This window comes from Haematospirillum sp. 15-248 (genome assembly GCF_012102665.1).
In the GTDB taxonomy this organism is placed as follows: domain Bacteria; phylum Pseudomonadota; class Alphaproteobacteria; order Rhodospirillales; family Rhodospirillaceae; genus Haematospirillum.
Window position 1 is genome coordinate 575711 of sequence record NZ_JAAVTF010000001.1, and the last position, 57671, is coordinate 633381.

47 protein-coding genes, 1 tRNA gene and 1 pseudogene (2 of these 49 running past the window's edge) are annotated in these 57671 nt (G+C 55.7%); 26 read left to right on the top strand and 23 right to left on the bottom strand.

Annotated features, from left to right (window positions below):
* A protein-coding gene (locus tag HEQ72_RS02685) for a TIGR03862 family flavoprotein (protein ID WP_168022457.1) crosses the window boundary here: on the bottom strand, nt 1–390 show its 5' end (the start). Its footprint begins 852 nt before the window's first position; the window shows 390 of its 1242 coding nt (coding positions 1–390); the start codon lies at nt 388–390; the stop codon falls past the left edge of the window.
* Between the two features lie 168 nt (nt 391–558).
* Between HEQ72_RS02685 and HEQ72_RS02690 the strand changes: the two genes are divergently transcribed.
* The 3 genes from HEQ72_RS02690 to HEQ72_RS02700 all read left to right on the top strand — a co-directional run bounded on the left by HEQ72_RS02690 (nt 559) and on the right by HEQ72_RS02700 (nt 2312).
* A complete protein-coding gene (locus HEQ72_RS02690) occupies nt 559–993 on the top strand; it encodes an Lrp/AsnC family transcriptional regulator (protein ID WP_066135189.1) in 435 nt (144 codons plus the stop codon).
* Between the two features lie 152 nt (nt 994–1145).
* On the top strand, nt 1146–1373 hold the full coding sequence (locus HEQ72_RS02695; protein ID WP_168018609.1) for a hypothetical protein: 228 nt from the start codon (nt 1146–1148) through the stop codon (nt 1371–1373).
* Between the two features lie 411 nt (nt 1374–1784).
* Nucleotides 1785–2312 carry a chemotaxis protein CheW gene (locus HEQ72_RS02700; protein WP_066136762.1) on the top strand — a complete coding sequence of 176 codons (528 nt, stop codon included), beginning with the start codon at nt 1785–1787 and terminating at the stop codon, nt 2310–2312.
* A 35-nt stretch (nt 2313–2347) separates the two neighbouring features.
* Here the strand turns inward: HEQ72_RS02700 and HEQ72_RS02705 are convergent, their stop codons facing one another.
* The 7 genes from HEQ72_RS02705 to HEQ72_RS02735 all read right to left on the bottom strand — a co-directional run bounded on the left by HEQ72_RS02705 (nt 2348) and on the right by HEQ72_RS02735 (nt 13934).
* On the bottom strand, nt 2348–4885 hold the full coding sequence (locus tag HEQ72_RS02705; RefSeq protein WP_168022458.1) for a PAS domain-containing hybrid sensor histidine kinase/response regulator: 2538 nt from the start codon (nt 4883–4885) through the stop codon (nt 2348–2350).
* A gap of 159 nt (nt 4886–5044) precedes the next feature.
* Entirely contained in the window at nt 5045–6700 is a 1656-nt protein-coding gene (locus tag HEQ72_RS02710) for a diguanylate cyclase domain-containing protein (RefSeq protein ID WP_168018605.1), read from the bottom strand.
* Nucleotides 6697–7086 carry a response regulator gene (locus HEQ72_RS02715; RefSeq protein WP_168022459.1) on the bottom strand — a complete coding sequence of 130 codons (390 nt, stop codon included), beginning with the start codon at nt 7084–7086 and terminating at the stop codon, nt 6697–6699. Before HEQ72_RS02715 ends, HEQ72_RS02710 begins: the two co-directional genes overlap by 4 nt.
* Nucleotides 7080–9863, bottom strand: a complete 2784-nt coding sequence (locus HEQ72_RS02720; RefSeq protein WP_168022460.1) for a PAS domain S-box protein — start codon at nt 9861–9863, stop codon at nt 7080–7082. The genes HEQ72_RS02715 and HEQ72_RS02720 overlap by 7 nt, the downstream gene beginning before the upstream one ends.
* A 151-nt stretch (nt 9864–10014) precedes the next feature.
* Nucleotides 10015–10791 (bottom strand): putative DNA-binding domain-containing protein, encoded by a 777-nt coding sequence (locus HEQ72_RS02725; RefSeq protein WP_168018597.1) that lies wholly within the window; start codon nt 10789–10791, stop codon nt 10015–10017.
* A complete protein-coding gene (locus HEQ72_RS02730; protein ID WP_168022461.1) occupies nt 10775–11623 on the bottom strand; it encodes a DUF692 domain-containing protein in 849 nt (282 codons plus the stop codon). The genes HEQ72_RS02725 and HEQ72_RS02730 overlap by 17 nt, the downstream gene beginning before the upstream one ends.
* 211 nt (nt 11624–11834) lie before the next feature.
* Nucleotides 11835–13934, bottom strand: a complete 2100-nt coding sequence (locus HEQ72_RS02735) for an ATP-binding protein (protein WP_168018595.1) — start codon at nt 13932–13934, stop codon at nt 11835–11837.
* 176 nt (nt 13935–14110) lie between these two features.
* On the opposite strand from HEQ72_RS02735, the gene HEQ72_RS02740 reads away from it, so the two are divergent.
* The 4 genes from HEQ72_RS02740 to HEQ72_RS02755 all read left to right on the top strand — a co-directional run bounded on the left by HEQ72_RS02740 (nt 14111) and on the right by HEQ72_RS02755 (nt 18388).
* Nucleotides 14111–15532 carry a bifunctional enoyl-CoA hydratase/phosphate acetyltransferase gene (locus HEQ72_RS02740; RefSeq protein ID WP_168018594.1) on the top strand — a complete coding sequence of 474 codons (1422 nt, stop codon included), beginning with the start codon at nt 14111–14113 and terminating at the stop codon, nt 15530–15532.
* 3 nt (nt 15533–15535) lie between these two features.
* Complete coding sequence (locus tag HEQ72_RS02745; RefSeq protein WP_168022462.1) at nt 15536–16729, top strand: acetate/propionate family kinase; 1194 nt, start codon at nt 15536–15538, stop codon at nt 16727–16729.
* 79 nt (nt 16730–16808) lie between these two features.
* Nucleotides 16809–17579 carry a peroxide stress protein YaaA gene (gene yaaA / locus HEQ72_RS02750; protein WP_168022463.1) on the top strand — a complete coding sequence of 257 codons (771 nt, stop codon included), beginning with the start codon at nt 16809–16811 and terminating at the stop codon, nt 17577–17579.
* Nucleotides 17580–17599: 20 nt separating this feature from the next.
* Nucleotides 17600–18388 carry an alpha/beta fold hydrolase gene (locus HEQ72_RS02755; protein ID WP_168022464.1) on the top strand — a complete coding sequence of 263 codons (789 nt, stop codon included), beginning with the start codon at nt 17600–17602 and terminating at the stop codon, nt 18386–18388.
* 16 nt (nt 18389–18404) lie between these two features.
* On the opposite strand, the gene HEQ72_RS02760 is transcribed toward HEQ72_RS02755, so the two are convergent.
* The 3 genes from HEQ72_RS02760 to HEQ72_RS02770 form a co-directional block, all read right to left on the bottom strand.
* A complete protein-coding gene (locus tag HEQ72_RS02760; RefSeq protein WP_415877244.1) occupies nt 18405–20393 on the bottom strand; it encodes a DNA translocase FtsK in 1989 nt (662 codons plus the stop codon).
* A 107-nt stretch (nt 20394–20500) separates the two neighbouring features.
* Nucleotides 20501–20974, bottom strand: coding sequence for a PAS domain-containing protein (locus tag HEQ72_RS02765; protein WP_168018584.1), 474 nt, complete (start codon nt 20972–20974; stop codon nt 20501–20503).
* Nucleotides 20975–21060: 86 nt separating this feature from the next.
* On the bottom strand, nt 21061–21525 hold the full coding sequence (locus tag HEQ72_RS02770) for an iron-sulfur cluster assembly scaffold protein (protein ID WP_168018582.1): 465 nt from the start codon (nt 21523–21525) through the stop codon (nt 21061–21063).
* Between the two features lie 209 nt (nt 21526–21734).
* On the opposite strand from HEQ72_RS02770, the gene HEQ72_RS02775 reads away from it, so the two are divergent.
* The 6 genes from HEQ72_RS02775 (at nt 21735) to HEQ72_RS02800 (ending at nt 30985) form a co-directional block, all read left to right on the top strand.
* A complete protein-coding gene (locus HEQ72_RS02775) occupies nt 21735–23033 on the top strand; it encodes an OmpP1/FadL family transporter (RefSeq protein WP_168022465.1) in 1299 nt (432 codons plus the stop codon).
* 133 nt (nt 23034–23166) lie between these two features.
* On the top strand, nt 23167–24903 hold the full coding sequence (locus tag HEQ72_RS02780; protein WP_245184053.1) for a long-chain-fatty-acid--CoA ligase: 1737 nt from the start codon (nt 23167–23169) through the stop codon (nt 24901–24903).
* Nucleotides 24904–25049: 146 nt separating this feature from the next.
* Nucleotides 25050–26192: a thiolase family protein gene (locus HEQ72_RS02785; protein ID WP_168022515.1), complete on the top strand. Its 1143-nt coding sequence runs from the start codon at nt 25050–25052 to the stop codon at nt 26190–26192.
* A 21-nt stretch (nt 26193–26213) separates the two neighbouring features.
* The gene (locus tag HEQ72_RS02790; protein WP_168022466.1) at nt 26214–28556 is read left to right on the top strand and encodes a 3-hydroxyacyl-CoA dehydrogenase/enoyl-CoA hydratase family protein; all 2343 of its coding nucleotides are present in this window, start codon (nt 26214–26216) and stop codon (nt 28554–28556) included.
* 20 nt (nt 28557–28576) lie between these two features.
* Entirely contained in the window at nt 28577–30373 is a 1797-nt protein-coding gene (locus HEQ72_RS02795) for an acyl-CoA dehydrogenase C-terminal domain-containing protein (protein WP_168022467.1), read from the top strand.
* A 78-nt stretch (nt 30374–30451) separates the two neighbouring features.
* A complete protein-coding gene (locus HEQ72_RS02800) occupies nt 30452–30985 on the top strand; it encodes a thioesterase family protein (RefSeq protein WP_168022468.1) in 534 nt (177 codons plus the stop codon).
* Here HEQ72_RS02800 and HEQ72_RS02805 read toward each other — a convergent pair whose 3' ends face one another.
* Nucleotides 30986–31882 (bottom strand): hypothetical protein, encoded by an 897-nt coding sequence (locus tag HEQ72_RS02805; protein WP_168022469.1) that lies wholly within the window; start codon nt 31880–31882, stop codon nt 30986–30988.
* A 148-nt stretch (nt 31883–32030) separates the two neighbouring features.
* Between HEQ72_RS02805 and HEQ72_RS02810 the strand changes: the two genes are divergently transcribed.
* Nucleotides 32031–32978, top strand: a complete 948-nt coding sequence (locus tag HEQ72_RS02810) for a lysine-2,3-aminomutase-like protein (protein ID WP_245184055.1) — start codon at nt 32031–32033, stop codon at nt 32976–32978.
* Here HEQ72_RS02810 and HEQ72_RS02815 read toward each other — a convergent pair.
* Together HEQ72_RS02815 and HEQ72_RS02820 are read right to left on the bottom strand one after the other, a co-directional pair.
* Nucleotides 32975–33661 carry an RluA family pseudouridine synthase gene (locus HEQ72_RS02815; RefSeq protein ID WP_168022471.1) on the bottom strand — a complete coding sequence of 229 codons (687 nt, stop codon included), beginning with the start codon at nt 33659–33661 and terminating at the stop codon, nt 32975–32977. The two genes, HEQ72_RS02810 and HEQ72_RS02815, sit on opposite strands and share 4 nt — an antisense overlap.
* 140 nt (nt 33662–33801) lie before the next feature.
* Nucleotides 33802–33877, bottom strand: a tRNA-Glu gene (locus tag HEQ72_RS02820).
* Between the two features lie 453 nt (nt 33878–34330).
* Between HEQ72_RS02820 and HEQ72_RS02825 the strand changes: the two genes are divergently transcribed.
* The 6 genes and pseudogenes from HEQ72_RS02825 to HEQ72_RS02850 all read left to right on the top strand — a co-directional run bounded on the left by HEQ72_RS02825 (nt 34331) and on the right by HEQ72_RS02850 (nt 39881).
* Entirely contained in the window at nt 34331–35602 is a 1272-nt protein-coding gene (locus HEQ72_RS02825; protein ID WP_168018566.1) for a NupC/NupG family nucleoside CNT transporter, read from the top strand.
* Between the two features lie 81 nt (nt 35603–35683).
* Nucleotides 35684–36472: a deoxyribose-phosphate aldolase gene (gene deoC, locus HEQ72_RS02830; RefSeq protein WP_168022472.1), complete on the top strand. Its 789-nt coding sequence runs from the start codon at nt 35684–35686 to the stop codon at nt 36470–36472.
* A 25-nt stretch (nt 36473–36497) separates the two neighbouring features.
* A complete protein-coding gene (locus tag HEQ72_RS02835) occupies nt 36498–37733 on the top strand; it encodes a phosphopentomutase (protein WP_168022473.1) in 1236 nt (411 codons plus the stop codon).
* A gap of 36 nt (nt 37734–37769) precedes the next feature.
* A pseudogene (locus HEQ72_RS02840) lies at nt 37770–38189 on the top strand (cytidine deaminase); the annotation flags it as partial.
* 18 nt (nt 38190–38207) lie between these two features.
* Complete coding sequence (udp, locus tag HEQ72_RS02845) at nt 38208–38993, top strand: uridine phosphorylase (protein ID WP_168022475.1); 786 nt, start codon at nt 38208–38210, stop codon at nt 38991–38993.
* 321 nt (nt 38994–39314) lie between these two features.
* Complete coding sequence (locus tag HEQ72_RS02850; protein ID WP_322099462.1) at nt 39315–39881, top strand: winged helix DNA-binding protein; 567 nt, start codon at nt 39315–39317, stop codon at nt 39879–39881.
* A 65-nt stretch (nt 39882–39946) separates the two neighbouring features.
* Here the strand turns inward: HEQ72_RS02850 and HEQ72_RS02855 are convergent, their stop codons facing one another.
* Complete coding sequence (locus tag HEQ72_RS02855) at nt 39947–42232, bottom strand: hypothetical protein (RefSeq protein ID WP_168018556.1); 2286 nt, start codon at nt 42230–42232, stop codon at nt 39947–39949.
* A gap of 363 nt (nt 42233–42595) precedes the next feature.
* Between HEQ72_RS02855 and HEQ72_RS02860 the strand changes: the two genes are divergently transcribed.
* The 4 genes from HEQ72_RS02860 to HEQ72_RS02875 all read left to right on the top strand — a co-directional run bounded on the left by HEQ72_RS02860 (nt 42596) and on the right by HEQ72_RS02875 (nt 45811).
* The gene (locus HEQ72_RS02860) at nt 42596–43219 is read left to right on the top strand and encodes an exopolysaccharide biosynthesis protein (protein ID WP_168018554.1); all 624 of its coding nucleotides are present in this window, start codon (nt 42596–42598) and stop codon (nt 43217–43219) included.
* 164 nt (nt 43220–43383) lie between these two features.
* Nucleotides 43384–43716 (top strand): lipid asymmetry maintenance protein MlaB, encoded by a 333-nt coding sequence (locus HEQ72_RS02865; RefSeq protein ID WP_066135129.1) that lies wholly within the window; start codon nt 43384–43386, stop codon nt 43714–43716.
* A 209-nt stretch (nt 43717–43925) separates the two neighbouring features.
* Nucleotides 43926–44345: an HIT domain-containing protein gene (locus HEQ72_RS02870; protein ID WP_066135127.1), complete on the top strand. Its 420-nt coding sequence runs from the start codon at nt 43926–43928 to the stop codon at nt 44343–44345.
* Nucleotides 44346–44395: 50 nt separating this feature from the next.
* Complete coding sequence (locus HEQ72_RS02875; protein WP_209316158.1) at nt 44396–45811, top strand: cryptochrome/photolyase family protein; 1416 nt, start codon at nt 44396–44398, stop codon at nt 45809–45811.
* On the opposite strand, the gene HEQ72_RS02880 is transcribed toward HEQ72_RS02875, so the two are convergent.
* Nucleotides 45812–47083 carry a D-amino acid dehydrogenase gene (locus HEQ72_RS02880; RefSeq protein WP_168022477.1) on the bottom strand — a complete coding sequence of 424 codons (1272 nt, stop codon included), beginning with the start codon at nt 47081–47083 and terminating at the stop codon, nt 45812–45814.
* Nucleotides 47084–47315: 232 nt separating this feature from the next.
* Between HEQ72_RS02880 and HEQ72_RS02885 the strand changes: the two genes are divergently transcribed.
* Nucleotides 47316–48317: an AMP-binding protein gene (locus HEQ72_RS02885; RefSeq protein ID WP_168022478.1), complete on the top strand. Its 1002-nt coding sequence runs from the start codon at nt 47316–47318 to the stop codon at nt 48315–48317.
* Between the two features lie 121 nt (nt 48318–48438).
* A complete protein-coding gene (locus tag HEQ72_RS02890; RefSeq protein WP_322099463.1) occupies nt 48439–49266 on the top strand; it encodes a sulfite exporter TauE/SafE family protein in 828 nt (275 codons plus the stop codon).
* Here HEQ72_RS02890 and gltX read toward each other — a convergent pair.
* The 7 genes from gltX to HEQ72_RS02925 all read right to left on the bottom strand — a co-directional run.
* Nucleotides 49263–50600, bottom strand: a complete 1338-nt coding sequence (gltX, locus tag HEQ72_RS02895) for a glutamate--tRNA ligase (protein WP_168022480.1) — start codon at nt 50598–50600, stop codon at nt 49263–49265. The two genes, HEQ72_RS02890 and gltX, sit on opposite strands and share 4 nt — an antisense overlap.
* 31 nt (nt 50601–50631) lie before the next feature.
* Nucleotides 50632–52302: an NAD+ synthase gene (locus HEQ72_RS02900; protein WP_168022481.1), complete on the bottom strand. Its 1671-nt coding sequence runs from the start codon at nt 52300–52302 to the stop codon at nt 50632–50634.
* A gap of 144 nt (nt 52303–52446) precedes the next feature.
* Entirely contained in the window at nt 52447–53592 is a 1146-nt protein-coding gene (locus HEQ72_RS02905; protein ID WP_245184057.1) for a nicotinate phosphoribosyltransferase, read from the bottom strand.
* Between the two features lie 50 nt (nt 53593–53642).
* On the bottom strand, nt 53643–55061 hold the full coding sequence (locus HEQ72_RS02910; protein WP_168022482.1) for a class II 3-deoxy-7-phosphoheptulonate synthase: 1419 nt from the start codon (nt 55059–55061) through the stop codon (nt 53643–53645).
* A 249-nt stretch (nt 55062–55310) separates the two neighbouring features.
* Complete coding sequence (gene gor / locus HEQ72_RS02915; protein WP_168022483.1) at nt 55311–56681, bottom strand: glutathione-disulfide reductase; 1371 nt, start codon at nt 56679–56681, stop codon at nt 55311–55313.
* 93 nt (nt 56682–56774) lie between these two features.
* The gene (locus tag HEQ72_RS11355; RefSeq protein WP_168018539.1) at nt 56775–57308 is read right to left on the bottom strand and encodes a GNAT family N-acetyltransferase; all 534 of its coding nucleotides are present in this window, start codon (nt 57306–57308) and stop codon (nt 56775–56777) included.
* Nucleotides 57309–57452: 144 nt separating this feature from the next.
* Nucleotides 57453–57671 carry the end of a DUF4910 domain-containing protein gene (locus HEQ72_RS02925; protein WP_168018538.1) on the bottom strand. It continues 1083 nt past the right edge of the window, so only the last 219 of its 1302 coding nucleotides appear in the window; its start codon lies off the right edge, out of view; the stop codon is at nt 57453–57455.

Below are 57671 nucleotides of genomic sequence, written 5' to 3' on the forward strand. Positions count from 1 at the left end.
AACGCCTTGGCTGCGCAGCTGCCTGAGCCAGGAAAGCATTAAAGGAGCTGCCTTAAAGTCAACGGGAAAGACACGCCCCGATGTACCCACAAATGTCGCAATCCCGAGATCGGCAGCCCAACGCTGAACGTCTTCTGGACCAAAAGCCCTGATCATAGGTTCCAGCCAAGACCTTTGCTCACCATAACGACCCAGGAAAAGATCCTCAGGCTCGGAATGCGTCAGGTTAAGACCCCCTCGACCTGCCAACAAAAATTTGCGCCCGGGGGAAGGCATGGCATCAAAGACATGCACATCCGAAAAAACAGATGAAATCTTTTGTGCGGCAATCAAGCCAGCCGGCCCTGCCCCAATGATAGCCACATTCACGGCCTTTACAGATGTGCACATCTCTTCTTTCCAGCCTGATCCGGCGCGGACCATAGCAGTGTCAAAACCTGAAAGCCAAGGCCCATTCACGCGCCATGAACCCGGGCATGACCCAATCATGGCGCTTGCCCAAATGGGCCGAGCGTGCATCATGGGGACAAAACTGAACAATAGGTTTCTTGGTGGACTATGGCTCTTGATGATCTGGATCGACGCCTTCTGGCACTGCTGCGTGATAACGCGCGGCTACCAGTTGCCTCCTTGGCGGGCATTCTTGGCGTGTCACGCGGCACTGTCCAGAACCGCCTGGATCGCCTTCAAACAGACGGGGAAATTCTTGGTTTCACAGTACGAACCCGCTCTGAGGTAACTGGCCCCACAGAAGGGGTACGCGCCATTACGCTGATCCACGAACAAGCGCGCACCAGCGAAAACACCCTGCGGGCCCTGCGTGAAATCCCCGAAGCAAAAACCATCTACACGTCGAATGGACGTTGGGACATTGTTATGGAAATGCAGGCGCAATCCTTGTCAGAGCTGGACAATGCCCTGTCATACATCAGAAAGCTGAAAGGCGTGGAAATCACAGAGACCATAATACTTCTCACACCACACAAATTATAAGAACGAAAGAAAATGAACGGCAAAACACCGTCATAAAACCAGAATAAAGCCTGCATTGTATGCTATCATTTGCGCATATAAATAGAATTGAATACTGAGCAATAAAAGGTAAAATACGGGAACGGTAGTAACTGCTTCGGATAATCTTTGCCATGCCGTTTGATATTTATGGAACGTACCATGATACATGCACAGAAGGCTTGGATCCGGATTCCTGCTCCCCGGCGGGTCGCGTAGTTGCCATTCGCGGCATTCACGCCTGTTTGACATACTTGCTTCACGAGGCTGAAGCCCTGAGCCCGGAACTTGCCAGTTCTATCCATTCAGCTATCAGCGCAGCTGAAGATGTCATGCAACAACAGCCCGACATGCGCAACTGAGGTACCCACGACCACTTGCTTGATCTACACACCGAATCATCGCGGCGCCGTGGTTTTGCTTGTATGCGATTGCAGCTGATTCCCGGTATGCTGTGGCAGCATGAAGCGGAGGACGCGAAAAAAAACCTTGGATTGATAGACTGATATTATAAAAACCACGACAGGGCTATCCCCCTACCGAAACCAAGATGTACACTTGTCTGCACAGTCAAATGACGATACGGACAACAACTGCCGAAACAGCCAAATTCCACCTTGCATACCAAGGTTTTTTTGCCTGCTCGCTTTTGGTCCTTCCTGTTCGTGTCCATCCCGTCACAGGCCAACATCAGTCTGGCAAAAGATCTGGCACAGGCAGTTCATTGCGTTCATTATCGTGCACAACAGGGGATCACTGGAGAGTGTGAAAACATGGGTGACTTGACCCCCAGCCAAGGGCATATCGTACCTTCAACAGGAGGGCGTACCGCCGCTGGTCGCGACGAGCAGGTTTTTGTAACTGTCTACGTCGAACGCCAGCTGTTTGGGATCCCGGTAGAGCGCGTCCAGGACATTCTGGTCCCCGAAAAGATTGCCCGCATCCCGCTCGCACCCCCCGAAGTCGCGGGCTCCATCAACCTGCGTGGCCGCATTGTAACCGTTATAGACGTGCGCACCCGTCTGGGCCTGCCCAAACAAGCAGAATCCGAAACGCAGGGACACGTTATGTGCGTCACGGTGGAACTTGGTCAGGAACTATACAGCCTCAGGGTCGACAGCGTAGGGAATGTCCTGACACTGCCAACACGTGGTGTAGAACAGAATCCATCCACGCTGGATCCACGCTGGCGCGGCATATCGGCCGGCGTTGTACGGCTGGAGGGAGAATTGCTGATCGTCCTGGATGTCGACTCCTTCCTGGCCTTTGGAGAGGGCGGATTCACGTACGCCAGCCGGTAGGACAGCTTTATCCAGGAAGTCGCAGGAGTCCCCGTCTAGGCAATAGCCTCAGATAACTGGCCACCGGACTCGTGCTCCAGAGACAGCACTTCACGCTCGATAGCCTCAACAAGGGCCTGCATGAAGCTTTGCTCTAACTCGTCATAATCTTCTCCCGGCTTACTCGCCCAGACTCGTCCCTGATCCTCCAGACGTCTCAATGCCTCTACCAGGCGGGGGCAACCAAACAGCATTGCATTCCCTTTCGCGGCATGTGCAATACGCACAACATCCATACTTCTGCCCTGAACAACCATCTGACGTAACTCTGTAATATGGGCTTGCATCGCTTCAAGAAAACTGGGCAACAACGTCACAAGGGATGGGGAAACAGAAACCGACCTACTGGAAGGAAGGCGCGAGACAGCCCCACACATGGATGGATCAACACAGGCCACAATATTATTCCCCGAAAGGAAGCGATCAAGAAGCTCAAGTAACTGTTCGCGTCGCAGGGGTTTGATAACATAGGCGCAACAACCCGCCTCCAAAGCCGCTTCACGATCCTCATCCCGGGAACTGGCCGAAACAGCAACAACAGGAACAGGCTGACGGCCAGCGCATTGCTCTGCAAAACGAATACGCCGTACAGCTTCTATCCCGTTAACCTCGGGCATCTGGATATCCATGAAAACGAGATGATACCCCTCTGGCCCGGATTGAAGACAATTGATGGCTTCCGCACCATTCCGCGCCTCGACAACACAAAATCCAAGGCGACTCAACATTTCACAAATCACCAGTCGGTTAAGGTCCGAGTCATCAACCACCAGAACTTTTATGGCCTCAGGCGCCCTCTCCCAAACCCGCGGCATGCGGACTGGAAGAACATCTTTTACAAGATTGACACGTTCCGGCCCGACAGAAAGAGGGATTGTAAAACTAAAAACAGACCCCTGCCCAACAGCGCTGGATACAGAAATCTTACCGCCAAGCAAGGTGACCAGACGTCTGGAGATAGCCAAGCCAAGACCGGAACCAACAGACTTCCCGATCAACTCGCGATTGACCTGGACAAAGGGGTCAAAGACAGAATCACAAGCCCCTTGTGCAATACCTACACCAGTATCCTCAACATCAAAGCAAAGGACCCCCTGATCTCCGGATAATGAGCCCCGCACACGGACCTCGACATGACCAACCTGTGTAAATTTCACGGCATTGCCGACAAGATTGGCCAAAATCTGACGCAGACAACGGGAGTCTCCCACCCATGTTGCCGGCAATTCCGGGGCGACAACCGCACGCATTTGTATTCCCTTGGCTTTTGCCTCGCCGCGGAACATGTCCGTAACAGCCCCCACAACACGCCGCAGGTCAAATGGTTCAGCCTCAATCCGTATACCGCGGGCTTCGATACGCGAAAAATCAAGAACACTTGTCAAAAGATCCAACAGATGATCACAGGCGCGCTGCAAGACGCGCACGTGCTCTCTCTGTGCTTCCGTCAGGTCACTGACTGACAGAAGGTCAACCAAGCCGAGGATCCCACTCATCGGGGTACGAATTTCATGACTGATCATAGCCAGAAAGTCTGACCGGGCTTTTCCTGCCGCTTCGGCCTCATGTTTTGCCCGTCGCAACGTCTCCTCAACATGAAGGCGCCTGGTTGCATCACGAAGGGTAATCACCAGTTCCTGTGGCCGACGCTCCGGAGAAACGCCCGGTATAGCCCGCCCACGCAGCGACAAGGGGACAGAACGTCCGTCACGGGAAAGCCCGCCGATCAACTCTGCAAACGTCTGCTCCGGATCCAAGAAAAGACCATGCAGGGCACAGTGAAGGCGGCTCCGGTCTGCCGGAGCAATAACAGCGAGAAGATCCATCCCTTGCATGGTACCCGGAGGATAGCCGAAAAGATCCCCCGAAGCAGCGCTATGAAAGGTAATACGCAGATCCGCATCCAGAACTACCACCAATTCGGGCAGATACTCCAGAACCGAACGATGGCGAACCTCGTGCTCGGCAAGCCGCTCTGACACATCACGGTGGCTGGCATTGATACAGTACTGATGGACCAGTTCGCGATAACGTGCCCATCCACCGGCAAGGAGGAAAATACCGTAACCGATACCGGAAAGCCCAATCAGCGGTAAAATAGGTCCTTCATCGCCGGCAAGGACAGCCGCAGGAAAGAACAAGGCCCCACTTGCAAAACCAAACATACCCGCAGGCAAAGGAGCGTAGTTCAACACCGTAATCGCGGCAACAGCAACCAGAACCAGCAGATACAAAAAGGCTTCAGGTCCGGGCAAAACACCCCCGAATGTTACAATGCCGCTTCCCCAGGCCAAGCCTTGCAAGACAGCGAGAACACAAAGGCCGACTTCACAAGTCAAAAGTGCAGATGAGATACTGGCAAGGCGGGAACGCCAGTATATTCTCCAGACAACAGCAAGCAGCCCAGATACAAGAACACTACCCCCCCAGAGGATCCCGCCAACCATGTCAATCGGAACAGCGAACAATAGTGCAACAACAGCCAAGGAGGCGGCTATATTGGCCAGAACGCGTGCAGCTATGGAGCCAGACAAGTACCTCCTGAGCAAATGCTCACGCAATTGACAAGAAGTACCCGACGAAAATGCACCCTCACCTACATCAACGAACCAGAACACAGTGCCTCGCCCACCCATACATACCCCAAGGCGTAAAGGAAGCACAGATACCACCAGACAAGCAAGGACAGGATGTCAGTCAGGCGAGATATCGACGTCACGGTATACTTGCGCACGACCACCACGCTTGGCGGCATAAAGCGCACGATCTGCAGAAGCAAGAAGCTGATCCGCAGCAATACCTGCTGTCAGTTCCGCCACACCGGCACTGAATGTGAGGGTGAATGTTTCCGAACCACTGTGATGGGTAATGTCACGGAAGGCATCCAGAAGCTCCCCCCCCACCCGCAGGGCATCGGACCCCTTGGTACCAGTCAGTAGAATGGCAAACTCTTCTCCACCAAGACGACCACACAGGTCACCGGACCGTAACCGCTGGCGCAAAAGACGGGCCAAGGATTGCAATACGGCATCACCAGCCGGATGCCCCCACGTATCATTAACTTTCTTGAAATAATCAAGATCAAGAAGCATGACGGAAAGCGGATTACCGCTACGGTGGGCCTGTGCAATCTCCACCTCCAGGCGCTTGTAGAAAGCGGCGTGATTGAGCAGACCGGTCAAGCCATCACGACTGATCATACCCTGTAACTGCCGGGATCTCAAAATACGCTGCCGCACCAAGGCAATCAGATACTCCATGTCAACCGGCTTGGTGACATAGCCATCTCCACCAGCCCGAATGGCATCAATGCGTGATTCCAGATTGTCATCCCGCGTCAGGAAAATCAGCGGCAAGTTTGTATAAGCGGGTTGCTGGCGTATAGCGGCTGCAACCTCAAGACCACTAAAGTCAGGCATATGCCGGTCAATGACCAGCAAGTCTGGCCGGAACACACTGATCACATCCAGAATATTTTCGGCGTGCGGCAATGTTTCGCACGAAATACCAACCTCGGACAGCACGTGCTCGCAGACAGCCAAAATGGCTTCGTCATCATCAACAATAAGAACACGCGGTACGGCATAACCAATAGGACCGGCTGCATGCTCTATGGCATCAACAACCTCGGCACCACCACTGCTGATGTCGATGACAGAACCGGCACCGTTATGCCACGCATCAACACGGCACCGCAGATCTATCTTGTCCGATAAAATAACCAAGGACACAGAAGGTGGGCACAGGGCACGAACCTGATCAGCGGAAAGCCCGGATACTGTAGAATGCCTGTCAATCAACACAGCCCGCAATTGGTTGTCTTGTAGCAACATCATGAAACAATCACGGTTACTGCACAGGGACAGCTCCAGACCAAAGGGGTGGAGCTCCTGAGCTAACCGAGTGAACTCCCCAAGCGCAGAGGATACAAGCGCAATAATACGGGGCTGTCCTGATGGTGCATCCTCTGTCCCGTCATGAGACAGGGCAAAAAGGGTACTGTCTTCCGCATTGGTTGCTTCCATACGCAGAACAACGCGCTCGAACAAAGCGCGCATCTGCCGGATATCACGTACAGAAGGTGAAGACTGACGCTCGACCAATGCATTGATCATCACTTCCAGCGCCATGGCCGCACGCCCGAGCGCCGCAAACCCCATACTGCCGGCAGATCCGGCCAACTGATGAGAATCACGCCGGAAATCAGCAAAGTAACGATCACGACGGATATCCTTCCCCTTTTCGGCAAGCGACACAAAATGGTCAACGGCTTCCTGCATCGATACACGCCGTGCATCAAGGGAATGGACATAGCGTATGATCAAATCACGCAGCTTGCCTTCGGTCATATGCACTCCGCACGCTGCCAGATTGTCCGGACCTGTTCGGCCAATGTCATAGGATCAAACGGCTTGCTGATAACACCAGCCGCTCCCATATCAAGGTAACGGGCCACTTCGTGCGACTGAACCTTGGCTGTCATGAAAGCAACAGGAACACGATCACCGCCGGGAAGCTTCCGCAAGGCTTGCAGGGTACCCGGACCATCCATACCCGGCATCATGACGTCCAGAAGAACAATCTGAGGATCTGCCGAAGGAAAAGCAGACAGTGCCTCGTCTCCCGATGAACAGGCCGTTACCTTCAATCCTCCGACATCGACCAGGGCCAGAGTGGCAATGGCTTGAATATCAGGGTCATCTTCCACGTAAAGCACCCGCTGCAGGGTCACCATGAACCCTCCTTGCCATGTCCTGTCGGTTGCGCACGCCCGGAATCACCAACAGCCGGAATATCAACATAAAATGTTGTTCCCTGCCCTTCAACTGAATGAAATCCAATGTGTCCACCGTGATGCTCGACGATCGCCTTGGCAATGGACAAGCCAAGTCCGGTCCCTCCCTTGGCGCGGCGATCCGTGGAGTCGGCCTGTGAAAACTTCTGAAAAATATCATCACGAAAACTTTCAGGAATACCGGGGCCGAAATCCTCTACCGTCAGGTGCACCATTGGTCCTGACAACTGGACGCCAACGTTGACCGCACCGCCAGATGGAGAAAACTTGACTGCATTCGACAGAAGGTTTGTCACAACCTGGAAAAGCCGGTCCCTGTCCCCATGCACCATGACATGGTCTGGTAAGGCCGCAGCAATAACCTTGACCTTGTACTGGTTGGCAAAAGCCTCGTTATCCGTAATGGATCGCCTTATGACATCAGAGAAGTCAATAACCTGCATGTCAAAGACCATGCGCCCTGCTTCTATCTTCTGGATATCCAGAATGTCATTGACCAACCGGATAAGACGCTCACAGTTTGAATGGGCAATATGGATCAGCTCATTCGCCTTCTCGGGAAGAACACCGGCCGCACCAGCACCAACCAGCCCCAGTGATCCACGGATTGACGTCAAGGGCGTTCTTAGTTCGTGACTGACTGTAGATACGAACTCGCTTTTCATTCTCTCCACACGCTTGCGCTCGGAAATATCACGCACCACACCAATGAAGAGACGAACACCACCAATCCAGACTTCACTGACAGCCAGCTCAACCGGGAAAAGCTCCCCGTTCTTTCGTTTGGCCTCCAGCTCGCGAACCATCCCAATAGCCTTGGGAAGGCCGTGCTCCAGATAATCAGCAAGATAGGTCCCATGATGAGCGGCATAAGGCTCTGGCATCAACATGGAGACATCGTGGCCCATCATATCAGCCGCCGCATAACCAAACATTTTTTCCGCTGCAGGGTTGACAGACAGAACCTTGCCTTTCTCATTGATTGTTATAATCCCATCAACAACGGTGTTGACAATGGTACGGAACCGCTCCTCGCTGTCCTGCAGAGCCTGACGTGCCAGGTAACTTTCCGTAATGTCCAGGGCCGTTCCCCGAAATCCATTCAGATGGCCATCCTCTGTCAGAATAGGAAGCCCGGACAAACGCAAGCGAACAGATGTTCCATCGGCTCGTGAAGCATCGGCTTCCATCCGAAATCCTGTCAAGCGCCCCAGGGAGGACTCAAGAAACCTCCGGGTCTCTCCACGCATGAAAGAGACAAACAGGCAGCCCTTCATATCGGGCGGGCGATAACCAAGAACACCCTGCACGCGCTCCGTCACAAAGACGATGCAACCGGCCGCATCGACTTCCCAAACAAATTCCCCTGATGCTTCAGCAACATCCCGGAACCTTTGCTCGCTTTGCCGCAAGGCACTTTCAGCCGAAAGGCGGCGGCTGATATTACGGGCTATCGCGAAAATACCGGCACTGTCACTAACCGCCGTAAAGGACAGGGGCGTCTTGCTACCCCCTGCCCCCGTCACATGAACAACAAATTCCTCAACCCTTGCCCCCTCGATCAAACGGGCGACAACATCATGAAATGCCTTGCGGTCATCGGAAACAACAAAATCTGATAACAACTTGCGGAGCAGACTGCCCGGTTCTACCCCCAGTACATACCCCCACGCAGGATTGACTGACACAAAAGCACCCTCTGGATCCAGAATGCACACCGGATCCGGAGACAGCTCGAACAGACGGTTACGATCTGCAATGGCCCGGGAAAGTGGCCACCACAGCAGGGACAGGGCGACCAACGCTCCGAAAAGAAGAAACAGTTCCCGGACAAGGGTGCTGTACCACTCTGCCAAGGCAACCGACCATGGCCGGGACAAGATCAGGCCCAACGGCAGATCATCGACCCGGCGTATGACCGTCATCCACTGTTCATCCTCAAGAACAGTATCGACCAGCAGGGACTCTTCTACCGGCAATGGGCCCAGAGGGAGGCTATACACCTTGCGCCCTGTCCAGTTGTTACGCTGGGGAGGCACTTCGGCCTCAACCACCGCACCCGTTCCTGTCACAAGGACAACAGACGCTCCGGTTCGTGAGGCAAGATAACGAACATGCGATGCAAGAGGGACCGTCCCGACTGTTGCCAGGATTACTCCGGAAAATGCCCCTTCAGGACTGGACAAACGGCGCGCCATGGCAATAAACCATTCGCCGCTGATACGGCCGGTTACGGGGTCGCCGACAAACAGGACGTCATTGCCTTCGTTCAACCCATCAGCAAAGAAACGAAAATACTGCCGGTCTGCAACATTGAGACGGGGAAGAATGTCGTAACCACTGTGAAAAACAACATCACCATTCTGGTCAAAGACCAGGATATCATCAATTGCAGGAGTAGACATGGCATGGCGGCGTAACTGGGATACAATGCTGGCATAGCGTGACTGAACGTCAAAACTGCCTGCCTCCAGAACAGACAGCGCCGAAATCAGGGCCACATCGACCGCCCGCAGGGAAGACGAAAGAGCCGCAGCAGACGCCCCAACCATCGCCACGGCCTCCCGGCGCGATGATTCCAGCGCGCGGCCATGACTCTGCCACTCGAACCAGATTGTCCACAGGACAAGAAGGCCCAAGGCAGAAAGCATGATAACAATAACAGACCTGTTCTGGCGCACGGGAACGGCCTTTCCCACAGCCAAGCGGACATACATACGCCCGCAGCGTCGTCCAACGGTACCAAAAATACATGCTAAAGACGAAAGAGAATTCTTTCACTAGAAAAGAGTTGTTCCGCATACCACCGGAGAATTGCGCATCAGGAGATAACAATCAAAAAATTGATCAATCAATTAGTAAGAGACATCATTCAGATCCCTGAAATCGAACTCCAGCAAACCATTGCCCGTCCAGCGCCCTGATCAAAAAAGCCTGTAAGTCAAAATCCGGGTGTGACGCCAAGACACCCGATGCAGCCTGCCCGAAACATTCACCGGAAAAACACCGCTGCAAAAACACAGAACCAGGTTGACCAACATTTTCCACCAGAACTTGGTCGCCAGGCCGCACCAGCAACAGAAACTCGGGCCCATCACCAAGAGAAAGAGTGGACATATCCTGTAGCAGGCTGGCCGACCGAATGGCACTGATCGGCCACAAGGACGAGAACAGGCACGACGCTGTACGTGGAACAAAAATAAGATCATCAATGGGGCCTGAAAGGCTTGCAATATCAAGACAGGGGCTTTCTGCATGCCGGCTGACACGATGACACTCCCATTCAAGGGCCGCCACATCGACCAGCCAAGGCGTCCCAGCCACGCTGTCCTGCTCACCCAGAAATGCAGGAAACCCATCTCCAGCATCAAGCAAGCACGGAACATGAACCGGATAAGCCCTGAAAAAGGCTCTAACCAAACCTTGGAAGCAATCTGCGCCAACCACGCGGCGCACAGCAGGAAAAACAGCTGCCATAGCATCGATCTGAACAGATAGAATCCTGCTGCAATAAACAGACAGCCCCGGTCCCTCCAGCCATTCATCAAGGTGATGCCGGATGTCGTCCTGCCCAAGCATTACTTTTGCAAAACACGCTTGCAAATCCGCCCAAGGCGGGGCCAAGCGATCAGGAAAGACAGGCACGGACATCCTCCTCCTGAAGCAGGATATCCCGTGCGACAACGACTTCATCCAGAAGCGTAATCAAGGGGGGGATGTTGTTGTCCCACTCCACCAAGACTGGGAGCGCACCCCGTATCGCAACAACCTGTCGCAAAAGATCCCAGACAGCAGATGACACACGACTGCCGTGATCATCGACCTTCAGTATCCGTCCATCGTCCAGAACCGTGTGATGATGGCCGGCGACATGGATCTCGTCCACCAGGTCGAGTGGAAACGATCGCATACACAGCTGGTAGTCCAGCCCCATATTGTGGCAGCTGACCACCACATTATTGAGATCAAGCAGCAACCGGCAGCCCGTCCGGTGTGCCAAGGCTGCAAGAAATTCAGGCTCCGGAATAACCGAATGGCGAAACCACAGGTAACGGGACGGGTTCTCAACCAGAACAGGCCGCCCCAACACCTGTTGGAGTGTATCAACGTTACGCACCACCACTTCCAGGGTCTCATACGTCAACGGTACAGGAAGCTGATCATGAAAATAGGCAGCATCATGACGGCTCCACGCCAGATGGACAGAAAAAAGGCACGGCTTGAAGCGGTTATGTAATGCCAATATGCGTGAGAGGAATGCGGTATCATCCCCACAGGATGACCCGGGCGACAGCCCTACTGAATGAAAGGAGAGGGGCCACAGATCCGCAATCTGATACAGTCCGGCCAGTAAACTTCCACCGTCCATCAAATAGTTCTCGGGATGAATTTCCAACCATCCCGGAATGGACCTCTCACACCCACGCAGTTTGACAAGGTCAGTACAATGCTGTGGCCTGAACCCAATTCCGGCCATAGAACAAGGAGCAAGGCCTGTATCCAAAATCTGCACGCCCACAGGAAAGAACCTCACCGGCCGCTACAGTTCAGAGTCCGGGTAAACACCGGGAACCTTGGAACTGCTTGCGGTTACAGTTGCACTTTTCATGATGAAATCCCCCCCTGCTCAAACTGAGATCTCAAGCCTGCGGACGCGATAGTCTAACAAAATCAGGGAGTCATACTGATCACATATGTGTGAGCGGAGAAAGATCGGACCGCTGCTTGCCACGCAGGGCCAATGCACCCAGCGTTTCATCAAGAGCCTGCCTCAGAACAACCCCGTCCGGGCCACCAGCAACCAGAAGCTCTGCCAGTTTCTGACACCCCATACGACGGGCTGTCAGTTGAAGATCGGCAACGGACAACGTACCATTCCTGGTGCTTGCTCCACCACACAGGGCCCGGACATCATCCAGGAAAATATCCAGCAACGCATCCACCTGCTCGGAACCAAGAGCACGATCAAGGTGATCAAGGATCGTATAGTCTAGGGTATGGGAGCGACCATCTGCCCCCTCTACGCGATCAGGGTTGCTATCCTCTGTCGGAGCACACGGCAGCATGACCCGAACCGTAAAGGATGATCCCTGCCCTTCCTGACTGTGCACGGTAATGCGGCCATTCATCGCCCCAACAATCTTCCGACAAATGGCCAACCCTAGGCCCGTACCCCCGAAACGCCGGGAAATGGAACTATCTGCTTGCGAGAAGTGCTCGAACAAACGATCGATCTGTTCATCCGGAATGCCAATACCACTGTCCACAACACGGAGATCCAGCAACATGGATCCATAATCATCGTCAGCATGCTCCTCTTCTGCAGGAACAACAGCCGCTTCCGCATGCAGGCACACATATCCCTTTTCTGTAAACTTGAGGGCATTGGACAAAAGATTGAGCAACACCTGCCGCAGCCGGGATGGATCACCAAAGACCGGAAGATCAACAGGCCCCTCGGCATCCCATGACAGACTGATATCCCTCTCGGCAGCAGCGCCTGCCATCAACGCCATCACATCGCGGATCATGTCACGGGGCACAAAACGCACTGTCTCCAGATCAAAGTGACCCGATTCAAGCTTGGAGAAATCCAGAATGTCATTCAGAACTTTCAGCAGGGATTCACCGGATCGTAAAATCAGGTCGGACAGTTCCTTCAGGTGCTCATCATCCAGATCATCGCGCAAGATCTGGGCCATACCAAGAATACCGTTCAGGGGTGTCCGGATTTCATGGCTCATGACAGCCAGAAAATCTGATTTTGCCCGTGCGGCCTGCTCGGCATCCAGGCGGGCCTGACGCAGGGTTTCCTGATACTGGTGGCGCTGGGTCACGTCACGCACGGTTGCAACGAATTCCAGAGTGCCCTGATGCTCCATACGGCTGATGGACAGATCCATCGGGAAGACAGACCCATCCGGACGTTGCCCGGTTACCTCGCGGGCTTCCGTCCATTGCTGCGGCATAACGCGACCGGCGCGGCACTCGGCCAAAGTACGCAGAACATCCGTACTGTGCGGAGGAGCAACCAGGTCCTTCAACGAAAGACCGTTGTGAACCAGGGACGACGAGCGAAAAATAGCAGAGGCAACAGGGCTTGCTGAAAGAATGGTACCTTGGTCGTCCGTGACCAGAACACCTTCCGGAACAGCGTCAAGAACCGCACGGTAATGAGCCTCGCTTGCCGACAAGGCCCGTGTTCTCTCCTCTACCATCTGCTCCAGCGCCACATTGCTGTCAGCCAGAACACGACGACTGTTTTCCAGTGCCTCGATAGCCTCATAGGCACGCAATGCCGAAATAGTCAGGGTCAATAATTTCTGGGCCGTCAGCTCTGTCTTCGACTTGTAGTCATTGATGTCGTAACGCATCACGACATCCCGCTCCGGCGCCTGCCCGGGCTGTCCGGTCCGCAGCACAATACGCATGGCATCCAGCTTCATGATATCACGAACATGCGAGACAAGTTCCAAGCCCGAATTCTCGGTTTCCATGACAACATCAAGAAGCATCAGCGCAACATCGCGGTTCTGCTCGAGGAGAGAGACTGCCTGACGGGCCGAGTATGCCGACAGCATCCGGACAGGACGACTGCGGAAACTGAAATCGCTGAAAATAATACGTGTGATATGATGAACCTCGACGTCATCATCAACAACCAGGACCTTCCATGCGTCCTGCATGGCAGGATCTGTTTCTGCCGGAAGCGGTATCAATCCATCCGCAGCAACGCCGGTACCGGCTGGCTCGGGCAGAAAGTCGATCGCATCATCAAGATCCATCATGCAGGGTATAATCCAGAACACTGTGCCAAGACAGGTATTGTGCCCATCACACCTTGTCTTCTCAAGTTCTGGTACCTGGATTCGTGACAGTCTGTAACCATTTCGCGCTTGCACGTTGCCTGTTGCCCGCTTCATTGTAGATGATCAGGAATCGTCGGGAAAACTGGAAATATTTCATGCGCATCACGCTGCAAAACCGTACGTTCAGCGAAATTTGTATCGGTGACACAGCATCGCTGACCCGTACCCTGACCCGGGAAGATGCTGAAGTATTCGCAATCATGTCTTCTGATCATAACCCCACACATCTTGATGATGCATGGGCTGCGAAGCTTCTGAAGAACGGCAAGGTCAGCGGGCACAGCATGTGGGCAGGCTCCCTGTTTTCGTCCCTGCTTGGCAATGAACTTCCCGGCCCTGGAACTGTGTACCGGGAGCAAACACTGCGCTTCCTCAGGGCGGTGGAATTGGGTGACACTCTGACCTTGACGCTGACGGCAACGGAAAAAAGGGAAGATGAGCATATCATCGTCTTTCATTGCCAAGGTGTAAACCAGCGCCATGAAATGGTTGTGGAAGGCTACGCAACGGTAGAAGCGCCGATCGAGAAAGTAACTGTTTCAGCAGACCCACTTCCTGAAATAACGGTGCGGCGACGCAGCCACGTGTTCAGCCGGCTTCTGGAAACCACGCAAGCAACCGAACCCGTCAAAGTTGCTGTATGTCATCCCTGTGACGAGGTATCCCTGACCGGAGCCATGGATGCTGCAAAGCATGGCGTGATCACCCCTGTGCTGATCGGGCCATCAAAACGAATCCGGTCTATTGCACGGGAGTTTGGCATCAATATTGATGGCTGCCGGATCATCGATACAGAACACTCCCATGCATCCGCATCTACGGCTGTCGGCCTGTGTCGCACAGGGGAATGCGAAGCGCTGATGAAGGGAAGCCTCCACACAGATGAACTGATGCACGAAGTGGCCAAAGGTGATACGGGCCTGCGCACCGGACGACGGATCAGTCACGTTTATATTATTGATACGCCAGCCTACCCCAAGCCCCTGTTTATCACGGATGCCGCCATCAATATCTATCCGTCGCTGCAAGACAAGGCCGATATCTGCCAGAATGCCATCGACCTTGTGCGCATCATGGGTGTGGAGCAACCTTTGGTTGCCATCCTGTCGGCTGTCGAAACGGTATACCCCAAAATCACGTCAACCATCGAAGCCGCCGCGCTGTGCAAGATGGCAGACCGTGGTCAGATTCGTGGCGGAATCCTGGATGGGCCCCTGGCATTTGACAACGCTATTTCCAGCGAGGCCGCCCGCATCAAAAACATCAGCAGCCCGGTTGCCGGCAATGCCGATATCCTTCTGGTACCGGATCTGGAGGCCGGCAACATGCTGGCCAAACAGCTGTGCTATCTGGCTGAGGCCGAAGCCGCCGGCGTTGTTCTGGGGGCAAGGGTCCCCATTATCCTGACCAGCAGGGCCGACAGCGCCAAGGCACGTCTGGCATCCTGTGTGGTCGCGGCACGCTATGCCCAGGCCCGGCGCACAGGAAAACAAAAACTCGTGACGGGGGTTGGCTAGGTCATGGCTGAAGAAGGCATCCTGGTTCTCAACGCGGGTTCATCTTCGGTCAAGTTCACGGTCTTTGCGTTGGCTGGCCGTTCCCTTGCACCAAAACTCCATGGACAGGTTGAAGGGATAGGAACCGGTATTACACCCCGCCTTATTGCCCGAAACCGTTCTGGTGAACCGGTTGCCGACGAAGCGTGGCCTTCCGGAACACACCAGGACATTCTGCAACGCCTGATCAACTGGATTCACGCAACAGAAGGAAATCAGCTGCACCTGCGGGCTGCCGGGCACAGGGTTGTACACGGGGGTATGCTCCATGATGCCCCGGTACGGGTAACGCCCGCTATTCTGGGGCAACTGCGGGCATTTGTTCCCTTGGCCCCGCTGCATCAACCCCACAACCTCGCCCCCATTGAAACCTTGGCAAAGCTGTATCCCGAGCTTCCACAGATTGCCTGTTTTGATACCGCCTTCCACCGCCATAAACGCCCGGAAGCATCACTGGTTGGCCTGCCCCGACGCTATCTGGATGCCGGGATCAAACGCTACGGCTTTCACGGGCTTTCTTACGAATACATCGCAGGCCGTCTTGCTGAGCTGGAACCAACACGGGCCAAGGGACGGGTTATTGCCGCACACCTTGGCAGCGGTGCCAGCATGTGCGCCATGAAAGACGGGGTTGCCATTGATTCCTCCATGGGGTTTACGGCCGTGGATGGGCTGATGATGGGCACGCGCCCCGGCTCCCTGGACCCGGGGATTATCCTGCACCTTTTGCAGCAAGAGAAACTGGATGTACCGTCACTGGAGAAACTGCTGTACCGGGAGTCCGGGCTGCTCGGTGTTTCCGGCGGCCTGTCAAATGACATGAGAATACTCCTGGACAGTGATTCTCCGGCAGCACAAGAAGCCATTGATCTGTTCGTATACAAGGCCGCCAAGGAAATCGGGGCCCTTGCGGTAACAATTGGCGGGCTTGATGTCCTGGTTTTCACAGCCGGCATTGGCGAACGCTCGGCCGAAATCCGTAAACGGATCTGCGCCTTGGTATCGTGGATGGGAATCAAGCTGGACCCTGCGGCGAATACAACCCATGCCCTGCGCATCAGTACCGATGACAGCCCCATTGCTGTCTGGGCCATTCCCACCGACGAAGAACTGATGATCGCCCGCCATACGGCCCGCTTGATAGAACACGCACCGTGATCATGACCGGGACTTGCCCCCGGCGTCTTTCACAGTCAAATATACACGTTGCGTTTCGAATCCACAGATGCTGGTGCTTATGCTTGCCGTTCTTTCTCCGGCCAAAAACCTGGACTTCTCCGCCCCTCCACCCCATTTGCCCCAAACCCGGCCTGTTCTGGCCGAGGATACAGCCATACTGGCCAAACGGGCACAACGCCTGACTCCGGATGACTTGCGCCGGCTTATGAAGCTTTCCGATCGGCTGGCAGACCTGAACTACGCCCGCTTCCAGCATATGGGCCAAACAAAGAGCATAGAGCAGGCCAAACACGCTGTTCTTGCCTTTGCCGGCGACACATACATTGGCCTGCAAGCCGGCACCATGAACCAAGCCGATCTGGAGTGGGCACAAGACAGGCTGCGTATCCTGTCCGGTCTTTATGGGGTCCTTCGGCCGCTGGATGCCATTGAACCCTATCGCTTGGAAATGGGAACCCGCCTAGACAACGAACGGGGGCAGGATTTATATGCCTTCTGGAAAGGCCGCATCGCGCCACACTTGGACCGGGACGTACAAGCCCAGCCGCAACCAGTTCTCATCAATCTGGCTTCCGCCGAATATTTCAAGGCCGCCGGAGCCGAGCTGAAATCCCGGGTCATCACGCCAACCTTTCACGAGGAAAAAAACGGCAAAAGCCGAGTCATCGGGCTGATGGCCAAACGGGCCAGGGGCATGATGGCCCGTTATATGATTATCAATCGCCTGAAACAGGCCGACGACCTGAAGCGTTTCAATGATGGTGGCTACCGCTTTGTTCCGGATCGCTCGGACACCACGACCTGGGTCTTTTCCCGCCCCCAACCCTGAACGACCCCGGAGCTTTTCTCATGTTACTTGCCCACACAGACCATGGCCACGCTGGGACGCCGCTGATTATCCTGCATGGCTTATTCGGATCCGGCCGCAACTGGGGGTCCATTGCCCGGACGCTGTCCGGTCACGGATACCACGTCTTCTGCCTTGATCTGCCCAATCATGGAAACAGCCCATGGACCGATGGCCCGGTTGACTACGTATCCATGGCAAACACTGTCATGGAGTGGATGGACAGGCAGGGGCTGCACAAAGCCATTGTGCTCGGCCACTCCATGGGGGGGAAGATTGCCATGACCATGGCTCTTCACCATCCAGAGCACGTGGAGCGCCTTCTGGTCGTCGATATTGCACCCGTCGATTACGGCAGCGCCGAACATCGCACCTATATTCAAGCCATGGAAGCAGTAAACCTTGTCGGCGTTACGCGCCGCGCCGAAGTCGAGGCTCAACTGGCCCATGCCATCCCGGAGGAATCCCTGCGCAAGTTCCTGACCCAAAACCTGATCACCGATGAAAGCAGGGGCCATCTGAAGTGGCAGATCAACCTGCGGACCCTGGATGACAGCATGGATGCCATCCGCGCATTCCCCGCGACCGTTGAAACATCCCCGTACAGAAACCCGGCCCTGTTTCTTGTCGGTGGACAATCAGGCTACGTGACCTCAAGGGGCGAAGCACGCATTCAGGCCCTGTTCCCGTATCATGCCTTGGTCCGTATGGACGGGTGCGGGCACTGGCCACATGCTGAAGCCCCGGGAACATTTATCGGTCACGTGCTGGAGTTCCTGCAACAGGGATAAGCCCCCAACACTCTGGCTACAGCGTGCTGGAGCCATCGTCACGGCCAGCCAGATAACGGCTGGCCGAAACAAGGATATCACGCTTCCCGACATGGTTGGCAGCGCTGACAATTCCTTCTGTTTCCATCTTTTCGACAATACGGGCAGCACGGTTATAGCCGATTTGCAGGTGGCGCTGGATAAAGCTGACCGATACTTTCTGCTCGCGCATCACCAGTGCAACCGCCTGGTCATAGGGATCGTCATAGCCCCCCTCACCCAAGGCCGTGTTGTCGAAGACAGACCCTGCCCCGTCAGAGGAATCTCCATCCGGATCATCTCCCTCTTCGGTAATGGCGTGCAGGTAATCAGGCTCACCACAGAAGTCCTTGATGTGGCGCACGACACGCTCCACCTCGGCATCTGATACAAAGGGCCCATGCACACGGGTGATACGCCCACCCGCAGCCATATACAACATATCACCCTGGCCGAGGAGCTGTTCAGCGCCCTGCTCGCCCAAGATGGTGCGGCTGTCAATTTTACTGGTGACCTGGAACGAGATACGGGTCGGGAAGTTGGCCTTGATGGTGCCGGTGATTACATCGACGCTGGGGCGCTGGGTGGCCATGATCAGGTGAATACCTGCAGCACGGGCCATCTGAGCAAGGCGCTGGATCGTGGCCTCAATTTCTTTTCCGGCAACCAGCATCAGGTCTGCCATTTCATCGACCACAATCACAATGTAGGGCAACTGTGAGAGGTCAACAATCTGATCCTCAAATTCCGGCTCGCCGGTCTCACGATCAAAACCAACCTGAACCTTGCGGGTAACCTGCTCCCCCCGTGCGGCCAGATCACGAACCCTCTCGTTGTAACCTTCGATATTCCGCACCCCGACGGCAGCCATGTTGCGATAGCGCGTCTCCATCTCCCGCACTGCCCACTTGAGGGCCACAACAGCTTTCCTTGGATCGGTAACAACCGGGGTCAAGAGATGCGGTATACCGTCGTAAACAGACAGCTCCAGCATCTTGGGATCCACCATGATCAAACGGCACCGTTCCGGCGACAAACGGTACAGCAGCGACAGAATCATGGTGTTGATGCCAACCGATTTGCCGGATCCCGTCGTCCCGGCAATCAGGAGATGGGGCATCCGGGCCAGATCAACGACTACCGGATCCCCACCAATATCTTTACCCAAGGCCAACGGCAACCGACCGCCATGAGCTCCGAAAGCGGGGGACTCAAGCATCTCGCGCAACCAGACAGTTTCCCGCTCCTCGTTGGGCAGCTCAATCCCGATGGCCGAGCGCCCGGGGACAACAGCAACACGAGCTGTTACCGCACTCATCGAACGGGCGATGTCATCAGACAGATTGATCACTGTCGAGGACTTGGTCCCCGGCACAGGCTCAAACTCATACAGCGTCACTACTGGCCCGGCCTTGACCTCCATGATCTCGCCGCGAACCTTGAAATTCTTCAGAACCGTCTCCAGGGTCCGCGCATGCTCGGCCAGAACAGTTTCGTCGGCTTCCTCTCCATCGCGTACGGGGGGAGACTGCAAGACATCAAAGGCAGGAGCATGATAGCCATCATCGCTGTCAACTTCATGCGTACACTCAACAGAAACAGGATCGTCGGGGATGCTGTATTCCCCCACATTTTCTTCCGGTTCCGGATCCTCTGGGTCATATACACCAACTTCGGGATTATCCTCTGCATTGCAGCTATCAGCAGACGGCAAAGCAGGCTCAGATGTCTCCAGACTATCGACGGAAGCGATATCCTCTACATCAGCGACAGGGTCGTGACACTCTACGCCAGCCAGAAAGGCAAAGGCGGCAATCACAGCCAAGGCTTCCTCTTCTTGGCCCGTCCCATAGACAATGGCAGCCTCGGGTCGTCCTGGCTTGTATTCAACATCCCACTCCAGCACACCATCTGGCCATACATTCTGCACCAGGCGATAGGGCCGGGACTGAAGCGCGCACCAAAGATTGAACTCTGCGGCCGTCATGGCGTCCCGCACAATAACAATGTCTTCCCGGCTTGTTGCCTGGTCAGCAGGAAACTGGTCTATGGTCATGCAGCTAGCTCTGAAATATGGGTCAGGGGAAGATGGCTTCAGGAAACCACGGCTCCGGCGGGCGGGGAAAGACGATAAACAGACAACAACAATTTCTCCACCTGTCCCTCTCCACTGAACAGAGGAAGAACAAGCCGCTCCCAGGCATGGTCGCTGTCTTCGGACATCCCACCACAGACGCGCGCCAAGGGAATATGCTCCTGCACAACCTGATCGTAATCGTCGCAAAGTGCCTGTGCCGGCCCCTCGCCTGTAACCTCGTCATCAACAGGGCAACCCGTTGGATCAGCCCCGAAGACAGGAAGCAAACCACGTCCACAATAGGTGTAGGACAACTGTCCGTCTTCGTTGCGGGCCACATCAACAACGGCCAGATCGTCAAGCCACGGACGCATGGCAGACGGATCAAGATTATCGGCCATAGGAAGTGTCTCGTCATCGCACAAACGTAACCAGAACTGGTACAGGTCTTTCAGACAGGGATGACGGAGAACAAGGACAAGACGACTCATCGGTGGGGATTCCGTTGGCAAGGGTCTGAAAGCAAAGGCCGGGCCCTATGTGTAGGATACGCACACCTTGCCTGCAAGAGGCAGTATTATGGATTGTCGAGAGAGTGTGCGTCCAGGGCCTGCGCAAAGGCATCGACAAGGGTATCAAACGGCAACATCACCGACCCATGGCGGGACGGCACAACCTCTGCCGGACGCAGGATGTCAAGATCCGCCCAGCGCCCACCGGGAAAGACGACATCCTGTCCCTTCAGCATGGCCTTGACCTGATCACGAACAGCACAGAGATCGGATAAAGAAAGTCCGGGAGCCGCAGACACGACAATAGCCGACGCTGCTGCAGCCAGAGCACAAGCTTGGACATCATAGCCAAGGGCAGAAACCCGCCCGGCCGAATCAAGCACAACAGAAAACGTCACCTGACTGCCGCACAGCGGGCTGCGGCGCTGCACAACCGCATGCGCAGCATCCACGACAACAGCGTCAGCCATCGAGGCCGCCAACACTTTCATGCGCGCCGAGTAAAGATCAAGAAGTTCAGGGTCAATCATGACTGTAAACATCCATTGTGCACATCATCTTGTCCAGTACAAATACAAGCATCCCGATGCTGCACGACATGCAAAGAGAACACGCATAGTACGAAAATACTTGACGGAACTACCCGCATAGATACCGTGAGCCAGAGGCGAAGCTGTTACGGGGCCATGCACCATGGGGGAGCCCGAACAGATCGTATAGCATCCAGGGGGGAAGTTATATGTCCGTTACCTTGAAATCACGCTATCGTATATCACGTGCTTGCCTGTCCCTTGCTCCGGCACTGGCCCTGTCTCTTGCGGCAGGGAACGCGGCGGCATCAGGCTTCCAGTTGCGGGAACAGGGTTCAGCAGGGCAAGGTAGTTCATTTGCCGGCGCCACTTCAAGCGCACGGGATCTGTCCACAATTTACTTCAATCCAGCCGGGCTGACCCGTCTGTCGGGGCATGCTGCGCAGGCCAACATGTCGTTTGTCATCCCGTCCGCCAAGTTCAAGAACAATGGCTCGACGCTGGCGGGCACTGCCGCACTGGGAAGCAATGACGGCGGTGATGCCGGGGGGCTGGAACTGGTCCCATCACTGTATGCGCTGTATTCCCACAGCAATGACCTCAAGTTCGGCTTGGGGATCAATGCACCCTATGGCCTGAAAACAGACTACAAGAGCGGGTGGCAAGGGCGCTTCCATGCCCTGAAGAGCGAGCTGAAAACAATCAACGTCCAGCCCACGGTTGCCTATCGTATCAGCAACTGGGTGTCTGTTGGCGGTGGCATCAACATCCAGAAAGCCGATGCCACATTGAGCAATGCAATAAACAACGCTGTCTTAGGCGGGGCCGGCGAAGGATACACGGAACTCAGCGGTGATGACTGGGCTGTTGGTTACACGATGGGGGCAACCATACAGCCCTTCTCCAACACGCGTCTTGGCATTGCCTACAAGTCACGGATTGAGCACACGCTGGAGGGTGATGTAAGATTCTCCAACGTGGGAGCGCTTGCCGCTGACTCACGTTTTGTCAACACCAAGGGAAGCGTGAAGCTGACCACCCCCGACATGCTCAGCCTTGGGATCACCTATAACATTACCCCGGCTTGGGCAGTCATGGGGGAAGCCGCGTGGACCAACTGGTCCCTGTTTGACGAAACCCGCGTCAAGAAAGCCAATGGCAGTGCAGACACGGTCAATCCGGAGAACTGGGAAGACACGTGGTTCTTTGCCCTTGGTACCAACTATCAAGCTACCGACAAGCTGGATCTCAGCTTTGGTGTTGCCTTTGATGAAGCCCCGGTACCGGATGGATACCGCACCCCGCGCATTCCGGATTCCAACCGGGTCTGGGCATCGCTCGGGGCAGGTTATGCCATCACCGACAGCATCAACCTGACCGGCGCCTACACCCATATCTGGACTGGCAAAGCACCGATCAGCAAGAGCAGCATCACCACTGATGTATTGCGGGGAAAATTCGATACATCGGTTGATATTGTCACGCTTGGCCTGACCGCCCGGTTCTGACCTGAAGGATCACCCCTGTCCCGGCATGGGCCGGGGGTGCTTCCTCTTTCTTCAGCGACAGGCATTGTATAGCACCGTGCGCATACGCCTGTCGCTCCTTCCCCGCTCCTCGTCGATGCCAAGGGATTCTGCGATGACACCTGACGTCCAGACGACAGCCGCCCTGTCTTCCCTGTCTGCGGCCGATGTTCGCCACCATACCCCGGATGTGGACTGGGACAGCCCGTTTACCCCGGAGCCCCTGTATGCGGCGCTGGATCGTTCGGTACAAAACTATGGCGACCGCCCCTACCTTCATTTCATGGGACGAACCTGGACCTACCGGGATGCATCAACCTTGGTTGACCGCACGGCCCGCGGCCTGCAGGACCTGGGGGTAGGCCAAGGCACAAACGTGGGCCTGTTCCTGCCCAATTGCCCGTATTACACCATCCTGTACTTTGCCATCCTGAAAGCCGGCGGCACGGTGGTGAATTTCAACCCGCTTTATGTAGAACGTGAAATTGCCAATCAGGTACGGGATGCCGGCGTACAGATCATGGTCACGCTGGACCTGATTCAATTGTACCCCAAGGTACGACACGTGCTGGAGCAAAAGGACACCCCGCTCAGCCGCATTGTTGTCTGCCCAATGCGCCGCATTTTACCACCCCTGAAGGGTTTCCTGTTTGCAGCCCTGAAACGGGCCGAGGTAGCGCCGGTTGATCACGACGACAAGACGATCTGGTTTGATCACCTGACCGACAATGTCGGCGATTTCCGGCGTATCCCCGTTAACCCGGTCGAGGACGTCGCAGTCCTGCAGTACACAGGGGGCACCACCGGAATCCCGAAGGGAGCCATGCTGACCCATGCCAACCTGGCGGTAAACTGCCAGCAGGCCATACGCTGGTTTCCGGGCGTTCGCATGGGGCAGGAAAAACTGCTGTGCGTGATTCCGTTCTTTCACGTTCTTGCCATGACAGCCCTGCAAAACCTGGGAACGGCTATCGGGGCCGAACTGGTTCTGCTCCCCCGGTTCGAACTGAAGGGATTTTTGAAAACCATCAACCAGAGCAAACCAACCCTGATGGTCGCAGTACCCACCCTGTTCACCGCCATCCTGAACGCTCCGGATCTGTCGCGCTATGATCTGTCATCCCTGCGGGCCTGTATATCCGGCGGGGCGCCGCTGCCGGTTGAGGTCAAGCTGCAGTTCGAGAAACTGACTGGCTGCGTTGCGGTGGAAGGATATGGCCTGTCCGAAAGTTCTCCCATCGCTACCTGCAATCCGATGGTCGGGATCAACAAGCCGGGGTCCATAGGTATCCCCATGCCCGGCACACGGATCGAAATCCGCTCTCTGGATGGCAATGATACCCTGATGCCACGAGGGGAAAAAGGCGAGGTATGTATCATCGGGCCCCAAGTCATGAAGGGATATTACAACCGCCCCGAGGAAACCGCCCGATCGATTCGGGACGGACGCCTCCACACCGGCGATGTCGGAACTATTGACCATGATGGGTACGTCTATCTGGTGGACCGGATCAAGGATGTGATTCTGGCCGGCGGGTATAACATATACCCACGTGTCATCGAGGAGGCCCTGTATCTGCATCCGGATGTTGCTGAAGCCGTTTGCATTGCGGTTAGCGATCCCTATCGCGGACAAGCCCCGAAATGCTTCGTACGGCTGCGCGACAATGCAGGCGACATCACGCCGGAACAATTGAAAGATTTCCTGAGTGACAAGGTATCGAAAATAGAAATGCCAAAAAGTATCGAAATCCGGGATGAACTGCCCAAGACCCCCGTTGGCAAGCTGTCCAAGAAAGAGCTGGTTGCCGAAGAGGCTGCCAAGAGCGGTCAGGAACAACCACCCCTCTAACGGCTTCAAGCTACCCTCAATGCCTCAAGAACACATCACACAGACGGCCTTGGACCATACACAGACAGGCATCGCTACATCCTGACTTCAGGCTGGTATCAGCCCAAGAAGCAGACATGCTCCGTGGAGGAAACAGAAATATGGGTATCAGACATGTTGTCATCGCCGGATATGCCCGGTCTCCCTTTCACCTTGCCGGCAAAGGCGGACTGACCAAGGTACGCCCGGAAGATTTGGCAGCACAGGTTGTCAAGGCTCTGGTAAAGCGCAGCAGCGTCAAACCGGAAGACCTGGAAGATCTGATTGTCGGCAATGCCTTCCCGGAAGGTGAACAGGGCTTCAACATCGCACGGATCATCGGCTTCCTCGCTGAACTGCCACAGGGAATCGGCGCTGTGACCGTCAACCGCTTCTGCGGTTCATCCATGCAGGCCATCCATCAGGCAGCCGGTGCCATACAGCTGGGCGCCGGAGAAGCCTTCCTGTGTGCCGGGGTCGAAAGCATGACCCGCGTTCCGATCATGGGCTTCAATCCCATGCCCCATCCGGAACTGTACCGCAAAATGCCCCAGGTTTTTGCAAGCATGGGGGATACCGCCGAAAATGTTGCCAAAAAATACCAGATTACACGCAAGGAACAGGAAGAGTTTGCCGTCACCTCACATGCAAAAGCTGAGAAGGCACGCAAGGCTGGTCTTTTCAAGGATGAGATTGTCAGTATAACCGGGCCAAAAGGTGACGTGGTTGACAGCGATGGCTGCATCCGGGCGGATACCTCGCTGGAAACCCTGTCCATCCTGAAGCCGGCGTTCAATGCAGAGGGAACCGTGACAGCGGGCACGTCTTCCCCCCTGACCGACGGGGCCGCAGCGGTTCTGGTCTGTTCCGAGGACTATGCCATGAAGCATGGCCTGACCCCGGTTGCCCGACTGAAGAGCATTGCCGTCTCAGGATGTGCACCGGAAATCATGGGAATCGGGCCGGTGGAAGCAACCCGCAAAGCCTTGTCCCGCGCGGGACTGGCCGTCAAGGATATCGACGTTGTTGAACTGAACGAGGCGTTTGCCAGCCAGTCCCTCGCCTGTATCCGCGATTTGGGACTAAGCCCGAAATCAATCAACCTTGATGGCGGTGCCATTGCCCTGGGGCACCCCTTGGGGGCAACCGGTGCCCGTATTGTCGGAAAGGCAGCCAGCGTCCTGAAACGCGAAGGCGGCAAGTACGCCCTGGCAACACAGTGCATCGGCGGCGGCCAGGGCATTGCCACCATCCTTGAAGCCATATCCTGACACCACGGGGAGAAACACCAGATGGCAACCCCGATCAACAAGGTAGCGGTCATTGGAGCCGGCGTCATGGGTGCCGGCATTGCGGCTCATATTGCCAATGCCGGCGTTCCCGTTGTGTTGCTGGATATTGTTCCAGCCGATGCGGAAAACCGGAGCGTCATCGCCGAAACTGCTGTACAGAAAATGTTGAAGGCAGACCCGGCACCCTTCATGACCAAAGGATGCGCCAGAAATATCCAGACCGGGAATCTGGAAGATGATCTGCCGCGGCTGGCCGACTGTGACTGGATTATCGAAGCCGTTGTCGAACGGCTGGATATCAAGCAGGACCTGTACCGGAAGCTGGATAGCGTGCGCAAAAAGGGCTGTATTGTCTCTTCCAACACGTCAACGATTCCGTTGGAAAGCCTGACCAAGGGACTTTCCGATGCCTTTGCCCGTGATTTCTGCATCACGCACTTTTTCAATCCGCCACGGTACATGCGGCTGCTGGAAGTGGTGCGTGGCCCACAAACAAGGGCGGAGGCGATCGATGCCGTATCCGCGTTCTGCGACCTGAAGCTGGGCAAATCGATTGTTCACTGCCAGGACCGACCGGGCTTTATCGGCAACCGCCTTGGCGTTCTCTGGATCCTGGCTGCCGTTGTCGAAGCAATGGACAACGATATCAGTATCGAAGAAGCCGATGCCATTCTCGGTCGTCCGTTTGGCATTCCCAAAACCGGCGTTTTCGGGTTGATGGATCTGGTCGGCCTGGACCTGATGCCGCACATCCTTCAGTCCATGCTGTCCCTGCTGCCCAAAACCGATGCCTTCCATGTTATCAACCGCGATCTTGCACTGATCCGGACCATGATTGCCGATGGCTATACCGGCCGCAAAGGCAAGGGGGGCTTTTACCGTATCAACCGGACCAGTACAGAAAAGATCAAGGAAGGAATCGACCTGAAGACTGGGCAGTACCGGGTTTCCGTCAAGCCTCAGCTGGCTTCGCTTGATGCCGCAAAAGAAGCCGGAAAGAAGGCCGGTCAGGTTCTTCTGTCCCATCCGGACAAAGGGGGACGGTATGCACGGCGCGTTATGGCCCGCACGTTGTCTTATGCCGCATCCCTGATACCAGACGTTACCGCATCGGTTGATGACATCGATGAAGCCATGCGCCTTGGCTATAACTGGAAATTCGGCCCGTTCCAGCTGGCTGACCAGATCGGCCCCGATGCGCTGATCGCCACCCTCAAACAAGAAGGCATGCCTGTACCTGCCTTCCTGGAGACAGCAGCGGGCAAGAGCTTTTACCAGATTGAGAACGGGCGGCGGATGGCCCTGTCTCCGGACGGATCATGGAAAGAACTGACCCGTCCGGATGGCGTCATCCTTCTGGAGGATATCAAGCGTACGGCAAAGCCACTGCTGAAGAATGGCTCAGCCTCTCTGTGGGATATCGGTGACGGGGTTGCCTGTCTGGAATTCACATCAAAGATGAATTCACTGGATCCCGAGATCCTGAAAATGATCAGCCAGACGGTTCGCTTCATTCCCAAAAACGGCTTCAAGGCTCTTCTGGTCTACAACGAAGGCTCCAATTTCTCGGTTGGTGCCAATCTTGGTCTGGCTATTTTTGCGGCCAATATTGCAGCCTGGCCCATGATCGAAGAGATGGTGGAAAACGGTCAGAAAGCCTACATGGCCTTGAAGCGTGCCCCGTTCCCGGTTGTCGGAGCACCATCGGGCATGGCGCTGGGAGGTGGGTGCGAAATCCTCCTGCATTGTGATGCCGTACAAGCCCATGCAGAAACCTATATGGGCTTGGTCGAAGTCGGGGTTGGCCTGATCCCGGGCTGGGGTGGCTGCAAGGAAATGCTGCACCGCCTGAGTGTTCATCCGGCCCTGCCCAAGGGGCCAATGCCACCGGTTGCAAAAGCCTTTGAGACCATTTCCACCGCAACCGTGGCCAAGTCCGCCATGGATGCCAAGGAACGTGGTTTCCTGCGGGACAGTGACGGCATTACCATGAACCGTTACCGCCTGCTGGCCGACGCCAAGGCAAAAGCCCTGGCCATGGTTCAGGGTTATAAACCGGCAGAGCCCATCGAACTCAAACTGCCGGGTGAAACCGGGAAGGTTGCCATGGAAATGGCACTGGGCCAGTTCCGCCGCATGGGCAAGGCAACACCGTACGACGAAGTGGTTTCCCTGGAACTGGCGAACATCCTGTCCGGCGGAGAAACGGATCATACCGAGACCCTGACAGAAGAAAATATTCTTGCGCTGGAACGGTCCTCTTTCATGCGGCTGGTGCGCCAGAAAGGCACACTGGACCGGGTCGAGCACATGCTGCTGACCGGCAAGCCCCTGCGCAACTGACAAGCTGAAGGAAAAACGCCATGGCCGCTCCCTACAAGGCCCCCCTGCGTGAGATGCGCTTTGTCCTGCACGAGCTTTTTGACGGTGGCGCGCTGCATACCCTGCCCGGCTATGAAGACATGACACCGGATGTCCTGGACGCCGTGCTGGAAGAAGCTGCCAAGTTCTGCGAGCAGGTCCTCTACCCTCTCAACCGTCCCGGTGACGAGGAAGGCTGCACCTATGAAAACGGGGTGGTACGAACACCCTCGGGTTTCCGTGATGCCTACCGGGCATTCTGCGAGGCTGGATGGGCGGCCATTGCCTGCTCTCCGGACTATGGGGGCCAGGGCATGCCCAAGCTGGTCAACAGCTTGGTGGAAGAGATGATCTGCTCGGCAAACCTCAGCTTTGGCATGTACCCCGGCCTGACCCATGGCGCGTATGTCTCGCTGTCGGCCTATGGCACGGAAGAGCAGAAAAACGTTTATCTTCCGAAGCTGGTCTCTGGTGAATGGTCAGGAACCATGTGCCTGACCGAACCGCATTGCGGAACAGACCTGGGTATGATCCGCACCAAGGCTGACCCCAACCCGGACGGCAGCTATCGCATTACGGGCACCAAGATTTTTATCTCGGCCGGGGAACATGACCTGAGCGAGAACATTATCCACCTGGTTCTGGCCAAACTACCCGGAGCACCCGAGGGCGCCAGGGGCATTTCCCTGTTTGTGGTACCGAAATTCCTGCCGGATCCGGCAGGAAACCCGGGCCAGCGCAACGGTGTCATGTGCGGTTCGATTGAACACAAGATGGGGATCAAGGCGTCTGCAACCTGTGTCATGAATTTTGATGACGCAACCGGGTGGCTGGTAGGAGAACCACATAAAGGCATGCGTGCCATGTTCACGATGATGAACACCGAGCGGCTGGCCGTTGGTGTCCAGGGGCTTGGACTGGGCGAAGCATCATACCAAGGGGCCGTAGCCTATGCCCGTGACCGGATTCAGGGGCGCGCCCTGAGTGGTGCCAAAAAGCCCGAAGCCAAGGCCGATCCCATTCTGGTTCATCCTGATGTCCGCAAGATGTTGCTGACCCAGCGTGCCACCATGGAAGGATCACGTGCTTTGGTGGCCTGGGTTTCCCATGCACTGGATCTGGCAACCGCACATCCGGACCCAGATGTGCGCCAGGAAGCGGATGATCTGGTGGCCCTGATGACCCCTATCGTCAAAGCCCTGATCACCGACCTGGGGTCAGAGGCAACCAACCTGGGCGTTCAGGTTTACGGCGGACATGGCTATATTCGTGAATGGGGTATGGAGCAATACGTCCGCGACGCACGTATCGCCCAGATTTACGAAGGCACCAACGGCATCCAGGCTCTGGATCTTGTCGGCCGCAAGATGCCGGCTTTTGCCGGACGTTACCTGCGGCGTTTCTTTCACCCGGTATCCGACTACATCGCCGCCAAAGGCGAAGATGAGACGATGGAAGAATTTGTTGCCCCGCTGGCCAAGGCGTTCACACGTCTGCAACAAGCCACAGGTTTTATCGCACAAAAGGCCATGGCCAACCGCGATGAAGCCGGCGCGGCATCGTCTGATTTCCTGCGGCTCTTTGGCCTGACAGCCATTGCCTATCTGTGGTGTCGCAGTGTTGATGTCGCGCGTGACAAACTGGCTACGGGTACCAACGGAGATGCCGCATTCTACGAGGCCAAGATTGCTACAGCCCGTTTCTTCATGCAGCGGGTCCTGCCACAGACGGGCGCGCTGTTTTCCGGGCTGATGAGTGGTGCTTCAAGCATGATGGACTTCCCCGACGACGCCTTCTAGGATAGTTTCTTCCTGTCCGTCTTTTGTTCCTTAACTACGTACAAAAGACGGACCCTCCCCTCAGGCAGGCCACACACGATGACTCTCTGGCTGCGTTTCCTGTGGCTTCTGATATGTGTCTGGTTCCGGCCACGGCTGGGCTTTACCGAAACCTCGGTCCTTAAGGGTCGGGTTTGGCCATCGGATGTTGACCTGAATATGCACATGAACAACGCACACTATGCTGCGGTCATGGATCTTGGCCGGATCGACCTGATGGTGCGCTGTGGCATGTGGAAGCTGATCCTGAAAAACAGGCTGCAGGCGATGGTCGGGGCCCAAATGCTGCGCTATCGCAAGGGATTGCGGCCTTTTCAGCCGTTCCAGCTTGAAACACGGCTTGTGTGCTGGGATGAGCGCTGGCTGTGGATCGAGCAGAAGTTCGTGACCCGCAAGGGCGTTGTAGCCTGTATCGCCATGGTCAAAACCTGCTTTGTCGACGCTGCCGGCGTTGTAGACCCCAGTCACATTGCCACAATGCTTGGCGCCGATTCAGGGTTGCGTCCCCCGCTTCCACACTGGGCTGAAAGCTGGAATGATGTCGAAGTGGGCGCCCTGGAACGCAAGACCTGATCAAGCGGTACACTTTTTCCAGACAATGACAGACGATGGATTCTCCGGCTGGGCAAAGGATACATTGAGAGCCACACCTGTTATCGTGATGGCCTGTTCACGCACAGCATGTTCCAGACACGCCCACATGTTCAGGTTATAATTCTTGGAGCGGATAAAGGCATTATGATCATAATGAGAACGGTTCCACGCGCTTCTTGGCACAGCCTGAAAACCGAACGGTTCGATATGAACACCGGTGATGTCCTCAGCGGAGGCTGCAAGATTGACAAAGAAATCCAATGGTAATTTCTCAACCTGCTCAAGAGAGTGGCAGCTAAAAACCAGCACCTTGTCCCTACCGGGAACAAAAGGGAAGGATGCCAGGTGGTGATCGGTAAAAGCTGTTTGTATCGGGCTCAGATCCGGAAAACTGGCATTGAAGAACTCCATGGCGTCCCGTCCGGACTGGGTATACTCAGCCCCGATGAGGGCAAGATCAGGACGCCGCAGATGATGGCGCAGTTCAATCAGGTTGCGACCATAACCGGCACCAAGCTCTACAATGGCCTTGACCCCATCATCGCAATGCTGCACGACCACAGCGAGTATCTGATTAAAGCTGTATGATGTTGCGGATAGGCTTTGCTGATTGCTATCAGGATTTGGCACCAGCCTTACAACACCGTTGAGGTACAATGTACCATCGCCTGTCGGGGAAGGCAGTTTCTCTACACCAAAAGTAAACTGTTGCTCTAGGTTAACGAGGCAAGCCATAATATCAAAGGGCGTCTTGGCTCCACCCTCCAAGGCCTGACGAAAGACTTCCAGCCGCGCAGCCCACACGATTTCATAAAAATTCTGGTTCGTATACGGGATAGGCTGCGTAATTTCCACCTTGATAGCCTTATAATGCACCGCACTGCCCCCCCCTGTTCATCGCTTGTGGGGAACAGTGTCCACGGATCTGGTTAAAAAATCCTGTTGTAAAGACAAACTATTATGCAAACGTCTTGCTTTCCGGGCCATACTGGGTATACCGCTGCCGACCATGATGACAAACCCGATGACAGAAACGCAGGACCAGCTTGAGGATGTTGCGCGCCGTTATGCCGTACGCACGACCTCTTTCCTTGAACGTCAACTGGCGGGTATGCCGGCAGACAGCCCTCTGGCACGACAATTCCGCCCCTCTGTCAAGGAACTGGTTACAACCCCCGATGAACTAGCTGACCCGATCGGCGACAACCTGAAGAGCCCGGTAGCAGGGATCGTACATCGTTACCCGGACCGGGTTCTTCTCAAGCCAGTACACGTCTGCGCAGCCTACTGCCGCTTCTGTTTCCGCCGCGAAGTTGTGGGACCAGGCTCTGAAAGCCTGAATGATGAAGAGCTTGAGAAAGCCCTGTCCTACATTGCAGACCACACGGAACTGCGCGAGGTCATCCTGACAGGCGGAGACCCCCTGCTGCTGTCACCCCGGCGCCTGCACTACATCCTCGGCGCATTGGACAGCATGGATCATATCGAACTGATTCGCTTCCATACGCGCCTGCCCATCCATGACCCCAAGCGCATTACACCAGACCTTGTTACCGCATTGGCTTCCCTGGACAGGGCCACCGTCTGGGTTGCCATTCACGTCAACCACGCCGATGAATTTGCCCCCGAAGTCTGCCATGCTGTTGCAAGCCTGAGCAAAGCGGGAATTCCACTTGTTTCACAGACTGTGCTTCTGAAAGACGTCAACAACAACGTGGATGCATTGGAGGCCCTGTTTCGTGCCTGCCTGCGCAACAGGATCAAGCCCTACTACCTTCACCACCCTGACATGGCCAAGGGAACCAGCCACTTCCGGCTGGAAATAGAGGAGGGACGTGCCCTGCTGAAAGCTTTGCGCGGACGCCTGACGGGCATCGCCCTGCCACACTATATCCTGGATCGTCCCGGTGCCCTGGGCAAGGTTCCACTTGGCCCCAGCTGGCCAGAGGACTGGGCAGACTCCCAAGCCTAGGGAATGCCGTCCCACCCACATGCCTTCAAGGCATCCCGCATATGCTCTGGCGGGGGGGCATCTACAAAAATCGGTGGCTTTTCAGCATACAGGGGAATGCGGACCGAACGGGCATGAAGATACATACGGACCCGCTGACCCACATCGCCGTAAACCCGGTCCCCCAGCAACGGGGCACCAATATGCGCCATATGCACCCGAATCTGGTGGGTACGCCCTGTTCTGGGGCGACATTCAATCCACGCCAGCCCCTGCGAAGAACGCCCAAGAACCCGATATTCGGTCACAGAAGGCTGCCCTCCCGCTGGATCCACAACCATTTTCCACCCACCGGCGGGAGTCAGCTTGCTCAAGGGCTGGTCTACAACACCTGCACCAACCTCTGGAATTCCCGTTGTGACAGCCCAATAGACTTTACCAACAGCCCCCTGCTGAAACAGCTTGCCCATCCGCCGCAACCCCTTGTGATGACGGCCCAAGATCAGGCATCCGGATGTATCCCGATCCAGACGATGGGCCAAAGAAGGGGGGCGCGGGTGTTCAAAACACAAATAGCGGAAATAATCCTCGACCGTATCACCGCCCCCTGGTCCTGCATGAACAGGCATTCCAGCAGGTTTATCAAGAACCAGAACAAGCCGGTCCCGGTAAAGAACACGTTGTCTGGCTTCATCGGGGGTCATGGTTGGTCCATCCTGCAAACACGAGGCACCCGTCAGAATCAAGAAACACGGCAACGCTTCTGATCGCGGAACAGCCCAAAGAAAAAGTAATAAAAAAGGCGCCTTTTCATTTGAAAAGGAGCCTCTCCCGCTTGTGCTCTTGGCGTCCCCACGGGGATTCGAACCCCGGTCGCCGCCGTGAAAGGGCGGTGTCCTAGGCCTCTAGACGATGGGGACGTCGTAGGCACGGCGGGTTTGTAGCCGTCCGCACCGAAACAATCAAGCCTTATTTTTCAGGGGATAACATTTTTTCTACAGGAATTTACCGAAAGGCGATCCGCCCACTCTATTGCAATCAAGGGGTACGGCAAAAACTTATGGCACTCACTAGCTTTCTCACATAAGCAGAAAAAATCAGAAACATGCAAACAAAGTACATTCATAAAATTCTTTCTTAATCAATATCATGACTGTGATAGTGCTTTTTTATCCCTGCATCACAAAAGTCTCGCTTTCGCAGAATGAATTGCTATGGTTCTGGTGCCCTGCCGGAGACGGCTAGACATATGACGGTGACCAATTCTGAACATGGCAGAATTCCGCCGCTTGGACCCATGGAAACATGGCGCCTGTCTTTTCAGGTTGTGGCACGCAAAGCGAATGATTGAGTCAACGATTTAGGTGACACTTATGGATATTTGGCGCAGCCTCCTTGGAATGGCCATCCTTCTGTTGATCGGCCTGGCCATTTCCAATAACCGCCGTGCGATCAGGCCCAGGGTTGTTGTTGCGGCCTTGCTTTGCCAGATTGCTATTGGGGCACTGGTTCTGTTTGTGCCCTTGGGCAAGGATGTTCTGGCTGCTGCAGCAAATGGCGTAAACCATGTTCTGGATTATGGTCACGAAGGCGCTGCTTTTCTGTTCGGCGGCCTTGTTGACAGCAAGATGTTTGTGTTGTTCGGCGACAGCGGCTTTGTCTTTGCCTTCCGCGTCCTCAGTGCCATCATTTTTGTAACCGCCCTTGTTTCAGTGCTCTACTACATTGGGCTGATGAAGTGGTTTGTGATCATACTGGGCACCCTGTTCCACAAGGTAATTGGCGTATCCAGACTGGAATCATTCTCGGCTGTCACCACTATTTTTGTTGGCCAAAGCGAAATGCCCGCCGTCGTCAAGCCCTTCATCAACCGTATGAACGGGGCAGAATTGTTTACGGTCATGTCGAGCGGCATGGCCGCTGTTGCTGGCTCGGTACTGGCAGGATACGCCGGCATGGGCGTCAAGATGGAATACCTGCTGGCGGCTTCGTTCATGGCTATTCCCGGTGGGCTTTTGTTCGCAAAACTTATTCATCCGGATACCGAACCCAGCCAGGTCGAATTCAACGAAATTCACTTTGACGAGAAACGCCCAACAAACATCATCGAAGCTGCAGCCTCGGGCGTATTGGTCGGCTTGCAGATTGCGCTGAATGTCGGTGCCATGCTGATCGCCTTCATTGCCCTGATTGCCCTGTGCAATGGAGCAGTGGGGGGGTTCTTCAGTCTTTTTGGTCATCCGGAATGGAATCTGGAATTCCTGATGGGGGCGGCCTTCTCTCCCTTGGCGTGGATGATTGGCGTACCGTGGCAGGATGCACAGATCGCCGGTAACTTTATCGGCCAGAAAATGATCATCAATGAATTTGTGGCCTACAGCCAGCTGTCCGCCTATCTCAAAGATGCCGGAACGGTTGCAGCCAGCGGCCTGCAGGCTCTGGACCCACGGACCATTGCCATTGTTTCCTTTGCCCTGTGCGGCTTTGCCAATTTCGCCTCAATTGCTATCCTTGCCGGCGGCTTTGCAGCTGTAGCGCCCGAACGCCGTTCAGAGGTCACACAGTATGGCCTTCGGGTTGTAACAGCCGGCACATTGTCCAACCTTATGAGCGCCACAATTGCCGGTATATTCTTGTCGCTCTAATTTCAGCTGTCCCGCAGGCTGCCTGACAGGGTAGACCTGCGGGGCTTTAATAGCTTCACCTGACTTTGTGGACAATGATGCATGACTGATACAGGCACTCTGCAGCAACAGGCCACGACAGCCAAGCGGGCCCTGTCCCTGATGGATCTGACATCACTGGATACAGCAGATAATACTGCAACTGTTTCCGCAATGGCTGAAAGGGCCAATACACCTTTCGGGGCACCGGCCGCCCTGTGCATCTGGCCACACCTTGTTCCCGCAGCCAGGGCAGCGCTGGTAAAGCAGAACTTGAAGAATGTAAGGCTGGCTACGGTTACCAACTTCCCACACGGCGGGGAAAATGCCGCAGCAGCGGCACGGGAAGCTGAATCTGCCATTGAACAAGGGGCCGACGAGATCGACGTTGTCTTCCCTTGGTCTGCCCTGCTGGATGGCAATACGGCGGCTGGTCAGTCTGTGGTTGCGCAAAGCCGCAAAGCCGCTGGCTCCAAGGTTCTCAAGGTCATTCTTGAAACGGGCATGCTGCGTGATCCTGCCCTGATCCGCCAGGCCGGAGAAATCAGTATCACAGCCGGTGCTGATTTCCTGAAAACCTCTACCGGAAAGGTTGATGTCAATGCGACGCCTGACGCCGCCCGCATCATGCTTGAAACCATTCGGGACTGCGGCAGGAAGGTAGGATTCAAGGCATCGGGTGGAATCCGGACCGTTGCCGATGCCGGGCTTTATCTTGATCTGGCAGAACAGATTATGGGGCCTGACTGGATAAGCCCCGAAACATTCCGCTTTGGTGCATCGGGGCTTTTGGCAGATATTCTGGCCACCCTTGGCCACAAAGGCGCCCCCCCGGCAGGGCATGGGTACTAAGGCGACGAGGCAGGAGAATACCGGCATGCGCGCCATTATCTTGATCATGGACTCCTTTGGCATCGGCGCTACGCCTGATGCAGAGCGTTTCGGAGACCAAGGAGCCAGCACCATCGGCCATATAGCCCAATGGTGTCGTGATGGGCGGGCCGATAGCCCGGAGCGCTCGGGACCACTGCGGATTCCTAATCTTGAACGCCTGGGGATTGGCTTGGCCGCGCGTCTTGCGACAGGGGAACTACCAGCCGGGTTTAACCCTCAACCGGATATCATCGGCGCATGGGCTGCCGCCCGTGAAATCTCCAGCGGCAAGGACACCCCATCCGGTCACTGGGAACTGGCCGGTGTGCCCATAAGGTTTGACTGGGGTTACTTCGAGAAAAAGGACAATACGTTCCCCCCCACACTGTTGGAGAACTTGGTTCGCAGGTTTGATCTGCCGGGCTGGCTTGGCAACTGCCATGCCTCCGGGACGACCATTATCGCCGAGATAGGTGAGGAACACGTACGAACGGGCAGGCCCATTTTCTATACATCCTCGGATTCTGTTTTCCAGATTGCCTGCCACGAGGAAAGCTTTGGCCTGCAACGGCTGTACGATTTATGTGAGATCGCCTTTGAGGAAGTAAGGCCTTACAATATATGCCGTGTGATTGCCCGGCCCTTTATCGGAACAACAGCAGATACCTTCAAACGAACAGGAAACCGGCGCGACCTTGCTGTCAAACCCCCTGCCCCAACCGTTCTCGAGAAGTTGTCGAATGCTGGTGGGACCGTTGTCGGCATCGGTAAGATCCCCGATATCTATGCCCACGTCGGTATTACCCGCAGCATCAAGGCCAGCGGCCACAATGCACTGTGGGACACCACCCTGCGGGCCATGAAAGATACCGGGCCGAACAGTATTATCATGACCAACTTTGTCGACTTTGATCAAACCTGGGGGCACCGCCGTGATGTGGCTGGTTATGCCGCCGGGCTGGAGCACTTTGACAACAGACTGCCCGAACTGATGGCTTGCCTGGGCAAAAATGACGTGTTGCTGGTGTCTGCGGACCATGGTTGCGACCCTACCTGGCAAGGCAGCGACCATACACGGGAACACGTTCCCGTTCTTGCATTTGGGCACCGGATCCCACCGGGCAACGAAGGCATCCGCGAAACCTTTGCCGATGTGGGGCAAAGCTTGGCACACATGTTCAGGTTGCCACCATTCCCGGATGGAACCGTCATGCCGTGGGCGCGCGCGCTTTCGCCTTGACCACACCATCGTGTTACACCTTGTCAGAACCGGACTTGTTTTATGAACCATCATCAACAGCTCAGGCAGGAAGCGATAAAGGCCCGCGAGAAAGCCTATGCACCGTACTCCCGTTTCAAGGTTGGTGCTGCCCTGCAAACACATGACGGCCGTATCTTCCACGGCTGCAATGTCGAGAACGCATCATACGGACTGTGCAACTGCGCGGAACGAACGGCTTTGTTCAAGGCTGTCTCGGAAGGGTATAAACCCGGTGAATTCACATGCCTTGCCGTTGTTGGCGATACAGATGGCCCGATCACACCCTGCGGGGCCTGCCGCCAAGTTATCATAGAGCTTGGATCACCTGCCCTGGAGGTTGTCTTGACCAATCTGAAAGGTGATATGGAAACAACCACGGCATCAGCGTTGCTGCCAGGTGCGTTCTACCTTGATCCTGAAACAACACAATCCTGAAGTGGAAGTGCCGTTCTCATGCCCAATGTCAGCACCCAGCCCGAAGTTTTTCATCTTGGCCTGAACCGCGCCATACTCGCGGGCGCAACCGTCGCCATTCTGCCGGGAGACCCGGGACGAAGCCCCCTTATTGCCGAACGTATGGATAATGCGCGTCCACTGGCCAGTCACCGTGAATTCACATCGTGGCTGGGTGAGCTGGAGGGCATACCGGTTGTCGTATGCTCAACAGGAATTGGTGGCCCGTCTACATCGATCGCGGTCGAGGAACTGGCCCAGCTTGGCATTCGCACCTTCCTGCGCGTGGGCACAACGGGAGCTATACAAAAGCACATTGCTGTCGGTGATATTCTGGTGACAACTGGCGCTGTACGTCTGGATGGGGCAAGCCACCACTTCGCACCGGCCAGCTACCCTGCTGTAGCTGACTTTGACTGTACAACAGCCTTGGTTCGGGCCGCAAAAGAGGAAAGCGTAAACCTGCACGTTGGCATTACGGCGTCTTCGGATACCTTTTACCAAGGGCAAGAGCGCTATGATACCTACTCTGGGCATGTCCGCCGCCAATGGGCTGGGTCACTCTCGGAATGGCAGGCCCTGCACGTTATGAATTACGAGATGGAATCAGCCACCCTGTTTACCATGTGCTCCGCTATGGGCCTAAAAGCCGGTATGGTGGCGGGTGCAATCGTGAACCGAACTGAACAAGAAATGCCATCGCCTGATCTTATGAAGAGAACGGAACAAGCCGCCATTTCCGTGGTAGTCCGGGCAGCAGGCATTCTTGCGCACCAAACCACATGACACCCTCACAAGGCTGTGCATCTGTTGCATCACAAACAAAAACGCCGACAGAAAACACGTAAGCCAACCTGCAATACACCATATCCAAATCCGAATCGGAATGAGATGCTGTTGGTCATAGTGCTGAACCGATCTCCCTGAAGCAGGATACCACCGTCTTGATCCCGAAAAAATCTCACGGTTGCCCAGTAAACACGACATTCGCGCCGCAAACTTGTGATGTCCTATGATTTTACCTTGCAGACATCGTCATTGATGGCTCTATTAAGTGTAACTAATGCACGAAAATAAAAAACAATCAGATAGAGAGGAGGACGTCTCGTGCGAGAAGCAAGGGAACAAACACGGCCGGATGAAGCCATCACACAACGGTTTGATATCAATATGCCGGTCTCTGTTTGCGAACACAACGAACAGAGCCTGTGCCACGAATGGCAGTTAAGCGATCATGAATACAGCCTGATCGTTGCCCATAACGCCTTCAATCGCTGGATTACACGGTGCATGGCTGCCGTTGGATACCCGGATTTCAGCCCGCTTGATATTCTGGTTCTTCACAGTGTCAATCACCGCAGACGGGCAAAACGACTGGCAGACATTTGCTTTGTCCTGAATGTGGAAGACCAGCACACAGTTAATTATTCCTTGAAAAAAATGCTCAAGTCAGGATTGGTCGAGGGAGAGCGCCGCGGTAAGGAGCGCTTTTACAGGACAACAACACAAGGTGAAACCGTCTGTAGATCCTATCTTGCCATTCGAACCAAATGTCTGCGCGACGCTGCTGAACGACAGGATGACAGCGGGGATGGCTTTCACCATCTTGCAACGGCATTAAGAGATCTTTCGGGATTCTATGACCAAGTTGCCCGGGCAGCATCGTCGGTCTGACAGCGTACGTTGATCCTGAGCGGAGAAACCCGCTCAGGATCAACGCTGCCGCCGCATAAGGAATGTCAAAGCAGCTCTGCGAACTCTGGTACAAAAAATGCTACAGCCGCTTTCATATCGTCAGGCAAAAGCTCGAAGACATCCTGGACAAACTCTGATTTTACAAGGCTGGATGCAACCGTTGGCAGTTCTTCTGTTCTGCATGCCATAGCATCAAGGTCAATCCAGTCCCCCGAAATGTCCGAAGTAATGGGCCCCGGGGTATATCCATGAGATGAGGGCAGGCAGACACCAGCGAAACCTTCGTGCTTTTCGTCTGGCATTTCGACAGAAACCGTCATCCGCTCAGCCCGGAAATCGCGCCCGTGCTGATCTTGCAAAATAATCTTTCCGATATTGCTCTCAACAAGGAAGGATGCCGTAATGCCGTGTGCAGAGCCGGCCTGCGTTATCACATTGGCCAGTTCAGTTGGCGTACGCCACGACTGCGCCTGAATATGCAGAACGCCCGGTGAACTGAGAACAGGGTGGATAAACTCAAACGGCAGGGACAAGGCATGCCCCGAATATGCACCAATATCAAGAAAGGCAGTAGACGGCACAGCGTCTGAGGCCATACGCCCGTCCACACGGTCCAGAATATCGGGTGACCATACGATTGCCGGCGTTACGGACCAATGAGCCGCCGTAAAGGGTTGTGCGGCTGCATTCTCGATAACAAGAGCACCATCACTGATTTTTGCCAAGGTATTCTCCAACCCGGGCTTGCTCCGAATGGCATCGTTGACCGCCTGCTGGATTTCTTTAAGCGTCGCAAATGTATCCCGAACCGTAACGGCCTCATCCCCGATCTGGAACTGCAGATTCACAATCAGCAAATCCGGTCTTGTATCTGGCGGGGAATTGCCAGATCCCGACATCGCCATGGTGTTACCTGACAGGTCAAACCGGGCAAAAGATGGCTGTGCATAGGCCATTGCACCATCCTGCTGCAGGATACGGGATGCACCGGGCAAGGACGGTGCATCCTGACTCAGATCAGGAATGGCAGCAGGATCATACGCCTCGTCACCCTCGTGATACTGCCGGTCAAGACGCAGAGTTCTCTGCAAGGCAGGCTCATTCAAATGACGGTACGATGTATCCTGCGGCGGGATAACACCCGGCTTGCCGGGCTCAGTCTGGGCACCAATTGTGTCGGCTTGACCACGCCCATCAGGTATGACAAGCGTCACACGCTCGAAGATAAATCCTTCCGGGCTACTGATAACAAGCCTGTTCTGGCTGTCCAGTGACGCAACAAGTTCGTGGGGATCATTCACGAATGCCTGATTGAGGATCTCAACCAGCTGGTCAGGGCTGGTACTCTCACGATAATCGACTGCAATGTGAACAGATTCCCTCAGTATTTCTCCCTTGCGTAAAATAATGTTGAGGTCGAGAGGCTCTCCCCCATCACCGTTCGGTATACCTGATGGCCAAAGGCCAGAAAGCGTTATCGAAGATGGAACAGGATCCAGCGCAAGACCACCAGGTTCACCATCCCGGATCTGTAATGCAACAGGTGGCCTGGATAGAGTTACCTCCCCAGCCCCCATGGGAGCCTTGGTCGTTGTTTTTATGGTAATAACCCCATTACTGTCCGCAGCAACTTCAAAACGGGCCTTGGCGAACAGCCCCAAAACATCCTGCTCGCCGGCAAAGGTAATATTGACATCATGGCCACCAATCTTGAATTGCATGCCTTTTGGGGACAGCCCATCGGATAATGGAGGCAACCTGAATGTCATCGTGGATACAGCCCCGCTATCAGGGCCCGGAAAAGATGCATGCGCATACTGCACAGGTGGCAGGGCACGACCGGGCCCTTCGGTTGGCGGATTGTCGCCCAACATGATCCTGAATTCACCGGGACTGAAACGAAATTCTGTTGTACTGCCAATATCATCGCGGTGGGCTATGACCTTGCCAATACGGACACTACCCATGTTCATAAACCGAAGAGAATGACCATCCGGGGTAACCTTGATCCTTGCCGCCTCATGCATGCTTCCGCTTAGCGCAGTCTCCATGTCTTCGGCAAGACGATTGATGTCCCAGAACTTGGGACCTGAACCACGCGTAACATGATAGCTATGCCCGTCAATGGTAAAAGAAAGGCGATCAGCCTGAACGCCATAGACTGCGGTGTCCCCTGTACCTTGAACGTATGGGATGCGCCATTCCCAGACAGAATCGGCAGGGTAAGGAATATAGGACATCCCGGTGGCGTTACCATCCGCATCAACACCTGACAAAGAGCGCTCAGCACTGACAGCAGCATGCAGAGTTGTGTCATGATCTGTGCCCATATCCCCTCCCATGATGCAAAGACATCAAACACGCCGGAAAAACCTTTGAAGCACAATCCGCATTCATCTGAGAAAGGAACAGTGCAGAGCCATGAATACAATCACAAATACATCCAATACTCCACCGCAGTATTTTGACTGAGAAACAATTGCAATGATCAGATCAGGAAGGATCTGCTTATGAAATGCATGAAGGCAAATTTTTCTTTATGTTGAGATAATTCGTTTCACAGAAGCTGTACAGATTGTATTCATAAGATGCACAGGCTTGAAGAATACCGTAAAAACGTGCTCTGTTTTCTCCCGTCTCCCATCGCGCAGCACACTACAACGTACCTGAACTGCGATAACCCAGGTTTCTGCATGTCCTTTGATCAGCCGCGTTCCTACCGCCACATTCCAGCCTCCCAAGCTCTGGAAGCTCTTTCACCACCAGCTGGTTCTTCACGAATCTGTATCGGTGATATCACACGGGTTCTTGATGACCGAGCATGGGGTGTCATCGTTCTGGCCCTGGCATTTCCCTGCCTCATTCCTATGCCGATACCGGGTTTTGGCCTTGTGTTCGGGGCTCCCCTGCTGGTTATAAGTCTGCAACTGGCAGCCGGACAGAAAAGACCATGGCTTCCGGCTATTCTAAGCCGCCAATCGATTGACCTTGAGACATGGAAAAAGTCACTTGCTGTCATTCTACCCAGAATGAAGAAAGTTGAAAAAATCCTGCGCTATCGTTTGCCATGGCTCTCATCAACCGCAGGAGAAAGATTGACAGGCCTTATGATGGTTATTGTGTCTGTCCTTCTTCTCCTCCCGGTTCCCTTTACCAATATCCCTTTAGGAATCATCCTCTGCCTGCTGGGGCTTGGGCTTTTTGAGCGTGACGGGATTGTTCTTCTGATTGCATGGTGCCTGTCATTAATCGCCCTTATAATTTTTTCCGGACTTATCCTTTTCGGCGGCACCGCCGTCATGGGGCTTTTTGCCTGAATGACCCCATATCCCGCAAAACAGGCCCCGAAGCGCGTCGCAACCTGCGAATGCAGCAGGGACATCAGCACACATAAAACAATAATACCTTGATATAAAAGCCTCCCTAATCCTGGCATCGGGCTTGCTCTGACATGGGTAAGCCGATGAAGGAGTACAGAGAGATGTCCGTTACCCTGCTCAACAGCCACCAAGACATTATTGCTGTTGTCATGGGTGACCTAACCCTCTCGACCCTGGACAGCGTTCTGCCGGTGTTTATAGACATCAGCCAAGACGCAAAGCAGGACGTAACCCTTGATCTGAGCAGCGTAGCGGTCATCGACGCCGCCGCAATCGGGTTGATCATCGCGCTGAACCAACGCCTGGTTTCCAGTGGTCGGGCACTGACACTCCTGTGCCCGCCCGGTCAGCCAAGAGGCCTGCTGTCCCTGGTCGGACTGGATAGTCAGGTCAAGATGATAGAGACATACGCACCCGGACCAGCGGTGCACTGAAACACCGGCAGAGGGGTAAAACCTTCTGCCCACCCCCGCCAAGCCTGAGACCCATCTCTCCCCCAGGGTCTTCAGGAATGGCGGGGGTTCCTCATTCCAGCATCCAGGACCATGGGCATACAGAATTGTTTTGCAGGCTTTCCCGTGACAAAACAACCTCATTAGGGCAGCATGGGGTGCACTGTCACAGCACCAGGAAAGAGCGCGCAATGTTCAGGCTGCACCCCCGCCTTGAAGCCGATACCGTTGAGATTGCGGTCTGGCCCCTGAGCCGGGTTCTGCTGATGAATGATCGTACGTACCCTTGGCTGATCCTGGTCCCCCAGCGGGAAGATGTCCGTGAGCTGCACCATCTGTCACCGGAGGATCGTACCCGCCTGGTCCATGAAATGGCGCTGGCAGCACGTCTGCTGGAAGATGCAACCAAGGCGGACAAGATCAACGTAGCCGCATTGGGGAACCAGGTGCCCCAGCTGCACGTACATGTGATTGCCCGTTTTCACGATGACCCGGCATGGCCCGATCCTGTATGGGGTGTTGTCCGCCCCGAACCTTATGATCAAGCCAGCCTCTCTCATACAATCCGTATGCTTCGCGGTAATATGACCCCGCCACAAACAGCCGGATAAGAGCTATATATCATTACCAGCCGCACGTTCCCGTCACGATGGATCTCTCCATGAACACGCATTCCCCTGCCCTGGTCTGGTTTCGCTATGACCTGCGCCTGGATGATCATCCCGCCCTTGTTGCCGCCATCGAAAGTGGAGCCCCTGTCGCAGGAGTCTTTGTTCTGGATCCGGATAGTGATGGCCGCCCGCTTGGGGCCGCATCACGCTGGTGGCTGCATCACAGCCTGAAAAGCCTGACAGACCAGCTTGCCTGCCATGGCGTGACATTGATATTTCGCCACGGCAGTAGCGCGACAGAAATTCCCTCACTTGCCAAAGCGTTGAATGCCAGTGCGGTTTTCTGGAATCAAGGCCACACACCGTGGATGACGGCACAGGACAACGCAGTACAGGACGCCCTGAAGTCCCGTTCCATACAGGGCATCATGACACGCTCCGGCTTGGTGGCTGATCCAGGGGCTGTACGTAACAAGGCCGGAGGGCGGTTCCGTGTCTTCACACCATTCTGGAAGACACTGTCAACACTCCACCCACCACACAAACCGCTGGACGTACCATCGCAGATACGGCCTGCACACGTCTCCCGTACAAGCGGTTCAAACCTGCAGGATTTCGGCCTTCTCCCCACATCAGGACCGGACTGGACACAAGGGCTGCGGGATACTTGGGAACCGGGAGAAGACGGCGCTTTCCAACGCCTCGGGCATTTTCTGGATGGTATCATCGATGACTATGCCACGGGCCGTGACTTTCCGGACCGGGCGGCAACATCGCGCCTGTCGGCCCATTTGCGGTTCGGGGAAATTTCTGTCCGCCGGATATGGGATGCAACGTTGGGAGCTGTGGGCGAGAAGGGCCTGAAGTTCCTTTCAGAAATCGGATGGCGGGAATTCAATCATCACATCCTGTTCCAGCACCCTTCCCTGCATACAGAACCGCTGCGACCGGAATTCCGCAGATTCCCCTGGCAGGATGACCCAAAAGCATTTCGGCTCTGGTGTCGTGGCCAGACCGGCTACCCCATTGTAGATGCCGGCATGCGGGAGCTATGGCACACAGGCTGGATGCACAACCGCGTACGCATGATCGTTGGCTCCTTTCTGGTGAAAGATCTGCTGGTGCCGTGGCAAAAGGGTGAAGACTGGTTCTGGGATACATTGGTGGATGCCTGCCCCGCCAATAATCCGGGCAACTGGCAGTGGGTAGCTGGCTGTGGCGCCGACGCGGCTCCATTCTTCCGTATTTTCAATCCAGTCCTGCAGGGTGAAAAATTCGATCCTGCCGGTGCGTATGTGCGCCGCTGGATTCCCGAGTTACGAACCCGAAGCACACGGTCTGTCCAGCACCCTGTTGACCCCGACGACCTGTTTGCGCGCAGTGCCTACCCACCTCCCATTGTCAACCATGGGCATGCGCGCGACCGTGCCCTTGCAGCCTTGAAGGCCCTTGATACAGCCACCTGATCAGACCGGACGGTCCGGTTCTCCGTAACGGGCAATGCTGAGACCGTCCATGTCAATATCCGGAGAACATCCACTGACAAGGTCTGCCGTAATCCGCGCCGAGCCACAGGCCATGGTCCATCCCAGGGTTCCGTGTCCGGTGTTGATCCACATATTGCCATACCGGCATCCGCCCAGAACAGGGGTTCCGTCAGGCGTCATCGGACGCAGGCCACACCAAGCATCTGCATAGTCTACCATGCCGGCATCAGGGAACAAATCCCGCACCACATGCCGGATCGTACGAACACGACGCGGAGAAAGCGTCAAATCATAGCCAGCCAGTTCTGCCGTTCCCGCAGCACGGATACGATCCCCCAAACGGGTCACCGCCACCTTGTATGTCTCATCCATAATGGTGGAACGTGGCGCAACATCCTCGCTCAATACGGGCAAGGTGATGGAATACCCTTTTACAGGCGCTATCGGCAGATAAATACCAATCTCGCGGGCGACAAGAGGCGATGAACTCCCCAAAGCCAGCACAAAGGCATCAGCCATAGTCAAGCCTTCAGATGTCAGGACGCCCGTAACCCGCGTCGCATCCACCTGCAAGGCCTTGACCGTCACACCATGACGGAAAACAACGCCCGCATCGGCTGCCATGGCGGCAAGGGACCGGGTAAATTTCAGACAGTCACCAGTTTCATCTCCGGGCAAGCGCAAACCACCGACAATCTTGTGCTGAACGGGTGCCAACCCGGGTTCAACCGCGATACAGCCGACCTGATCCAGAATGTCATGGCGCACACCATGGCGTTCAAGAACTCGACAATCGCGGGAAGCCTCGTCCAGTTGCGTCTGCGTACGGAAAATCTGCAAGGTTCCAAGCATACGTTCGTCATACGTAATCGCGGTTTCTGCCCGCAGCGCCTTCAGAAGATCCCGCGAGTATTCGGCGATACGCACCATACGGGCCTTGTTGATCTCATAAGAAGAAGGATTGCAGTTGGCCAAGGCACGCGCCATCCAGACAACCGTGTCCGGATCAACAGCAGGGTGGAGAACTAGGGGCGCATGCCGTGAGAACAGCCATGACAGGGCCTTGAGAGGAATGCCCGGTGCCGCCCACGGAGAGGCATAGCCCGGTGATATTTCCCCTGCATTGGCATAGCTGGCCTCCAGGGCACTCCCCTTCTGGCGGTCAAGAACCTCTACCTCATGGCCGGCACGAGACAAGTACCACGCTGTTGTAACACCGATCACACCGGCGCCAAGAACCAGAACACGCATGCGATCCCCCATCCCCATGCACAGACTGAACCCGGATGAATACGGACTTCAGCTCCGTGATTTCCTTTCTGGTCACCGTAGCATGAAAATCCCGCCGCACACATGGCGCCACGACCAAGCAGAGATAATCGACAATACCAAAAACCTGACAGATCCAGGAAACCAGGTAAAATAGGATGTGATGCCGGGGGGCACAAAGAACAGACATCACATGGGGAAAGGCAGAAGATTCATGACAGGCTCTTTTTACGCAAGCATATACGCGCGATCACCTGCCAACGGGAATCGTATTCTGCTGGATACACCCGGTGGTCGAACCATCACTTGGACCATGGCAGCAGAATGGTCGGCCCGCTATGCAGACAGCTTGTACCGGCTTGGCCTGCAAAAAGGTGGCCGTATCGCCGTACGGGTACAAAAATCACCCGAGCTTCTGTTGCTGCATCTGGCCTGTCTGAGGGCGGGCGTGGTCTTTATCCCCATCAACCCGGATCATGAGGGGCAGGCACTGGACCATATTCTGCATGACACCAGACCACAGGTCCTGATCGTGGAACCGGAACAGGAAGACCACTTTCATGCCTTGGCACAGCGCTTCGGTATTCATCATGTGCTGACTTTGGGGACACATCACAACGGAACTTTTGCCATTCATGGCAGCAAAGGATCAGATCAGTTCCCGATCGTGGAATGTCGCCCCGATGACCCGGCAGTCATACTGTATCATTCTGACACCAAAGGACAGCAGAGTGGCTCCTTGCTGTCCCACGGCAATCTACTGTCCGTGGCGCAGAACATCATACAGGCGTGGCATATCACAGATCAGGATATCGTTCTGCATACCGTACCCATGTTTCAGGCTTATGGCCTGTCTATCGGGTGCCATTGCGCCTTGCTTGCGGGGGCAAGCATGATATGGCTTCCCTCCTTCAACGTAGACACCGTTCTGGCCAGCCTACCCCGCTGCACCATCTTCACGGGAACACCATCTTCCTACGAGAAGCTGTTGCAAAAATCCGGGCTGGGTCGCGTATCCACCCAGAATATCCGCCTGTTCCTGTCTGACACAGGTTCCCTGCCGGACCACATGTTCCATGACTTTGAGGCCCGCACGGGCCATCGTATCCTGGAATGCTCCGGCATTACGGAAAGCACACACATTACAACGGCAGGCAACGCCAACAGGCACGAAACAAGGACCCCTCACGACAAACGGCTGGTTCCAAATCCATAAAACAGCCCCCCCCTTTGTGTTAGCAAGACATAATCTCTTGCCCGAAGGGAACCCATCACTTTGACAGCCCCATGAATGTGGCTCATCTTGGCTGGCCCTGCACATGGCATGGACCAACACAGTGAGCACCGATACAACACTCAGCATTCTCGCCCTGGCTGCCGGCTTTGTCGGAACGGGAATTGCTGCCGGATTCCTAGCCGGGCTTCTGGGAGTTGGCGGTGGGATCATCATGGTCCCTGCCCTGTTCCACCTGCTGGCAACCCCGGGCATTGATGACAGTATACGGATGCACATGGCCGTTGGAACATCCTTGGCCGTCATTGTCCCGACGGCCCTGTCATCGTCATGGTCGCACTACCGTCGTCATGCCATCGATGCAGACCTGCTGAAGACATGGGCACCCGGTATTGTCGCAGGCTCTGTTCTGGCAGGTATCATAGCAGCATCAGTCAAGGGATACGTCCTGACTACCGTGTTCTCGGTTACAGCTCTTCTGGTCGCCCTCCACATGGCCCTCGGCCCGTCAGGACCTTCTTTCACCATCCGGATGCCGGGAACTTTGGGGCAACTCTGCCTGGGCACCCTGATCGGCACACTTGCCACATTGATGGGCATTGGCGGAGCAACATTAAGCGTGCCGGCCATGACAGCTTTCTCTGTCCCCATACACCGCGCTGTTGCAACGGCCAGTGCCCTTGGTCTGGCGATAGGGATTCCCGGCGCGGTCGGGTTTGCCATGGCCGGAATGGATACCCCCGGGCGCCCCCCTTGGTCACTGGGCTACATAAGCCTGCCCGGCGCACTGGTTCTTGCACCACTCAGCGCCTGCTTTGCCCCATGGGGGGCACGGGTTTCACATACGGTCAAACCACACAGACTGCGCCAAGTCTTTGCCCTCTTTCTTTTCGTGACAAGCCTGCGCATGCTCTGGAATCTCCAGAGTTAGGCAGCACCCCCCAGCCGCTGCAGAACGCGACCACGCCCAAGCAAGGGTAGAAGAATCTTAAGCTCCGGACCATGATCCAAACCGGTCAGGGCCAAGCGCAGTGGCATGAACAAGGCTTTGCCTTTTCGCCCGGTTTGCGTGGACACAACCCCTGTCCACTGCTTCCAGGTCTGCTCGTCCCATGGCTCTGGCGGAAGCAAGGAAGCGGCTTCGACCAGGAAAGCTGGATCTTCGCAAACAGGAACCATTGGGCCATGTAAAATACGGTACCACGGCAGGGTATCGGCAACTGTCTGCACGTTCGGACGAACAGCCAACCAGAAGGACTCGTCGGCCAGATCACAACCCAGGGACCGAAGGCGTTGGGCAACCCGATCCCAGCCCATGCCATGGACCAGTTTTTCTGTCAGACGCATCAAATCGGCTTCATCAAGCCTCGGGGTACCACGCCCAAAGCGCCCGAGATCAAAATCCTGGATCAGAACCTGCACATCCTGAATCGGCTCCACCGCACCTGAAGAGCCAAGGCGCGCCAAAAGGGCATGGACAGCCAGTGGCTCAACCCCCTTGTCACGCAACTCCGCCACAGACAAACTGCCGCTGCGCTTGGACAGCTTGTGCCCATCCGCTCCAACCAACAGGGGAAGATGGGCAAACGCCGGCAGACTTCCCCCCAAGGCATGGAACATCTGGATCTGGACCGCCGTATTGGTTACGTGATCCTCACCCCGCACAACATGGGTTATGCCCATCGCAACATCGTCAACAACCGACGGTAACAAATATAAAAAGCTGCCATCTTCCCGTATCACAACCGGATCGGCCAAGTGGGCTGCGTTATAAACACACTCACCACGAACCAGGTCCGTCCAGCGTATCTCTCCGGGATCGAGCCGGAATCGCCAGTGCGGGCGCCGTCCCTGTTGCTCCAGGGTTTCCTTCTGCTCCGATGTCAGCGCCAATGCCGAGCGGTCATAAACAGGAGGCAAGCCCCGTGCACGCTGCCGGTTGCGCATATATTCCAGTTCTTCGGGTGTCTCGTAACAAGGATACAGGCGACCATCGGCAATCAGGCGGTCCCGCGCCTGCATATACAGATCAAGCCGACGCGACTGGAAAAACTCCTGCCCCCATTCAATGCCCAACCAGCGCAGGTCACGGGCTATGCCTTCGATGAATTCAGGCCTGGAACGCTCCCGGTCTGTATCATCATAGCGCAGAACAAAGCGCTCCGGATCACCGCCCGCAAGCAGGAAATTAATAACAGCCAGACGGATATTGCCCATATGAAGGGCACCGGTGGGGGAAGGAGCAAAGCGAACACGAACAGACATTCAGTATGTTTTCCAGAAAGCCCGGATAACCTCAGGCCAGTTTTACAAAAGCATTGGTCAACGGATAGCGGCGCTCGCGCCCGAATGCACAACGGGTGATCTTGACACCGGGCGGGGCTTGACGACGCTTGTATTCCGCACGATTCAACAGCACCCATACCCTTTCAACCTCGGCCTGAGGGTAGCCTGTTTCTGCCGCAACAGCCGAAACGCTTTTGCGCTCCTCAATCAGTTTCTCCAAGATAGAATCCAGCACCGGATATGGGGGCAAACTGTCTTCATCTTTCTGGTCGTGGCGCAGTTCCGCCGTGGGTGGCTTGTCAATGACCCGCCGCGGCATGACAGGCCCGGCCGGCCCAAGAAGCCCCTGCGGGCAACGGATATTGCGCCATTCCGATACAGCAAAGACCGTGGTCTTGTAGATATCCTTCAAAACAGAATACCCGCCGCACATATCACCGTACAGGGTCGCATACCCGGTGCTCATCTCGGACTTGTTGCCCGTTGACAGAACCATCGGGCCAAATTTGTTGGAAAGCCCCATCAGGATCACACCCCGCGTGCGGGACTGCAAATTTTCTTCGGTAATATCGGGCAGATGACCGGAAAAGAGAGGAGCCAGCATCTGATCCCACGCATCAACAGCCGGAGCAATGGGAATGGTATCAAGACGGCACCCCAACAGACGCGCAACCTCGGCAGCATCATCCAGACTTTCGCGCGACGTATAGACCGACGGCATCATCACACACCAGACACGGTCGGCACCCAGCGCATCCACCGCGATTGCGGCCGACAGGGCACTGTCAATGCCCCCCGAAAGTCCCAGCAGAACGCCGGGAAACGCATTTTTGGTTACGTAGTCGCGCAAGCCAAGAACCAAAGCCCGGTAGATATATTCTTCCCGCCGCGGATACGCGGCAGGGGACGACGCGCCCCCGTCCGGCCACCATCGCGCATTTCGGCGCGACCACGTGCAAAATGTGACGCCTTCATCCCACGACGGCGCGGCATGGCACACGGCAGAATCGCACCCGAGAACGAAGGAAGATCCATCAAACACCAATTCATCCTGACCACCTACCTGGTTGACATACACCAAAGCCAAACCGGTTTCGCCCACACGGGCCGCGGCGTGCTGCTGCCTTTCGGCAATTTTGTCCAGTTCCCACGGAGAACCATTGAGCACCACCAGCAGCTCTGCCCCGCTACGGGCAAGAGAGCGTGATACATCCGGGAACCACATATCCTCACAAACCATGACCCCCATGCGAACACCACGCACCGTAACCGGCTGCGGCAGAGGGCCTGCAGAAAAAACCCGTATCTCGTCAAAAACGCCATAGTTCGGCAGGTGATGCTTCAGAATAATATCCTTAATCACCCCTCCATCCAGAACCAGTGCCGCATTGTAAAGCGCACCGTCCTGCCGCCAGGGGGCACCCACCAGAAGGGCGGGCCCACCATCCGCTGTCAGGGCGGCAAGAGCCTGAAGCTCACTCTCTATCATATCCAGAAAGGCCGGACGGTATACCAAATCCTCGGGCGGGTATCCGCACAGGACCAGCTCACCGGTTATCAGAAGATCGGCTCCTTCTGCCGCAGCTTTACCCCTGGCATGCCGAACCAGTGCCGCATTGGCCCGGACGGCACCAACAGTCGGATTGAGCTGCGCCAGCGCCAGCTTCAGGGTATCAGGCATCACCATGATCATTCTGCGATATCAAAACCAGCGAAGTCCGGCAAGCTAGGATGGAGACAGACCCCTGTCAACGCGCAAGACGACAGAACACACCAAGCCGCAGGTAAAAAGACAGGAAAGGAGCAATCACCAGGCTGCATACCGTTAACGTGAACGACGCAGCAGAAATTCACGGCCAACCTTCACCCTAGGTTCCCCTCCATAGGCAATAATGTCAGCCGTTGCATAGGTCTCTTGCCAAGAATCCGGTAGAAAACTGCCTGTTCCAATCACATCCACCGGCGCCCGGGCATACCCGATAACACGGCACTTCTCCGGCGTAAAACCAGACGAAGCCACAATCCGCACACCAGGGAAACCTGCCTTGTCCAGGCAATCGCGCACATGCCATATGGCTGCCGCCGATACGCCCGTTCCAATAAGATGCTTCAGTTCCCGATCCGTACGGTACCCCCGAATGGCTTGGGGGGCATGTTGGTCCAGAACAGCATAGCTGGATTGAGGATCAAGCCCTTGCAGGAAACGCCCACCATGCGTATCCAGACGCACGGCAAGGCGCCCCGCCACTGCCAGGTCCGGGAAAGTACGGCATACCTCCAGAGTGTCATCTACTTCCTGCCCGAAGTAATCCACCAGAACCGTCAGGGGATCGTCGGGAAACGTTTCGTGATACATCTTGGCGGCCTGCACCGTTGACCCGGCATAACCAATCAAGGCATGCGGCATGGTCCCCATACCCTCGCTACGGCCAAACCAGTGCGCTGTCGCATCTGTGGCATTGCCCGTAAAACCACGTGCACCAGCCCTCTTGCGGGCAGCAGCAGAGCCGACAGATGCCGCATAGGCCATCAAGGCAGCCATCTCTGTTCCGGCACAATGCCGTGCATCCATGGCCAGAAAATCAACATGAGGCAGCTCGCTGCACATGGCCTCCGCCTGCCAGGCAGCAACGCAGGCAGCGCCCAGTTTCTGCAACAACAGCGTTTCCAGCTCAACCAGAACAGAGAAACGACCGGTCACAAAAAGAAGCGGTTCCCCCGCACCAACACGGTCCCCTTCCGCAAAGGGTTCCTCAATGCAGATACCCGGTCCGTCTTTGGGAACAACAGCCTCCAGCCACTCACGCGCCATGCGCGTTGCAGCCAGAACCGGGCGGCGCAAGAAAATAGCATAGGTGACATCAATATCACCAAACCGCTCAATAATGTTTCGGGTACGGGAAAAATACGCATCGGTCCACGCCCGAACAGAATCAGGCGAAGGAGGAAACCTGTCCAGCAATCCTTCCAAGATGATATCCTTTGCACCCCAGACCAAAGCAGAACAAACAACGCGACAGATCAAGCCCCCACGGCAAACCCGGACAATGGCTGCCCCCGTCGCTCCTCCTTCAATGCCTGGGCAACCAGGAAAGCAAGATCCAAGGACTGGGCCGCATTCAGGCGGGGATCACAAAAAGTATGATAGGCATCCCCCAGTCTGGCTTCGGTAATAGCCTGGGATCCGCCAATACACTCTGTCACATCACGCCCGGTCAGTTCCAGGTGCAAGGCTCCGGCATGGCTGCCTTCAGCCCGATGGACGGCGAAGAATGTCCGCACCTCGGCCAAGATGCGGTCGAAACAACGGGTCTTGTAGCCATTGGCAGCCTTGTGGGTGTTGGCATGCATCGGATCGCAAGACCACACAACCTTGCGCCCCTCGCGTTGCACAGCACGGATCAGGGCAGGCAGACGCGCCCCCAGAGCCTCTGCCCCCATACGGGTAATCAGGGTCAGGCGCCCCGCCTCGTTAGCGGGATTGAGAATATCACACAGCCGCAGGAGCACGTCCGGCGTTGTCCCCGGACCAACCTTGACAGCCACCGGATTCTGGACGCCGCGCAGAAACTCCACATGCGGCCCTTCGGAATCGCGGGTACGCTCGCCAATCCACAGCAGATGGGCGGAACAGCAGTACCAGTCCCCTGTTGTGGAGTCCACACGGGTCAGTGCCTGCTCATAGGGCAGCAGAAGCGCCTCGTGTGATGTGTAGAAGTCCGTCTTGCGCAACTGGGGTACACGCTCCCCCGTCAGGCCGCATGCATCCATGAAGCACAGGGCTTCCTGGATACGGTCTGCCATTTCCTGGTAACGAGCCACCTGTTCAGAGCCATTGACAAAGCCTAATGTCCACTGATGAACCTTGTGCAGATCGGCGTAACCACCTTCTGCAAAGGCACGCAACAGGTTCAGGGTCGCTGCAGACTGGTTGTAAACCTGCATCATGCGCTGCGGATCCGGCGTACGGTCCTGCAAGGTAAAATCCGGGCCATTGATCATGTCACCCCGGTAACTGGGCAGCTCCTGGCCATCCTGCATTTCCGTTGCAGCAGACCGGGGCTTGGCAAACTGGCCGGCCATGCGCCCAACCTTCACAACCGGGCACGATGCACCGAAGGTCAGGACAATCGCCATTTGCAGAATAACACGGAAGGTATCGCGGATCGAATCAGCCCGGAACTCCGAGAAGCTTTCCGCGCAATCACCGCCCTGGAGCATAAAGGCCCGCCCTTCAGCGACCTCGGCCAAGGCACTGCGCAGACGACGAGCTTCCCCGGCAAAAACCAGAGGCGGCAGGCCCCGCAAGGAATCTTCTACAGCTTGAAGCTTCTGTGGATCAGGATAGGTCGGCATCTGGAATGTCTCAAATGGCCACCCCGCCTCTACTGCCGAGTGCACAATGCTCCTCCAGCTTTCGGGGGTCCATTTTCCAGACATAACACCATCATCCTCCTTAAAGCAGACAGAGAAAAAGACTCTGACAAAAACAACAGGGAGTCCGAGATATAGGCTCCATCCGCATACAGACGCAAGCCAACAGACCAAAAGCAGGCAAAAAAGTCAGCCGGTTACCTCGCCACCCTTTTTATGGGCCCGGAGCAACGGTCTGCAGAGCAACGCATTGGGGCAAAGAATACACCACTGAAACAGGATTCCCTTTGCATCAAGACGTGTACTTATAACAAATCACACGGATACTGGGTCAGGCCGTGGTGTACGCAGGGTTACAAATTCTTCTGCTGCTGTGGGATGAATACCAACCGTCGCATCAAAGTCCTTCTTGGTCAGGCCGGCCTTTACGGCGATAGCGAGCCCCTGGATGATCTCCGGCGCATCAGGACCAACCATATGGGCCCCGATCACAATCTGGGTTGCCCGATCGACCAGAAGCTTCATCATGGTGCGTTCCTCGCGCCCTGAAAGGGTATTTTTCATCGGACGAAAGCGGGTCACATACACATCAACCGGGCCACGGGCACGCGTCTGCTCTTCGGTCAGGCCAACCGTACCGACGGCGGGCTGGCTGAAAACAGCTGAGGCCACATTTTCATGGTCCGGAGTCATCGGGTTGTTGTTGAATTCAGTTTCAGCAAAACAGGCGCCTTCCCGGATTGCAACCGGGGTCAGGTTGATACGGTTTGTCACATCACCCACGGCCCATATGCTGCTGATACTGGTCCGGGACCAAGCATCAACCTGTACCGCACCGGTTCGGGGATCCAGCGCAACCCCGGCTTCTTCAAGCCCCAGACCCGCCGTGTTGGGGACCCGACCCGTTGCGTACATAACCTGCTCGCAGGCCAAGACCCGGCCATCCTGCAACGTTACCATCCGGCGATCATCCTTCTCGCAACGGATAGATTGCACCTGGCTCTTGCGACAGATCGTAATGCCCTGATGTTCAAGTTCGGCAACCAGGTGCTCGCGGATATCCTGATCGAAACCACGCAGAATATTGTCGGCCCGGATAACCAAGGTCACCGCGCATCCCAAGGCACGGAAAAGGCCCGCGAATTCCACCGCAATGAAGCCCCCCCCGACAATCACAATGCTGTCCGGCAAGCGGGGCAAATCCAGCGCCTCGTTGGATGTTATGGCATGCTCGACACCCGGGATATCCGGCAGGACAGGCCACCCACCAACAGCGACCAGTATTCTCTGTGCCGTCATACGGCGACCATTGACCTCAACCGTATGCGGATCAACAAGCCTGCCTCGCCCCTCTACCAGCTCGACATGATTTGACTTCAGCGTATTGCGGTAGACTGTCTCCAAGCGATCAAGTTCTCGGTTCTTGCTCGCCACAAGCGCCGGCCAGTCAAGATGGACATCACCAACATTCCAGCCATATCCACGTGCATCCTGAAAGGAACGGGCAAACTCGGCCCCATAGATCAGCAGTTTCTTGGGAACACAGCCGCGGACGACACAGGTTCCGCCAACCCGGCTTTCCTCGATCACGGCAACACGGGCTCCATACCCACCGGCAAGACGGGATGCCCGAACACCACCGGATCCGGCACCAAGCGTTACAAGATCGTAATCAAAAGCTGCCATTATATCTTCCTGATTATTGTCCGGGCACCGGCCTGCATGGTGCACTGTGCCCGTGCATCGAAGGAACGAACGGCACCGCCAAGTCCGCCTGACTTACGCAGAGAGCACAGAGAAGCTGTACCGCTCTGCCATAAATGACATCCCTGCCCGCACCAAAGGCTCTGCACCACCGGGCAGTCCCCCCATATGCTCGACTGCCGCAGCCCAGGGAGCACCAGAGGGAACGAACAGATCCGCCCTTACACCGCGCCCGCGCGCCACCTTTTCCAAAGCCGCCTTCAACAGCTGACGCCCAAGGCCCTGCTTCTGATGCGCACCCAGTACCGTGAAGTGACTGATCAACCAGTGCTCGGGCACACCGGGAGGATGGCCGGGAGCAACGCAGATAAAACCGACAGGACCATGCATGGAATCCGCTACCATAGCCTGGCCGCCATTGCGCGTTGTTGCGCGGGCCTTCAGCCATTCACGCCATTCTGCCGCACGGTCACCGGCCGACAGAACCAAGGCTGTTGGCGGCATTCCCCAAGGAACAGCAGCCTGCAAACCAATCCTGTGTATAAGGCCCAATGCATCTGCATCGATCAGGGTTGCTTCCCGAATAACAGTTCCATCAGATCCAGCCACACCGCATACTCCCTGTCTTTCCCTGAAGGAATCACCCGCCTGCCCTGCAAAGTCAACCCATGCCCCCAACGACAAAGACAAAATGACACGGCGTGGGGAAATCAGGAGCGGGCGGGATCACTGCGCCGGAAGAAGGGTAAGAACTCAAACCTGCAAGGGTAGCGGGCCATCCATAACATCAAGAAGACCATGACCAGACAGCTTGTCAACAAGCGGATACAGGTCCCATATTGGCACCCTGCACAGATCTGCAATTTCAAGCAGGGATCGTGTGCCATCGGACCAGGTAATCAGATCCATCATCAAGCGCACCTCCAGGCCACTCGACTTCGTTGATAACGTCGGATACAGCCCCCTCTTTCC

What these genes read in the sequence shown, in the direction of transcription:
- yaaA (WP_168022463.1), top strand. Translation starts at nt 16,809, where the DNA reads ATGCTTGCCGTTCTTTCTCCGGCCAAAAACCTGGACTTCTCCGCCCCT.
- HEQ72_RS02780 (WP_245184053.1), top strand. Translation starts at nt 23,167, where the DNA reads ATGACACCTGACGTCCAGACGACAGCCGCCCTGTCTTCCCTGTCTGCG.
- udp (WP_168022475.1), top strand. Translation starts at nt 38,208, where the DNA reads ATGCCCAATGTCAGCACCCAGCCCGAAGTTTTTCATCTTGGCCTGAAC.
- HEQ72_RS02795 (WP_168022467.1), top strand. Translation starts at nt 28,577, where the DNA reads ATGGCCGCTCCCTACAAGGCCCCCCTGCGTGAGATGCGCTTTGTCCTG.
- gor (WP_168022483.1), bottom strand. Translation starts at nt 56,681, where the DNA reads ATGGCAGCTTTTGATTACGATCTTGTAACGCTTGGTGCCGGATCCGGT.
- HEQ72_RS02825 (WP_168018566.1), top strand. Translation starts at nt 34,331, where the DNA reads ATGGATATTTGGCGCAGCCTCCTTGGAATGGCCATCCTTCTGTTGATC.
- HEQ72_RS02810 (WP_245184055.1), top strand. Translation starts at nt 32,031, where the DNA reads ATGACAGAAACGCAGGACCAGCTTGAGGATGTTGCGCGCCGTTATGCC.
- HEQ72_RS02745 (WP_168022462.1), top strand. Translation starts at nt 15,536, where the DNA reads ATGGCTGAAGAAGGCATCCTGGTTCTCAACGCGGGTTCATCTTCGGTC.
- HEQ72_RS02880 (WP_168022477.1), bottom strand. Translation starts at nt 47,083, where the DNA reads ATGCGTGTTCTGGTTCTTGGCGCCGGTGTGATCGGTGTTACAACAGCG.
- HEQ72_RS02755 (WP_168022464.1), top strand. Translation starts at nt 17,600, where the DNA reads ATGTTACTTGCCCACACAGACCATGGCCACGCTGGGACGCCGCTGATT.
- HEQ72_RS02775 (WP_168022465.1), top strand. Translation starts at nt 21,735, where the DNA reads ATGTCCGTTACCTTGAAATCACGCTATCGTATATCACGTGCTTGCCTG.
- HEQ72_RS02715 (WP_168022459.1), bottom strand. Translation starts at nt 7,086, where the DNA reads ATGGTGACCCTGCAGCGGGTGCTTTACGTGGAAGATGACCCTGATATT.
- HEQ72_RS02770 (WP_168018582.1), bottom strand. Translation starts at nt 21,525, where the DNA reads ATGATTGACCCTGAACTTCTTGATCTTTACTCGGCGCGCATGAAAGTG.
- HEQ72_RS02765 (WP_168018584.1), bottom strand. Translation starts at nt 20,974, where the DNA reads ATGAGTCGTCTTGTCCTTGTTCTCCGTCATCCCTGTCTGAAAGACCTG.
- HEQ72_RS02835 (WP_168022473.1), top strand. Translation starts at nt 36,498, where the DNA reads ATGCGCGCCATTATCTTGATCATGGACTCCTTTGGCATCGGCGCTACG.
- HEQ72_RS02695 (WP_168018609.1), top strand. Translation starts at nt 1,146, where the DNA reads ATGCCGTTTGATATTTATGGAACGTACCATGATACATGCACAGAAGGC.
- HEQ72_RS02690 (WP_066135189.1), top strand. Translation starts at nt 559, where the DNA reads ATGGCTCTTGATGATCTGGATCGACGCCTTCTGGCACTGCTGCGTGAT.
- HEQ72_RS02865 (WP_066135129.1), top strand. Translation starts at nt 43,384, where the DNA reads ATGTCCGTTACCCTGCTCAACAGCCACCAAGACATTATTGCTGTTGTC.
- HEQ72_RS02885 (WP_168022478.1), top strand. Translation starts at nt 47,316, where the DNA reads ATGACAGGCTCTTTTTACGCAAGCATATACGCGCGATCACCTGCCAAC.
- HEQ72_RS02910 (WP_168022482.1), bottom strand. Translation starts at nt 55,061, where the DNA reads ATGTCTGGAAAATGGACCCCCGAAAGCTGGAGGAGCATTGTGCACTCG.
- deoC (WP_168022472.1), top strand. Translation starts at nt 35,684, where the DNA reads ATGACTGATACAGGCACTCTGCAGCAACAGGCCACGACAGCCAAGCGG.
- gltX (WP_168022480.1), bottom strand. Translation starts at nt 50,600, where the DNA reads ATGTCTGTTCGTGTTCGCTTTGCTCCTTCCCCCACCGGTGCCCTTCAT.
- HEQ72_RS02815 (WP_168022471.1), bottom strand. Translation starts at nt 33,661, where the DNA reads ATGACCCCCGATGAAGCCAGACAACGTGTTCTTTACCGGGACCGGCTT.
- HEQ72_RS02860 (WP_168018554.1), top strand. Translation starts at nt 42,596, where the DNA reads ATGTCCTTTGATCAGCCGCGTTCCTACCGCCACATTCCAGCCTCCCAA.
- HEQ72_RS02800 (WP_168022468.1), top strand. Translation starts at nt 30,452, where the DNA reads ATGACTCTCTGGCTGCGTTTCCTGTGGCTTCTGATATGTGTCTGGTTC.
- HEQ72_RS02855 (WP_168018556.1), bottom strand. Translation starts at nt 42,232, where the DNA reads ATGGGCACAGATCATGACACAACTCTGCATGCTGCTGTCAGTGCTGAG.
- HEQ72_RS02735 (WP_168018595.1), bottom strand. Translation starts at nt 13,934, where the DNA reads ATGATGGATCTTGATGATGCGATCGACTTTCTGCCCGAGCCAGCCGGT.
- HEQ72_RS02760 (WP_415877244.1), bottom strand. Translation starts at nt 20,393, where the DNA reads ATGACGGCCGCAGAGTTCAATCTTTGGTGCGCGCTTCAGTCCCGGCCC.
- HEQ72_RS02730 (WP_168022461.1), bottom strand. Translation starts at nt 11,623, where the DNA reads ATGGCCGGAATTGGGTTCAGGCCACAGCATTGTACTGACCTTGTCAAA.
- HEQ72_RS02740 (WP_168018594.1), top strand. Translation starts at nt 14,111, where the DNA reads ATGCGCATCACGCTGCAAAACCGTACGTTCAGCGAAATTTGTATCGGT.
- HEQ72_RS02870 (WP_066135127.1), top strand. Translation starts at nt 43,926, where the DNA reads ATGTTCAGGCTGCACCCCCGCCTTGAAGCCGATACCGTTGAGATTGCG.
- HEQ72_RS02790 (WP_168022466.1), top strand. Translation starts at nt 26,214, where the DNA reads ATGGCAACCCCGATCAACAAGGTAGCGGTCATTGGAGCCGGCGTCATG.
- HEQ72_RS02875 (WP_209316158.1), top strand. Translation starts at nt 44,396, where the DNA reads ATGAACACGCATTCCCCTGCCCTGGTCTGGTTTCGCTATGACCTGCGC.
- HEQ72_RS02710 (WP_168018605.1), bottom strand. Translation starts at nt 6,700, where the DNA reads ATGACCGAAGGCAAGCTGCGTGATTTGATCATACGCTATGTCCATTCC.
- HEQ72_RS02700 (WP_066136762.1), top strand. Translation starts at nt 1,785, where the DNA reads ATGGGTGACTTGACCCCCAGCCAAGGGCATATCGTACCTTCAACAGGA.
- HEQ72_RS02900 (WP_168022481.1), bottom strand. Translation starts at nt 52,302, where the DNA reads ATGCCTGATACCCTGAAGCTGGCGCTGGCGCAGCTCAATCCGACTGTT.
- HEQ72_RS02720 (WP_168022460.1), bottom strand. Translation starts at nt 9,863, where the DNA reads ATGTATGTCCGCTTGGCTGTGGGAAAGGCCGTTCCCGTGCGCCAGAAC.